At 65.7% G+C, this 57151-nt stretch carries 48 protein-coding genes and 5 tRNA genes (1 of these 53 cut by a window edge); 11 read left to right on the top strand and 42 right to left on the bottom strand.

Translation table 11 applies throughout. The features are described from left to right. The 32 genes from rplX to AB1281_RS02170 form a co-directional block, all read right to left on the bottom strand. On the bottom strand, positions 1–290 hold the 5' portion of the coding sequence (gene rplX / locus AB1281_RS02325) for a 50S ribosomal protein L24 (RefSeq protein ID WP_004154490.1). The gene continues 28 nt to the left of window position 1, outside the view; the window shows 290 of its 318 coding nt (coding positions 1–290); its start codon is at positions 288–290; its stop codon lies beyond the left edge, outside the window. Between the two features lie 16 nt (positions 291–306). Beyond that, the gene (gene rplN / locus AB1281_RS02320; RefSeq protein WP_010483978.1) at positions 307–675 is read right to left on the bottom strand and encodes a 50S ribosomal protein L14; all 369 of its coding nucleotides are present in this window, start codon (positions 673–675) and stop codon (positions 307–309) included. 12 nt (positions 676–687) lie between these two features. After that, positions 688–957, bottom strand: a complete 270-nt coding sequence (gene rpsQ / locus AB1281_RS02315; RefSeq protein ID WP_004154489.1) for a 30S ribosomal protein S17 — start codon at positions 955–957, stop codon at positions 688–690. Between the two features lie 11 nt (positions 958–968). Beyond that, a complete protein-coding gene (rpmC, locus tag AB1281_RS02310) occupies positions 969–1154 on the bottom strand; it encodes a 50S ribosomal protein L29 (RefSeq protein ID WP_004154487.1) in 186 nt (61 codons plus the stop codon). Further along, entirely contained in the window at positions 1154–1567 is a 414-nt protein-coding gene (gene rplP, locus AB1281_RS02305; RefSeq protein WP_004154486.1) for a 50S ribosomal protein L16, read from the bottom strand. The genes rpmC and rplP overlap by 1 nt, the downstream gene beginning before the upstream one ends. 5 nt (positions 1568–1572) lie before the next feature. Then, positions 1573–2307 carry a 30S ribosomal protein S3 gene (gene rpsC / locus AB1281_RS02300; protein WP_004145350.1) on the bottom strand — a complete coding sequence of 245 codons (735 nt, stop codon included), beginning with the start codon at positions 2305–2307 and terminating at the stop codon, positions 1573–1575. Positions 2308–2325: 18 nt separating this feature from the next. Beyond that, a complete protein-coding gene (gene rplV / locus AB1281_RS02295) occupies positions 2326–2661 on the bottom strand; it encodes a 50S ribosomal protein L22 (protein WP_004145348.1) in 336 nt (111 codons plus the stop codon). Positions 2662–2673: 12 nt separating this feature from the next. Beyond that, positions 2674–2943, bottom strand: a complete 270-nt coding sequence (rpsS, locus tag AB1281_RS02290) for a 30S ribosomal protein S19 (RefSeq protein ID WP_004154485.1) — start codon at positions 2941–2943, stop codon at positions 2674–2676. A 6-nt stretch (positions 2944–2949) separates the two neighbouring features. Further along, positions 2950–3777, bottom strand: coding sequence for a 50S ribosomal protein L2 (rplB, locus tag AB1281_RS02285; RefSeq protein WP_004145339.1), 828 nt, complete (start codon positions 3775–3777; stop codon positions 2950–2952). Positions 3778–3787: 10 nt separating this feature from the next. After that, positions 3788–4087, bottom strand: coding sequence for a 50S ribosomal protein L23 (rplW, locus tag AB1281_RS02280; RefSeq protein ID WP_004145338.1), 300 nt, complete (start codon positions 4085–4087; stop codon positions 3788–3790). Further along, on the bottom strand, positions 4084–4689 hold the full coding sequence (rplD, locus tag AB1281_RS02275; protein WP_004145337.1) for a 50S ribosomal protein L4: 606 nt from the start codon (positions 4687–4689) through the stop codon (positions 4084–4086). Before rplD ends, rplW begins: the two co-directional genes overlap by 4 nt. 12 nt (positions 4690–4701) lie before the next feature. Next, entirely contained in the window at positions 4702–5352 is a 651-nt protein-coding gene (gene rplC / locus AB1281_RS02270) for a 50S ribosomal protein L3 (RefSeq protein ID WP_004145336.1), read from the bottom strand. Between the two features lie 11 nt (positions 5353–5363). Further along, complete coding sequence (rpsJ, locus tag AB1281_RS02265) at positions 5364–5675, bottom strand: 30S ribosomal protein S10 (RefSeq protein ID WP_005408208.1); 312 nt, start codon at positions 5673–5675, stop codon at positions 5364–5366. 332 nt (positions 5676–6007) lie between these two features. After that, positions 6008–7198, bottom strand: coding sequence for an elongation factor Tu (gene tuf, locus AB1281_RS02260; protein WP_004154360.1), 1191 nt, complete (start codon positions 7196–7198; stop codon positions 6008–6010). A 51-nt stretch (positions 7199–7249) separates the two neighbouring features. After that, entirely contained in the window at positions 7250–9391 is a 2142-nt protein-coding gene (gene fusA / locus AB1281_RS02255) for an elongation factor G (RefSeq protein WP_075675280.1), read from the bottom strand. Between the two features lie 141 nt (positions 9392–9532). Then, on the bottom strand, positions 9533–10006 hold the full coding sequence (rpsG, locus tag AB1281_RS02250) for a 30S ribosomal protein S7 (protein WP_004145321.1): 474 nt from the start codon (positions 10004–10006) through the stop codon (positions 9533–9535). 12 nt (positions 10007–10018) lie between these two features. After that, complete coding sequence (rpsL, locus tag AB1281_RS02245) at positions 10019–10393, bottom strand: 30S ribosomal protein S12 (RefSeq protein WP_004145320.1); 375 nt, start codon at positions 10391–10393, stop codon at positions 10019–10021. Between the two features lie 284 nt (positions 10394–10677). Further along, positions 10678–14901, bottom strand: a complete 4224-nt coding sequence (gene rpoC, locus AB1281_RS02240) for a DNA-directed RNA polymerase subunit beta' (RefSeq protein WP_004154358.1) — start codon at positions 14899–14901, stop codon at positions 10678–10680. A gap of 89 nt (positions 14902–14990) precedes the next feature. Further along, entirely contained in the window at positions 14991–19145 is a 4155-nt protein-coding gene (gene rpoB, locus AB1281_RS02235; protein ID WP_049432754.1) for a DNA-directed RNA polymerase subunit beta, read from the bottom strand. Positions 19146–19474: 329 nt separating this feature from the next. Beyond that, positions 19475–19843 (bottom strand): 50S ribosomal protein L7/L12, encoded by a 369-nt coding sequence (gene rplL, locus AB1281_RS02230; RefSeq protein ID WP_014036098.1) that lies wholly within the window; start codon positions 19841–19843, stop codon positions 19475–19477. Positions 19844–19906: 63 nt separating this feature from the next. Then, a complete protein-coding gene (rplJ, locus tag AB1281_RS02225) occupies positions 19907–20443 on the bottom strand; it encodes a 50S ribosomal protein L10 (RefSeq protein ID WP_005408203.1) in 537 nt (178 codons plus the stop codon). 386 nt (positions 20444–20829) lie between these two features. Further along, positions 20830–21528 (bottom strand): 50S ribosomal protein L1, encoded by a 699-nt coding sequence (gene rplA, locus AB1281_RS02220; RefSeq protein ID WP_004154350.1) that lies wholly within the window; start codon positions 21526–21528, stop codon positions 20830–20832. Positions 21529–21532: 4 nt separating this feature from the next. Further along, positions 21533–21961, bottom strand: coding sequence for a 50S ribosomal protein L11 (rplK, locus tag AB1281_RS02215; protein ID WP_004145248.1), 429 nt, complete (start codon positions 21959–21961; stop codon positions 21533–21535). A gap of 258 nt (positions 21962–22219) precedes the next feature. Beyond that, complete coding sequence (gene nusG / locus AB1281_RS02210; protein WP_004154362.1) at positions 22220–22780, bottom strand: transcription termination/antitermination protein NusG; 561 nt, start codon at positions 22778–22780, stop codon at positions 22220–22222. Between the two features lie 10 nt (positions 22781–22790). After that, entirely contained in the window at positions 22791–23204 is a 414-nt protein-coding gene (gene secE / locus AB1281_RS02205) for a preprotein translocase subunit SecE (RefSeq protein ID WP_004154361.1), read from the bottom strand. Between the two features lie 49 nt (positions 23205–23253). Then, positions 23254–23329 (bottom strand) — tRNA-Trp (locus AB1281_RS02200). Between the two features lie 102 nt (positions 23330–23431). Beyond that, entirely contained in the window at positions 23432–24622 is a 1191-nt protein-coding gene (tuf, locus tag AB1281_RS02195; protein ID WP_004154360.1) for an elongation factor Tu, read from the bottom strand. 41 nt (positions 24623–24663) lie between these two features. Beyond that, positions 24664–24739: transfer RNA gene (locus AB1281_RS02190), tRNA-Thr, on the bottom strand. Positions 24740–24788: 49 nt separating this feature from the next. Continuing rightward, a tRNA-Gly gene (locus tag AB1281_RS02185) sits at positions 24789–24862 on the bottom strand. Between the two features lie 24 nt (positions 24863–24886). Then, a tRNA-Tyr gene (locus AB1281_RS02180) sits at positions 24887–24972 on the bottom strand. Positions 24973–25109: 137 nt separating this feature from the next. Then, a complete protein-coding gene (locus AB1281_RS02175; RefSeq protein WP_075675283.1) occupies positions 25110–26126 on the bottom strand; it encodes an isoaspartyl peptidase/L-asparaginase family protein in 1017 nt (338 codons plus the stop codon). Between the two features lie 106 nt (positions 26127–26232). After that, positions 26233–27252, bottom strand: a complete 1020-nt coding sequence (locus AB1281_RS02170) for a cyanophycinase (RefSeq protein ID WP_430344965.1) — start codon at positions 27250–27252, stop codon at positions 26233–26235. Between the two features lie 170 nt (positions 27253–27422). Here AB1281_RS02170 and AB1281_RS02165 point away from each other — a divergent pair, with 170 nt between their 5' ends. The 6 genes from AB1281_RS02165 (at position 27423) to AB1281_RS02140 (ending at position 41793) form a co-directional block, all read left to right on the top strand. Next, positions 27423–30161: a TonB-dependent receptor plug domain-containing protein gene (locus AB1281_RS02165; protein WP_430344964.1), complete on the top strand. Its 2739-nt coding sequence runs from the start codon at positions 27423–27425 to the stop codon at positions 30159–30161. A gap of 162 nt (positions 30162–30323) precedes the next feature. After that, entirely contained in the window at positions 30324–33095 is a 2772-nt protein-coding gene (locus tag AB1281_RS02160; RefSeq protein WP_430344963.1) for a response regulator, read from the top strand. After that, the gene (locus tag AB1281_RS02155) at positions 33092–34312 is read left to right on the top strand and encodes an EAL domain-containing response regulator (RefSeq protein WP_430344962.1); all 1221 of its coding nucleotides are present in this window, start codon (positions 33092–33094) and stop codon (positions 34310–34312) included. Before AB1281_RS02160 ends, AB1281_RS02155 begins: the two co-directional genes overlap by 4 nt. Before the next feature lie 124 nt (positions 34313–34436). Further along, entirely contained in the window at positions 34437–37673 is a 3237-nt protein-coding gene (locus tag AB1281_RS02150) for an ATP-binding protein (RefSeq protein WP_430344961.1), read from the top strand. Continuing rightward, positions 37670–38311, top strand: coding sequence for a response regulator transcription factor (locus tag AB1281_RS02145; RefSeq protein ID WP_188487932.1), 642 nt, complete (start codon positions 37670–37672; stop codon positions 38309–38311). Before AB1281_RS02150 ends, AB1281_RS02145 begins: the two co-directional genes overlap by 4 nt. 263 nt (positions 38312–38574) lie before the next feature. Further along, complete coding sequence (locus AB1281_RS02140; RefSeq protein WP_430344960.1) at positions 38575–41793, top strand: autotransporter outer membrane beta-barrel domain-containing protein; 3219 nt, start codon at positions 38575–38577, stop codon at positions 41791–41793. 472 nt (positions 41794–42265) lie between these two features. On the opposite strand, the gene ychF is transcribed toward AB1281_RS02140, so the two are convergent. The 8 genes from ychF to AB1281_RS02100 form a co-directional block, all read right to left on the bottom strand. Continuing rightward, complete coding sequence (gene ychF / locus AB1281_RS02135) at positions 42266–43357, bottom strand: redox-regulated ATPase YchF (protein ID WP_014036087.1); 1092 nt, start codon at positions 43355–43357, stop codon at positions 42266–42268. A gap of 105 nt (positions 43358–43462) precedes the next feature. Further along, positions 43463–44041, bottom strand: a complete 579-nt coding sequence (gene pth, locus AB1281_RS02130; protein WP_004144977.1) for an aminoacyl-tRNA hydrolase — start codon at positions 44039–44041, stop codon at positions 43463–43465. A 48-nt stretch (positions 44042–44089) separates the two neighbouring features. After that, positions 44090–44707 carry a 50S ribosomal protein L25/general stress protein Ctc gene (locus AB1281_RS02125; RefSeq protein WP_014036085.1) on the bottom strand — a complete coding sequence of 206 codons (618 nt, stop codon included), beginning with the start codon at positions 44705–44707 and terminating at the stop codon, positions 44090–44092. A gap of 110 nt (positions 44708–44817) precedes the next feature. Next, positions 44818–45777 (bottom strand): ribose-phosphate diphosphokinase, encoded by a 960-nt coding sequence (locus tag AB1281_RS02120; RefSeq protein ID WP_005415400.1) that lies wholly within the window; start codon positions 45775–45777, stop codon positions 44818–44820. A gap of 139 nt (positions 45778–45916) precedes the next feature. Next, positions 45917–45993, bottom strand: a tRNA-Gln gene (locus AB1281_RS02115). A gap of 11 nt (positions 45994–46004) precedes the next feature. Beyond that, complete coding sequence (gene ispE, locus AB1281_RS02110; RefSeq protein WP_075675290.1) at positions 46005–46874, bottom strand: 4-(cytidine 5'-diphospho)-2-C-methyl-D-erythritol kinase; 870 nt, start codon at positions 46872–46874, stop codon at positions 46005–46007. Next, complete coding sequence (gene lolB / locus AB1281_RS02105) at positions 46871–47530, bottom strand: lipoprotein insertase outer membrane protein LolB (RefSeq protein ID WP_430344959.1); 660 nt, start codon at positions 47528–47530, stop codon at positions 46871–46873. Before lolB ends, ispE begins: the two co-directional genes overlap by 4 nt. After that, on the bottom strand, positions 47527–49212 hold the full coding sequence (locus AB1281_RS02100) for a tetratricopeptide repeat protein (protein WP_430344958.1): 1686 nt from the start codon (positions 49210–49212) through the stop codon (positions 47527–47529). The genes lolB and AB1281_RS02100 overlap by 4 nt, the downstream gene beginning before the upstream one ends. A 63-nt stretch (positions 49213–49275) precedes the next feature. Between AB1281_RS02100 and hemA the strand changes: the two genes are divergently transcribed. The 4 genes from hemA to ppk2 are packed head-to-tail and all read left to right on the top strand — an operon-like array spanning position 49276 to position 54160. After that, positions 49276–50559, top strand: a complete 1284-nt coding sequence (hemA, locus tag AB1281_RS02095) for a glutamyl-tRNA reductase (protein WP_032130429.1) — start codon at positions 49276–49278, stop codon at positions 50557–50559. Further along, positions 50537–51619: a peptide chain release factor 1 gene (gene prfA / locus AB1281_RS02090; RefSeq protein WP_014036080.1), complete on the top strand. Its 1083-nt coding sequence runs from the start codon at positions 50537–50539 to the stop codon at positions 51617–51619. Before hemA ends, prfA begins: the two co-directional genes overlap by 23 nt. A gap of 5 nt (positions 51620–51624) precedes the next feature. Further along, a complete protein-coding gene (locus AB1281_RS02085) occupies positions 51625–53331 on the top strand; it encodes a tetratricopeptide repeat protein (RefSeq protein ID WP_430344957.1) in 1707 nt (568 codons plus the stop codon). Between the two features lie 46 nt (positions 53332–53377). Continuing rightward, a complete protein-coding gene (gene ppk2 / locus AB1281_RS02080) occupies positions 53378–54160 on the top strand; it encodes a polyphosphate kinase 2 (RefSeq protein WP_430344956.1) in 783 nt (260 codons plus the stop codon). 527 nt (positions 54161–54687) lie between these two features. Here ppk2 and AB1281_RS02075 read toward each other — a convergent pair. Continuing rightward, a complete protein-coding gene (locus AB1281_RS02075; RefSeq protein ID WP_430344955.1) occupies positions 54688–55263 on the bottom strand; it encodes a redoxin domain-containing protein in 576 nt (191 codons plus the stop codon). After that, positions 55260–56534 carry a YihY family inner membrane protein gene (locus AB1281_RS02070; protein ID WP_075675296.1) on the bottom strand — a complete coding sequence of 425 codons (1275 nt, stop codon included), beginning with the start codon at positions 56532–56534 and terminating at the stop codon, positions 55260–55262. Before AB1281_RS02070 ends, AB1281_RS02075 begins: the two co-directional genes overlap by 4 nt. A 77-nt stretch (positions 56535–56611) precedes the next feature. Between AB1281_RS02070 and wrbA the strand changes: the two genes are divergently transcribed. Beyond that, positions 56612–57151, top strand: a 540-nt coding sequence (gene wrbA / locus AB1281_RS02065; protein WP_430344954.1) for an NAD(P)H:quinone oxidoreductase, incomplete at its 3' end; no start/stop codon positions are given.

Raw genomic sequence — 57151 nt, 5'->3', positions numbered from 1 at the left:
CGGAACACACGCAGTTTGCGTCCATCCTCCAGCACCTTGAAGCCAACGCGTTCGCCCTTGCCCGAAGCCGGGTTCAGAACATTCACGTTGGAGATATGGATCGAAGCTTCGCGCTCGACCACGCCGCCGGCAACACCTGCCTGCGGGTTCGGCTTGGTGTGGCGCTTGACGATGTTCACGTTGGCGACGACCACGCGGTCGCCGTCGACGCGGACGACTTCGCCCTGCTTGCCCTTGTCCTTGCCAGCGTTGACGACAACCTGGTCGCCCTTCTTGATACGGTTAGCCATGATTATCTCCTGTCGCTCACAGCACTTCGGGAGCGAGCGAGACGATCTTCATGAACTTCTCCGAACGAAGTTCACGGGTCACCGGCCCGAAGATACGGGTACCGATCGGCTCCTGCTTGTTGTTCAGCAGGACGGCAGCGTTGCCGTCGAAGCGGATCAGCGAACCGTCGGCGCGACGCACACCCTTGCGGGTACGCACCACGACGGCGTCATACACTTCACCCTTCTTGACCTTGCCGCGCGGAATCGCATCCTTCACGGTGACCTTGATGATGTCGCCGATGCCGGCGTAACGGCGCTTGGAACCACCCAGCACCTTGAAGCACATCACCTGCTTGGCACCCGAATTGTCCGCGACGTCAAGGTAGCTCTGCATCTGGATCATGATTCAGACTCCTTATTCAGCCGCACGCGTGATGACTTCCACCACGCGCCAGTTCTTGGTCTTGGACATCGGAGCAATCTCGGTCACGCGGACGACATCGCCTTCCTTGCAGGCGTTGTCGGCATCGTGGGCGTGCAGCTTCGTCGAGCGCTTGATGTACTTGCCGTACAGCGCGTGCTTGACCTGACGCTCAACCAGGACGGTAACCGTCTTGTCCATCTTGTTGCTGACGACACGGCCTTCGACCGTGCGCAGCGTCTTCTTTTCAGTATTGTCGCTCATAGCGGCCATCCTTACTTCGTGCTGCCGAGCAGGGTCTTGACGCGAGCAATCTCGCGACGGACCCGGCGAATGTCGTGGGTCTTCGGCAGCTGGCCGGTGACCTGCTGCATACGGACAGAGAACTGTTCCTTACGCAGGTCGATCAGGTGGGCCTTGAGTTCGTCAGCCGACTTTTCACGGAGAGTTTTGATATCCATCAGCGCACCGTACGGGTCACGAAAGTGGTGGTGACCGAGAGCTTGGCGGCGGCCAGGCGGAACGCCTCGCGAGCCACTTCCTCGGAAACACCCTCGATTTCATAGATCATGCGGCCGGGCTGGATCTGGGCCACCCAGTATTCCACGTTACCCTTACCAGAACCCATTCGGACTTCGATGGGCTTCTTGGTGATGGGCTTGTCGGGGAACACGCGGATCCACATCTTGCCGCCGCGCTTGACGTAGCGGCTGATCGAGCGGCGGGCCGCTTCGATCTGACGCGCGGTCAGCTGACCGTGTGCGGTTGCCTTCAGGCCGTATTCGCCGAAGCTGACAGCGTTGGCGCTCCAGCTCAGGCCATCGTTACGGCCCTTGTGTACCTTGCGGTACTTGGTTCGCTTGGGTTGCAACATTGTCGTTACCTCGCTTCACGGGCCGGGCGCTGACGGTCACCACGGTCGCCGCGATCGTGACGATCGTTGCGCGACGGGGTGTCGTCCTGCTTTTCCTGGCCAACCTGGGAGAAATCGAAGACCTCGCCCTTGTAGATCCAGACCTTGATGCCGATGATGCCGTAGGTCGTCTTGGCTTCAGCGAAGCCATAGTCGATGTCGGCACGCAGGGTGTGCAGCGGCACGCGGCCTTCGCGGTACCACTCCGAACGGGCGATTTCTGCACCGTTGAGGCGGCCACCAACGTTGACCTTGATGCCCAGGGCACCCAGGCGCATCGCGTTGCCGACCGAGCGCTTCATTGCGCGGCGGAACATGATGCGACGCTCCAGCTGCTGGGCGATCGACTCGGCAACGAGCTGCGCGTCCAGTTCCGGCTTGCGCACTTCGGTGACGTTGATGTGCGCCGGGACGCCCATCATCTCGCTCACTTCCTTGCGCAGCTTCTCGATGTCCTCACCGCGCTTGCCGATCACCACGCCCGGACGGGCGGTGTGGATCGTCACGCGAGCGGTCTTGGCCGGACGCTCGATCAGGATCTTGCTGATGCCGGCCTGAGCCAGCTTCTTGCGCAGCATTTCGCGCACTTTCAGGTCGGCTGCCAGGTAACCAGCGAACTCGGCCTTGTTGGCGTACCACTTGGAGTTCCAGTCCTTGGAAATGCCGAGGCGGATACCAATCGGATGAACTTTATGACCCATGGTCTTTTCCTTATCCGCTTACTTGGCGGCGCCCACAACCACAGTGATGTGGCTGGTGCGCTTGAGGATGCGGGTACCGCGGCCTTTCGCCCGCGCCATGAAACGCTTCAGGGTCGGACCTTCATCAACCATGATGGTCTGAACCTTCAGCTCGTCGACGTCGGCGCCCTGGTTGTTCTCGGCGTTGGCAATTGCCGACTCCACCACCTTCTTGATCAGGTGGGCAGCCTTCTTGTCCGAGAACTTCAGCAGGTTGACCGCACGCTCGGCCGGCAGACCGCGCACCTGGTCAGCGACCAGACGAGCCTTCTGCGGGGAGATGCGCGCAGTGCGCAGGATGGCTTTCGCTTCCATTGTCATCTCTCCTTACTTGCCCGACTTCTTGTCACCACCGTGACCCTTGAAGGTCCGGGTGATGGCAAATTCGCCGAGCTTATGGCCGACCATGTTCTCGTTGACGAGAACCGGGATGTGGTTCTTGCCGTTATGCACGGCAATGGTGACGCCTACCATGTCAGGCAGGATCATCGAACGGCGCGACCAGGTCTTGATCGGCTTCTTGCTGCCCGCAGCGGCCTCCACCTTCTTGACGAGGTGGTGATCGACGAACGGGCCCTTCTTGAGTGAACGTGCCATGGTCGATTAGCCCCTACGATCGCGGACGATGAACTGCTGAGTGCGCTTGTTATGGCGCGTCTTGTAACCCTTGGTCGGGACACCCCACGGGGTGACCGGATGCGGATTACCCTGGCCGGCCTTCGCCTCACCACCACCGTGCGGGTGGTCAACCGGGTTCATGGCAGCACCACGAACGGTCGGGCGGACGCCGCGCCAACGCTTGGCACCGGCCTTGCCCAGCTTTTCCAGGCTGTGCTCGTCGTTGCCGACTTCGCCGATGGTGGCGCAGCACTCGACCGGAACCTTACGCATTTCACCCGAGCGCAGGCGCAGGGTGGCGTAGATGCCTTCGCGAGCCACCAGCTGCACGGCCGCACCAGCGGCGCGAGCGATCTGAGCGCCCTTGCCCGGCTTCAGTTCGATGCAGTGAATGGTGGTGCCGACCGGGATGTTGCGCAGCGGCAGGGTGTTGCCGGCCTTGATCGGGGCGTCCGAACCAGCGATCACCTGATCACCAGCCTTCAGGCCCTTCGGGGCGATGATGTAGCGACGCTCACCGTCGACGTAGCACAGCAGAGCGATGTGGGCGGTGCGGTTCGGATCGTATTCGATGCGTTCCACGCGCGCCGGGATGCCCAGCTTGTTGCGCTTGAAGTCGATGATGCGGTAGTGCTGCTTGGCACCACCACCGACGTGACGCACGGTGATGCGACCATGGTGGTTACGACCACCCGAGCGGCTCTGCGACTCGACCAGTGCGGCGTGCGGAGCACCCTTGTGCAGGTCGGGGGTGACCACGCGCACGGCCGAACGGCGGCCGGGGGAGGTGGGCTTGAATTTCATCAATGGCATGGGATGTACCTCAGGCCTTGGCCGTTACATCGATCGACTGGCCGTCGGCCAGGCGAACGTACGCCTTGCGCCAATCGCCGCGGCGGCCAGCACGGTTACGGAAGGACTTGTTCTTGCCCTTGACGTTGACCACGTTGACGGCTTCGACCTTGACGTCGAACAGCTGCTCAACCGCGGCCTTTACATCGGCCTTGGTGGCTTCGTTCGAAACTTCGAAGACATACTGATTGGAGAGTTCCTGCAGGCGCGCGGTCTTTTCGGAGACACGCGGGGCACGCAGCACGCTGAAGATTTTTTCGTTGCTGTTCATGCCAGCCACTCCTCGACCTTCTTGACCGCGTCAGCGGTGATGACGACCGTGTCGGCACCAACCAGCGAGACCGGATCCAGACCCTGGACGTCACGCACCTGCACGTACGGCAGATTGCGGGCGGACAGGTACAGGTGCTCGGACGCTTCTTCGGTGACGATCAGCGGGCGCTTGCCCACTTCCAGGCCGGCCAGCTTGGCGATCAGACCCTTCGTGTTGGTCACTTCGACATCGAAGGACTCCACGATGGTCAGACGGCCCTGACGGTTCAGCTCGGACAGGATCGCGCACATGGCGGCACGGTACTGCTTACGATTGACCTTCTGCTCGAAGCTGCGCGGCTTGGCCGCGAAGGTGACACCGCCGCCGACGAAGATCGGAGCCGTCAGTGCGCCATGACGCGCGCCGCCGCCCTTCTGCTTCTTCGACTTCTTGGTGGTACCAGCCACTTCGGAGCGAGTCTTCTGTGCCTTGGTGCCGGCGCGACCGGCGTTGCGGTAGGCAACGACGACCTGGTGGACCAGATCTTCGCTGAAATCGCGACCGAACACGGCGTCGGAGACCGAGACCTTGTTGTTGCTACCCGTGATAACGAGTTCCATCGTCATCTCTCCTTATGCCTTGCTCGCCGGACGGACGATCACGTCGCCACCCGCCGCGCCCGGAACGGCGCCGCGAACGGCGATCAGACCGCGCTCGACGTCGACCTTGACCACTTCCAGGTTCTGGGTGCTCTGCTGCACCGCGCCCATGTGGCCCGACATCTTCTTGCCCGGGAAAACGCGACCCGGGGTCTGGCGCTGACCCAGCGAACCCGGCGCGCGATGCGACAGCGAGTTACCGTGGGTTGCATCGCCCATACGGAAGTTGTGGCGCTTGATGGTGCCCTGGAAGCCCTTACCCTTGGTGACACCCTGGACGTCGACGATCTGGCCGACTTCGAAGATGTCCGCCTTGACTTCGCCGCCGACGGCGAAATCGCCGAGCTGCGCGTCTTCAACGCGGAATTCCCACAGGCCACGACCCGCTTCCACCTTCGCCTTGGCGAAGTGGCCGGCTTCCGGCTTGTTGACCAGGGCAGCGCGACGCGCGCCGACGGTCACCTGCACGGCGCTGTAGCCGTCGGTTTCGACGGTCTTGATCTGCGCGATGCGGTTCGGGGTTGCTTCGATCAGGGTCACCGGGATGGAGCGGCCATCTTCAGTGAACACGCGGCTCATGCCAGCCTTGCGGCCCACGAAGCCCAACGAATACTTCTTCGTCATGGTCGTAGTCCTCAGGTCAGCTTGATCTGAACGTCGACGCCGGCAGCCAGTTCGAGCTTCATCAGCGCGTCCACGGTCTTGTCATTCGGGTCAACGATATCGAGCACGCGCTTGTGCGTGCGGGTCTCGTACTGGTCACGCGCGTCCTTGTCGACGTGCGGGGAGACGAGAACGGTGTAACGCTCGATCTTGGTCGGCAGCGGGATCGGGCCACGCACTTGCGCGCCGGTCCGCTTTGCCGTTTCAACGATCTCGCTGGCCGAACGGTCGATCAGACGATGATCGAACGCTTTCAGCCGGATCCGGATCTTTTGGTCCGCCATGGCGGTAGGTTCCTTCGTTAAAAGAGCGACAGACAAAGCCTCTGGGTTGCTTTGTCCCATGAAATTCCTGAATACAGACGGCCCGCACTCCTGCAGGCCGCCAAGGTCAATCCATAGACCTCAAAAACGTAGGCAGACCAGTTTCCCGGCCTGCCCAGACGTAGAAGCATAATGGCACGCAAGGCAGCTGTCAACAGTCGCCTGTTGACGCCGCCTGAATGGCATTGACCCTTCCTGGTCCGGGGAACACAAGGCACATCCTGTGCCTGCTTTCCCATTTGATACGCCCCGATGCCCTACCCAGGCAACATCGGGGCGCAGATACTACCAGATTACTCGATGATCTTCGAGACCACGCCGGCGCCGACGGTACGGCCACCTTCGCGGATGGCGAAGCGCAGGCCTTCGTCCATTGCCACCGGGTTGATCAGGGTGACGACCATCTTGACGTTGTCACCCGGCATCACCATTTCGACGCCTTCCGGCAGCGCAGCTGCGCCGGTGATGTCGGTGGTGCGGAAGTAGAACTGCGGACGGTAGCCGTTGAAGAACGGGGTGTGGCGGCCGCCCTCGTCCTTCGACAGGACGTAGACTTCGCCTTCGAACTTGGTGTGCGGCTTGATCGAACCCGGCTTGGCCAGCACCTGGCCACGCTCGACGTCGTCACGCTTGGTGCCGCGCAGCAGCAGGCCAGCGTTGTCGCCTGCCTGACCCTGGTCCAGCAGCTTGCGGAACATTTCAACGCCGGTCACGGTGGTCTTCTGCACCGGACGGATGCCGACGATTTCGATTTCGTCGCCAACCTTGATCACGCCGCGCTCGATACGACCGGTCACCACGGTGCCGCGGCCCGAGATCGAGAACACGTCTTCCACCGGCATCAGGAACGGCTTGTCGATCGCACGCTCCGGCTCCGGGATCCAGCTGTCCAGGGCGTCGACCAGCTTCAGGATGGCCGGCACGCCGATGTCGCTCTGGTCGCCTTCCAGCGCCAGACGGGCCGAACCGGCGATGATCGGGGTGTCGTCGCCCGGGAAGTCGTACTTGCTCAGCAGCTCGCGCACTTCCATCTCGACCAGCTCGAGCAGCTCGGCGTCGTCAACCATGTCGGCCTTGTTCAGGAACACGACGATGTACGGCACGCCGACCTGACGCGACAGCAGGATGTGCTCACGGGTCTGCGGCATCGGGCCGTCAGCGGCCGAGCACACCAGGATCGCGCCGTCCATCTGGGCGGCACCGGTGATCATGTTCTTGACGTAGTCAGCGTGGCCCGGGCAATCGACGTGGGCGTAGTGACGGACCGGGGATTCGTATTCGACGTGCGCGGTCGAGATCGTGATACCACGAGCCTTTTCTTCCGGCGCGGCGTCGATCGAGGAGTAGTCCTTGAACTCGCCACCGAAGCGCTCGGCACCGATCTTGGTCAGTGCGGCGGTCAGCGTGGTCTTGCCGTGATCGACGTGACCGATGGTGCCGACGTTGACGTGCGGCTTGGTGCGCTCGAACTTACCCTTTGCCATTGTTCTATACCTTGATTTTGTAAGTGGTTTTCAGGAGAGGCTGAGCGAGGCTCAGCCCTTCTTCATGACGGCTTCGGCGATGTTGTTCGGCGCCGGCTCGTAGTGGTCGAATTCCATGGTGAAGGTGGCACGGCCCTGGGTCTGCGAACGCAGCGCAGTGGCGTAGCCGAACATTTCACCCAGCGGGATCATCGCGTTGATGATCGAAGCGGAGCCGTCACCGGTGGTGTCGGAACCCTGCAGCACGCCGCGACGACGGCTGACGTCGCCCATCACGTCACCCTGGTAATCCTCCGGGGTCACGATCTCGACCTTCATGATCGGCTCCAGCAGCACCGGCTTGGCCTTGGCGAAGCCCTGCTTGAAGGCCATCGACGAAGCCAGCTTGAACGCCATTTCCGAGGAGTCGACGTCGTGGTACGAACCGAACACCAGCTTCACCTTGACGTCCACGACCGGGAAGCCAGCCAGCGGACCGCTGGTGATGGTTTCGCGCAGGCCCTTTTCAACCGACGGAATGAATTCCTTCGGGATCACGCCGCCGGTGATGTCGTTGATGAACAGGAAGTCGTCCTTGATGGCCGGAGCCAGCTTCGGATCGGCACGGTCTTCAGCGGTGATCGGCGACAGCTCGATCACGACGTGACCGTACTGACCCTTACCACCGGACTGCTTGGCGTGCTTGTAGTCCGACTTGACGTCAGCCAGGGTGATGGTTTCGCGGTACGCAACCTGCGGCGCGCCGACGTTGGCTTCAACGTTGAACTCGCGCTTCAGGCGGTCGACGATGATGTCCAGGTGCAGCTCGCCCATGCCCGAGATGATGGTCTGGCCGGATTCTTCGTCGGTCTTGACGCGGAACGACGGATCTTCCTGCGCCAGGCGACCCAGGGCCAGACCCATCTTTTCCTGGTCCGACTTGGTCTTCGGTTCGACGGCCATCGAGATCACCGGCTCCGGGAACGTCATGCGCTCCAGGATGATCGGCTGGTCGATCGAGCACAGGGTGTCACCGGTGGTGGTGTCCTTCAGGCCCACGGCAGCGGCGATGTCACCGGCCAGAACTTCCTTGATTTCTTCACGGTTGTTCGAGTGCATCTGCAGGATGCGGCCGATGCGCTCCTTCTTGCCCTTCACCGAGTTCAGCACGGTGTCACCACCGTTCAGGGTGCCCGAGTAGACACGGAAGAAGGTCAGCGCGCCGACGAACGGATCGGTGATGATCTTGAAGGCCAGCGACGAGAACGGAGCCTTGTCGTCGGACTTGCGGGTCATGGCGACGTTTTCGTCGTCCACGTCGGTACCGGTCACGTCCGGCACATCGACCGGCGACGGCAGCAGCTGGATCACGCCGTCCAGCATGGCCTGCACGCCCTTGTTCTTGAACGCCGAACCGCAGTACATCGGAACGATTTCGGTGGCCAGGGTGCGGGTACGCAGCGCGTTGATGATTTCAGCCTCGGCCAGCTCTTCGCCGCCCAGGTACTTTTCCATCAGCTCTTCGCTGGCTTCAGCCGCGGTTTCGATCATGTAGGTACGGGCTTCTTCAGCCTTTTCCTGCAGGTCGGCCGGGATTTCGCCGTACTCGAACTTCATGCCCTGCGAGGCTTCATCCCAATGGATGGCCTTCATCTTCAGCAGGTCGACGACGCCCTTGAAGCCGTCTTCGGCGCCGATCGGCAGCTGCATCGGCACGGCGACGGCGCCGAGCTTGGCCTTCAGCTGGTCACGGACCTTGTAGAAGTTGGCACCGGTGCGGTCCATCTTGTTGACGAACGCAATGCGCGGCACCTTGTAGCGGTTGGCCTGGCGCCACACGGTTTCCGACTGCGGCTGCACGCCACCGACGGCACACAGGACGAAGACGGCACCGTCGAGCACGCGCAGCGAGCGCTCCACTTCGATGGTGAAGTCGACGTGCCCGGGGGTGTCGATGATGTTGAAGCGGTGCTCCGGCAGGGACTTGTCCATGCCCTTCCAGAACGCGGTGGTGGCAGCGGACTGGATCGTGATGCCACGCTCCTGCTCCTGCTCCATCCAGTCCATGGTGGCGGCGCCGTCGTGCACTTCACCGATCTTGTGGCTCTTGCCGGTGTAGAACAGGATGCGCTCGGACGTGGTGGTCTTGCCGGCATCGATGTGAGCCATGATGCCGAAGTTACGGTAACGCTCGATGGGAGTGGAACGGGCCACGGGAGCCTCTCAGATTTCTTGGATTTCGGATGGCCGAACGCCGCCTTTCGGCGGCCTTCGGATTGGCGCAGTCCTTCTGGGACCGCGAGGCAGCACGCACCGAAGTGGTGCTGCCCTGCCTGTTTTACAAGGCCGTCAAACTCACCAGCGGTAGTGGGCGAATGCCTTGTTGGCTTCGGCCATGCGGTGGGTTTCTTCGCGCTTCTTGATGGCGCCACCACGGTTTTCCGAGGCGTCGATCAGTTCAGCAGCCAGCTTCTTCGGCATGGTGTTCTCACCACGCTTGCGCGCGGAGTCGATCAGCCAGCGCATGGCCAGGGCCATCTTGCGCGACGAACGCACTTCGACCGGCACCTGGTAGGTAGCACCACCGACGCGGCGCGACTTGACTTCGACCGCCGGAGCGACGTTGTCCAGAGCCTTCTGCACCAGTTCAATGGCGTTGGCGCTGCTGTTCTTCTCGGTGATCACGTCCATGGCGCCGTACACGATCTTTTCGGCGACGGACTTCTTGCCGCTCTGCATGACCATGTTGATGAAGCGGGCGATGGTTTCGCTTCCGTGCTTCGGATCGGGCAGGACGGAACGCTGCGGAGTATTACCCTTACGCGACATAGTGCTCTCTCCTTATGCCTTCGGACGCTTGGCGCCGTACTTGGAACGGGCCTGGCGACGCTTGGCAACGCCGGCGGCGTCGAGCGAGCCACGAACGGTGTGGTAACGCACACCCGGCAGGTCCTTGACGCGACCGCCGCGGATCAGGACCACGGAGTGCTCCTGCAGGTTGTGGCCTTCACCACCGATGTAGGAAATCACTTCTTCCTGGTTGGTCAGGCGGACCTTGGCAACCTTGCGCAGAGCCGAGTTCGGCTTCTTCGGAGTGGTGGTGTAGACACGGGTGCAGACGCCACGGCGCTGCGGGCACTTGTCGAGCGCCGGCGAGGCACTCTTGTAGGTGGTCGCTTGCCGCGGCTTGCGGACCAGCTGGTTGATCGTCGCCATCAGTAGGTTCTTCTGATTGGTGGCCGGAAAATCCGACCAGAGATGCGGAAATGTTAAAGCAGGCCGAAATTTTGGCCTGCTGAGACAGACGATTGTAGCAACCTGCCAGGAAAGCAGTCAAACGCCTCCTGTCAAGCCCGTCCCTGATCCCGGGACGTTACTGGGGGGCCTCCATGTACCCCGTTCAGGTTGACAGGGTCGATCGCGGACGATCTCCCCTGCCCTTTCCCAATCCCATCGATGGACCGATGGGGTGGTCCGGCCTTGCGGCCGGACCGGATACCTCATTCTTCGCCCGACGCCTGTTCAGCTTCGGCTTCAACCACCGGCGCCTCGACCGCGGCCGGGGTGCCGGCCAGGGTCTGCATTTCCGACTCGGTGAGACCGGAAGCGCCGCGGCGGCGGTTGCTGTGGTACGCCAGGCCGGTACCGGCCGGAATCAGGCGACCCACGATGACGTTTTCCTTCAGGCCACGCAGGTTGTCCGAGGTGCCGCGGACGGCCGCTTCGGTCAGCACGCGGGTGGTTTCCTGGAACGAAGCGGCCGAGATGAACGATTCGGTCGCCAGCGACGCCTTGGTGATACCCAGCAGGACCGGATCGAAGTGCGCCGGCAGCTCGTTGCGGGTCGACAGGCGCGCATTTTCCTCGATAACGCGCTGACGCTCCACCTGTTCGCCGTTCAGGAACTTGCTGCTGCCCTGATCGGTGATCTCGACCTTGCGCAGCATCTGGCGGGTGATCACCTCGATGTGCTTGTCGTTGATCTTCACGCCCTGCAGGCGGTACACGTCCTGGATTTCCTTCACCAGGTAGGCTGCCAGCGGTTCGACACCCAGCAGACGCAGGATGTCCTGCGGGCTCGGCTCGCCGTCCACGATGGTCTCACCCTTGGTGACATGCTCGCCTTCGAACACAATGACCTGGCGGTACTTCGGGATCAGCTCTTCGTGCTCCGAACCATCGGTGTCCTTGATGATCAGGCGCTGCTTGCCCTTGGTGTCCTTGCCGAAGCTGATGATGCCCGAACGCTCGGCCAGCACCGCCGGATCCTTCGGCTTGCGCGCTTCGAACAGGTCGGCCACGCGCGGCAGACCACCGGTGATGTCGCGGGTCTTCGACGCTTCCTGCGGGATCTTGGCGACGACGTCGCCCACGCCCACCGGGGCGCCGTCCTGCAGGTTGACGATCGAACGCGGCGGCAGCAGGTACTGCGCCGGCAGGTCGGTGCCCGGGATCGACAGGTCGTTGCCCTTGGCGTCGACGATGCGCACGATCGGGCGCAGGTCCTTGGCCTGGGTACCACGACGCTTCGGATCGGTGATTTCGCGCGACGCGAGGCCGGTCAGCTCGTCGGTCTTCTCGATGACGGTGATGCCGTCGACGAAGTCGATGAAGCGGATGAAGCCGGCCACTTCCGACACGATCGGGTGGTTATGCGGATCCCAGTTGGCCACGGTCTGGCCAGCCTTGATCGCATCACCGTCCTTGGACGTGATGGTCGCACCGTACGGCAGCTTGTAACGCTCACGCTCACGGCCGTGGGCATCGAGCACCGAGATTTCGCCCGAGCGCGACACTGCCACCAGCGAGCCGTTGGCGTGCTCGACCGACTTGAGGTTGCTGAACTTGACCGAGCCGGTGGTCTTGACGGTGATGTTGTCGACCGCAGCAGCTCGCGACGCCGCACCACCGATGTGGAACGTACGCATGGTCAGCTGGGTACCCGGCTCACCGATGGACTGGGCAGCGATGACGCCGACCGCTTCACCAATGTTGACCAGGTGGCCACGGGCCAGATCGCGGCCGTAGCAGCGACCGCAGACACCGAAGGCCGATTCGCACGAGATCGTCGAACGCACCTTGATGCTCTGCACGCCGGCGTCTTCCAGCTTGGCGACCCAGGCTTCGTCCAGCAGGGTGTTGCGGGTGACGATCGGATCTTCGTCGTTGCCCGGCAGGAACACGTCCTCGGCAACCACGCGACCCAGCACGCGGTCCTTCAGCGGCTCGACCACGTCGCCGCCTTCCACGATCGGGGTCATGATCAGGCCTTCGGTGGTACCGCAATCCACCTCGGTGATGACCACGTCCTGCGCGACGTCGACCAGACGACGGGTCAGGTAACCCGAGTTCGCGGTCTTCAGCGCGGTATCGGCCAGACCCTTACGGGCACCGTGGGTGGAGTTGAAGTACTCCTGCACGTTCAGGCCTTCGCGGAAGTTCGCCTTGATGGGCGTCTCGATGATCGAGCCGTCCGGACGCGCCATCAGGCCACGCATGCCGGCCAGCTGACGGATCTGCGCCTGCGAACCACGCGCACCGGAGTCGGCCATGATGTACAGCGAGTTCATCGACTTCTGGTCGATGGTCTCACCCTTGGCATTGACCACCTTCTCGGTACCGATGGTGTCCATCATCGCCTTGGCGATGCGCTCGTTGGTGCGCGACCAGATGTCGACCACCTTGTTGTAGCGCTCGCCAGCGGTGACCAGGCCCGACTGGTACTGCTCCTGGATTTCCAGCACTTCGGCTTCGGCCTCGGTGAGGATGCCCTTCTTCTCGTCCGGGATCAGCATGTCGTCGATGCCGATCGAAACGCCGGCGCGGGTCGCGTAGGCGAAGCCGGTGTACATCAGCTTGTCGGCGAACACGACCGTGTCCTTCAGACCCAGCTGGCGGTAGCTGGAGTTGATCAGGCGGCTGATGTTCTTCTTGGTCAGCTCGGTGTTGGCCAGCGCGAACGGCAGGCCTTCCGGCAGGATTTCAGCCAGCAGGGCGCGACCGATCGTGGTGTCCACGATCGAGGTCTTGTTCTGCTTGACGCCGTCTTCGTCGGTCACCACCTCGGTGATGCGGACCTTGACGCGCGCGTGCAGTTCCACCACGCGGTTGTCGTAGGCACGCTTCACTTCGGCGATGTTGGCGAAGGCCATGCCCTCGCCCTTCTTGTTTTCCAGCGAGCGGGTCATGTAGTACAGACCCAGCACGACGTCCTGCGACGGCACGATGATCGGCTCGCCGTTGGCCGGCGACAGGATGTTGTTGGTCGACATCATCAACGCACGCGCTTCCAGCTGGGCTTCCAGCGAGAGCGGCACGTGGACGGCCATCTGGTCACCGTCGAAGTCGGCGTTGAACGCGGTGCAGACCAGCGGGTGCAGCTGGATGGCCTTGCCTTCGATCAGCACCGGCTCGAACGCCTGGATGCCCAGACGGTGCAGGGTCGGCGCACGGTTCAGCATCACCGGATGCTCGCGGATGACCTCTTCCAGGATGTCCCAGACTTCGGCTTCTTCGCGCTCGACCAGCTTCTTGGCGGCCTTGATGGTGGTGGCCAGGCCACGACGCTGCAGCTTGGCGAAGACGAACGGCTTGAACAGCTCCAGCGCCATCTTCTTCGGCAGGCCGCACTGGTGCAGGCGCAGGTACGGGCCGACCACGATGACCGAACGGCCCGAGTAGTCGACGCGCTTGCCGAGCAGGTTCTGGCGGAAGCGACCCTGCTTGCCCTTGATCATGTCGGCCAGCGACTTCAGCGGGCGCTTGTTGGTGCCGGTGATGGCACGGCCACGACGGCCGTTGTCCAGCAGCGCATCGACCGATTCCTGCAGCATGCGCTTTTCATTACGCACGATGATGTCCGGCGCGCTCAGTTCGAGCAGGCGGCGCAGGCGGTTGTTGCGGTTGATGACGCGGCGGTACAGGTCGTTCAGGTCGGAGGTCGCGAAGCGGCCGCCATCCAGCGGAACCAGCGGACGCAGGTCCGGCGGCAGCACCGGCAGCACGGTCATGACCATCCATTCCGGACGGTTGCCCGACTCCAGGAAGGCTTCGATCAGCTTGATGCGCTTGGTGAGGCGCTTGAGCTTGGTTTCCGAACCGGTAGCGGCGATTTCCTCGCGCAGGCGGGTCATTTCCGACTGCAGGTCGATCGTGCGCAGCAGTTCGTACACGGCCTCGGCGCCCATGGCGGCGTCGAAGTCGTCACCGTGCTCCTGGCGGGCCTGCAGGTACTGTTCTTCGGTCAGCAGCTGGCGGCGCTCCAGGGCGGTCAGGCCCGGCTCGGTCACCACGTACGCTTCGAAGTACAGCACGCGCTCGATGTCGCGCAGGGTCATGTCCAGCATCAGGCCGATGCGCGACGGCAGCGACTTCAGGAACCAGATGTGCGCGACCGGCGACGCCAGGTCGATGTGGCCCATGCGCTCGCGGCGCACCTTGGCCAGGGTCACTTCGGTGCCGCACTTCTCGCAGACCACGCCGCGGTGCTTCATGCGCTTGTACTTGCCGCACAGGCACTCGTAATCCTTCACCGGGCCGAAGATGGCGGCGCAGAACAGGCCGTCACGTTCCGGCTTGAAGGTACGGTAGTTGATGGTTTCCGGCTTCTTCACTTCGCCGAAGGACCACGAACGGATCAGGTCCGGCGAGGCCAGCGCGATCTTGATCGCGTCGAAGTCCAGCGTCTGGCGCTGCTGGTTGAAGAGGTTGAGCAGGTCTTTCATGGTGTTCTCCAGAAGGAGGAATGCTGTGTCGATGGGCTTTCAGTTGACTGCCAGCGGCGCGGCGGCGGAGGCCGCCGCGCCGGCATGGATCAGTTGTCTTCCAGTTCCATGTTGATGGCCAGCGAGCGGATTTCCTTCACGAGCACGTTGAAGGATTCCGGCATGCCCGCGACCATCTCGTGCTCACCGTCGACGATGTTCTTGTACATCTGGTTGCGGCCCTGCACGTCATCGGACTTCACCGTCAGCATTTCCTGCAGGGTGTAGGCCGCGCCGTAGGCTTCCAGCGCCCAGACTTCCATTTCACCGAAGCGCTGGCCGCCGAACTGCGCCTTGCCGCCCAGCGGCTGCTGGGTGACGAGCGAGTACGGACCGGTCGAACGGGCGTGCATCTTGTCGTCGACCAGGTGGTTCAGCTTCAGGTAGTGCATGTAGCCAACGGTGGTGTGGCGATCGAACGCTTCACCGGTGCGGCCGTCGTACAGCTGGGTCTGGCCACTGCTCGGCAGGTCGGCCAGTTCCAGCATGCGCTTGATTTCCGCTTCGGTGGCACCGTCGAACACCGGGGTGGCCATCGGCACGCCGTCGGTGAGGTTACGGGCCAGACGCAGCAGTTCCTCGTCGCTGAACTGCGACAGGTCGACACGGTTGGCCACGTTGGTGTCGTCGTGGTTGTAGATGTCGTCCAGGAACTTGCGCAGGTCGGCAACCGCCGCCTGGGCTTCCATCATCGCCTGGATCTTGCGACCCAGACCCTTGGCGGCCCAGCCCAGGTGCACTTCCAGGATCTGGCCGATGTTCATACGCGACGGCACGCCCAGCGGGTTCAGCACGATGTCCACGGTTTCGCCCGAGGCCATGTACGGCATGTCCTCGACCGGCACCACGTTGGAGACCACACCCTTGTTGCCGTGGCGGCCTGCCATCTTGTCGCCCGGCTGGATGCGGCGCTTCACGGCCAGGAACACCTTGACCATCTTCAGCACGCCCGGGGCGAGGTCGTCGCCAGCGGTGATCTTGCCGCGCTTGTCGGCGAAGCGACGCTCGAATTCCTTCTCGTGCGCCTGGATCTGCTTCTGGGCGCGCTCGATGGCTTCCGAAGCGTCCTCGTCCTTCATGCGCAGGGCGAACCAGTCAGCCTTCTTCAGGCCGTCCAGGAAGGCGTCGGTGATCACGTCACCCTTCTTCAGGCCAGCACCACCGTTGACCACCTTGCCCACGATCTGCGAACGCAGACGCATGTAGATGGCGGCTTCCAGGATGCGGAACTGGTCGTCGAAGTCCTTCTTGACGCGCTTGATTTCAGACTCTTCGATCTGGCGGGCGCGCTTGTCCTTCTCGATGCCGTCGCGGGTGAAGACCTGCACGTCGATGACGGTGCCGTCCATGCCCGGCGGAACGCGCAGCGAGCTGTCCTTAACGTCCGAAGCCTTCTCGCCGAAGATCGCGCGCAGCAGCTTCTCTTCCGGGGTCAGCTGGCTTTCGCCCTTCGGGGTGACCTTGCCGACCATGATGTCGCCGGCGCGGACTTCCGCACCGATGTACACCACGCCGCTCTCGTCCAGGCGGTTCAGCGCCTGCTCGGAGACGTTCGGGATGTCGGCGGAGATTTCCTCCGGCCCCAGCTTGGTGTCACGCGCGACGCAGGTCAGCTCTTCGATGTGGATCGTGGTGTAGCGATCCTCTTCCACCACGCGCTCGGAGAGCAGGATGGAGTCTTCGAAGTTGTAGCCGTTCCACGGCATGAACGCGATCAGCATGTTCTGGCCCAGGGCCAGTTCGCCGATGTCGGTGGACGGACCGTCGGCCAGCACGTCGCCGCGGGCGATGACGTCACCCACCTGGACCAGCGGACGCTGGTTGATGCAGGTGTTCTGGTTCGAACGGGTGTACTTGACCAGGTTGTAGATGTCCACGCCGGCGTCGGTGGCGCCAACGATCTCTTCCTCGTTGACCTTGACCACGATGCGGGCCGCGTCGATCTGCACGATCTCGCCACCACGACGGGCGTTCACGGTCACACCGGAGTCACGCGCCACGGCGCGCTCGATGCCGGTACCGACCAGCGGCTTCTGCGCACGCAGGGTCGGCACGGCCTGACGCTGCATGTTGGCGCCCATCAGTGCGCGGTTGGCGTCATCGTGCTCCAGGAACGGAACCAGCGCGGCCGCGATCGACACGGTCTGCATCGGCGAGACGTCCATGAAGTGGACTTCCGCCGGCGGCTTCAGCAGCGATTCGCCCTGGAAGCGGCACGGAACGAACTGCTCGGTCAGCACGCTGTCGGCATTGGTCAGGGCGTTGGCCTGCGCAATGACGTACTCGTTTTCTTCGATCGCCGACAGGAACTCGACTTCGTCATAGACCTTGCCGTCCACGACCTTGCGGTACGGGGTCTCGAGGAAACCGTACTGGTTGGTGCGGGCGTACACGGCCAGCGAGTTGATCAGGCCGATGTTCGGGCCTTCCGGGGTTTCGATGGTGCAGACGCGGCCGTAATGGGTCGGGTGCACGTCGCGCACTTCGAAGCCGGCGCGCTCACGGGTCAGACCGCCCGGGCCCAGGGCCGAGACGCGACGCTTGTGCGTCACTTCCGACAGCGGGTTGTTCTGGTCCATGAACTGCGACAGCTGCGAGGAGCCGAAGAACTCCTTGATGGCAGCGGCGACCGGCTTGGCGTTGATCAGCTCCTGCGGGGTCAGGCCTTCCGACTCGGCCATCGACAGGCGCTCCTTGACCGCGCGCTCGACGCGGACCAGGCCGACGCGGAACACGTTCTCGGCCATTTCGCCGACCGAACGCACGCGACGGTTGCCCAGGTGATCGATGTCATCGACCACGCCGCGACCGTTGCGGATCTCGGTCAGGACCTTGATCACGTCCAGGATGTCGGAGCTGTCGCCGTGGGCAGCGACCAGGCGCTTGGACTCTTCGTCGTTGCGCTCACCGAAGTACTTGCTGTCGTACAGCACGGCTTCGCCGGTGGTTTCCTTGCGGCCCACGCGACGGTTGAACTTCATGCGGCCGACCGCGGACAGGTCGTAGCGCTCGAAGGTGAAGAACAGGTTGTGGAACAGGTTCTGCGCGGCATCCTTGGTCGGCGGCTCGCCCGGACGCATCATGCGGTAGATTTCGACCAGGGCTTCCAGCTGGGTCTTGGTCGGATCGATGCGCAGGGTGTTGGACAGGTACGGGCCACGATCCAGGTCGTTCACCCACAGGGTGCCCACCGCATCGACGCCGGCCTTGCGGAAGTTCTGCAGCTGCTCGTCGCTGATCTCGTCGTTGGCCTGGGCCAGCAGTTCGCCGGTCGAGGCGTCGACCACGTCGTGCGACAGGATGCGGCCGACGATGTAGTCGTCCGGCACGGCCAGGGCGGCGATGCCCGAGGCTTCCAGCTGCTTGATGTGGCGCGCGGTGATGCGCTTGCCGGCTTCCACGATGACCTTGTCGCCGTCGGCGAGGTCGAAGCCCAGGGTTTCGCCACGCAGGCGCTCCGGCACCAGCTCCAGCTGGACGCCTTCATCCGGGTTGATGTGGAAGGTGTTGATCTCGAAGAACTCGGCCAGCATCTCTTCGTTGCTGTAGCCAAGCGCGCGCAGCAGGATCGACACCGGCAGCTTGCGGCGGCGGTCGATACGGGTGAACAGCGCGTCCTTCGGGTCGAACTCGAAGTCCAGCCAGGAACCGCGGTAAGGAATGATGCGGGCGCTGTACAGCAGCTTGCCCGAGCTGTGGGTCTTGCCGCGGTCGTGGTCGAAGAACACGCCCGGCGAGCGGTGCAGCTGCGAGACGATGACGCGCTCGGTGCCGTTGACGATGAAGGTGCCGTTTTCGGTCATCAGCGGGATTTCGCCCAGATAGACCTCCTGCTCCTTCACGTACTTGATGGCCTTGGTCGACGACTCACGGTCGTAGATCACCAGGCGCACGGTCACGCGCAGCGGGGCGCCGTAGCTCATGCCACGCTGGCGGCACTCACGCTCGTCGAAGACCGGTTCGCCCAGCTTGTAGCCGACGTATTCCAGGGCGGCATTGCCGCTGTAGCTGGCGATCGGGAAGACCGACTTCAGCGCAGCGTGCAGGCCGTGGTCCGTGCGCTTGGCCGGATCGACGTTTTCCTGCAGGAATTCACGATAGGAATCCACCTGGATTGCGAGCAGGAACGGCACTTCGAGAATCGAGCGCTGCTTGCCGAAATCCTTGCGGATACGCTTTTTTTCGGTGAACGAATAGGACGTCATGAGGTCTTCCACCTTGTTGTGCGGATCGTGCGCCCACGATCCGAAGGGAACTTGAAATTGTCAGTTGGAAGTCGCTGGTATTGCCGGCACCAGCACGCCTTCTCCCGCTACTTCCAACTGCCAACTCGTCTGCTACCACTCCCCCGCTGCCGCGCCGTGCGCTGGCCTGCCGGGGTTTGACTGCAGCCCGTGTTGGGCTTTTTCCTGCTTTTGAAACAGTCGACTAACAGTCGACCCTACCGGTACTGCAACAACGACCAAAGGCCGGGGGCTTACGCCCCCAGCCTTGGCTGCATCGCCGTGAATCGGTGACGATGCAAGGTAACTGCTTACTTGACTTCGACAGTCGCGCCAGCAGCTTCCAGGTCCTTCTTCATCTTCTCGGCTTCGTCCTTCGAAGCGTTGTCCTTCAGGACGCCGCCGGCTTCGGCCAGGTCCTTCGCTTCCTTCAGGCCCAGGCCGGTGATGGCGCGGACGGCCTTGATGACTTCGACCTTCTTCTCGCCGGCAGTCTTCAGGGTGACGACGAATTCGGTCTGCTCTTCAACAGCAGCAGCCGGGCCAGCGGCAGCAGCCACGGCGACCGGAGCAGCGGCGGAGACGCCGAACTTCTCTTCGATGGCCTTGACCAGCTCCATCACTTCCATCAGGGACTTCTCGGCGATGGCGTCGACGATCTGTTCGTTGGTAAGGGACATGATTAATACCTTTGGATGATTTTCTGGGTTGAGGTTCCGTCAGGAACCACGGTAAGTCGAAACTCAGGCGGTCTCGGCGGCCGGCTCGGCAGCGTCGGCGGCGACATCGCCACCACCCTGCTTCTCGCCAACGGCCTTGATGGCGCGGGCAAACATCGTGACCGGCTCGGTCAGGACGCGGGCCAGCATGGCCAGGGCCTGGTCGCGGGTCGGCAGCGATGCCAGCACGTCGACGTGGCTCGCCGGGAACACTTCACCACCGATGGCGACGACCTTAGCCTTCAGCTTGTCGTTGCCCTTGGCGGCTTCCTTGATCAGGCGACCGGCAGCGCCGGGCTCCTCGAGCGAGAACGCGTACAGCAGCGGACCAACCATCTGGTCCTGTGCGACTGCGAACTCGGTGCCTTCAACGGCGCGCGAAGCCAGGGTGTTCTTGACAACCTTCAAGAAAACACCGGTTTCACGAGCCTGCTTGCGCATCGCGGTCATCTGGGCGACCGTGGTGCCAGCGTATTCGGCTGCGATCAAGGAGTGGGCCTTGGCGGCGACGTCTGCCAGCTCGGCGACTACTTCTTGCTTCTGGGACAGATTGAGAGCCATTGCACTCCTCCTATTGAACTCCGCTTACGGCTCCTGCCGTGTGCGGTCCTGTGCGGCATCCGTCCTGGACGCCGGGAACATCGGGATGATGTTCCGGGGGTGGGCCGTTCTAGACCTGGAGTGGGCCAACCTGGGAAACCCAGACGTGCGTGAACCAGAAAAACTCCAGAAGGGCACCATCTACGCAGGGTGATTCCGGGGAATCGATTAAGCGCTCCTGACTGCTCCGGCGGCGACTCCTTGCCAGATCGAGCTTCCGTGCCCGTCGCCGGTATTGCCACGACCGCGCCTGCGGTCTTTGACGGCTACCGCGGGCGATGCACTGCCAGCGATGCCTTCAAATGTCACGGTCACGGCACCGAAGGCACCGTGACCGCTTGAAACAATTACTTCAGGGTCAGCGACGACTGGTCGACGGTGACGCCCGGGCCCATCGTCGAGCTGACCGAAACCTTCTGCAGGTAGGTGCCCTTCGAGGTGGCCGGCTTGGCCTTGATCAGGTCCAGCAGCAGTGCGGTCAGGTTCGACTTCAGCGCGTCTTCGGCGAAGTCGGCCTTGCCGATGGTGCAGTGGATGATGCCGGCCTTGTCGGTGCGGTAACGGACCTGACCCGACTTGGCGTTCTTCACGGCTTCACCCGGGTTCGGGGAAACGGTGCCGACCTTCGGGTTCGGCATCAGGCCGCGCGGGCCCAGCACGGTGCCCAGCTTACCGACGACGCGCATGGCGTCCGGGGTCGCGATGACGACGTCGTAGTTCAGATCGCCGGCCTGCATCTTCTCGGCCAGATCGTCCATACCGACGGCTTCGGCGCCAGCGGCCAGGGCTTCGTCAGCCTTGGCACCGGCCGGAGCGAACACGGCGACGCGGACCGACTTGCCGGTACCGGCCGGCAGCACGGTGGAGCCACGGACCTGCTGGTCGGACTTCTTCGCATCGACGCCCAGGCGCACGGCAACGTCGATCGACTCGACGAACTTGGCCTTGGTGGCGCTCTTCAGGATGTTGATCGCGTCCTCGAAGGCGTACGCCTTGCCCGGAACGACGGCGGCCTTGATGGCCTTCTCACGCTTGGTCTGTGCCATCTTATTAACCCTCCACCACGAGGCCCATGGAACGGGCAGAGCCAGCGATGGTACGCACGGCGGCGTCCAGGTCGGCGGCAGTCAGATCCGGTTCCTTCGCCTTGGCGATCTCTTCCAGCTGCTTACGGGTGACCTTGCCGACCTTCTCGGTGTTCGGGCGCTTGGAGCCCGACGAGATGCCAGCGGCCTTCTTCAGCAGGGTGGTAGCCGGGGTGCTCTTGGTGATGAAGGTGAACGTACGGTCCGAGTAGGCCGTGATGATCACCGGAACCGGCAGACCCGGCTCGAGCTTCTGCGTGGCAGCGTTGAACGCCTTGCAGAATTCCATGATGTTCAGACCACGCTGACCCAGCGCAGGACCGACCGGCGGCGAGGGGTTGGCCTGACCGGCCTTCACCTGCAGCTTGATGTAACCGACAACTTTCTTTGCCATGTGAGTGCTCTCCGGGTGCTAGCGCCTTTCGACAACAGGCTCCCCATCGGACCGGGAATCACGCGTCCCGGCATCGCGTTTTGAAATCATGCTGAAGGCCACCTTGCGGCGGCCTCGTCCTGCTGGCTTTCCCAGCGGGGAGCCGCGCACTATAACAGGTTTTTTCTTCACATGCCTGAAGCGGCAGGTAAACGAACGAAACCGGGCCAGGCCCGGTTTCTGGTCCGGAGCCGAGCATGGCTCGACTCTACAGACGGGTCAGACGGCCTTTTCGACCTGGCCGAACTCGAGCTCGACCGGGGTGGCACGACCGAAGATCAGCACCGAGACGCGCAGGCGGCTCTTCTCGTAGTTGACTTCTTCGACGACGCCATTGAAATCGTTGAACGGACCGTCGGTGACGCGGACCATCTGGCCCGGCTCGAACAGCACCTTCGGACGCGGCTTCTCGACACCTTCCTGGACGCGGTTCAGGATGGCCTCGGCCTCGGAATCGGCGATCGGCAACGGACGATCGGCAGTGCCGCCGATGAAGCCCATCACGCGCGGGGTTTCCTTGACCAGGTGCCAGCTTTCGTTGTCGATGCGCGGGATACCGGCTTCTTCGTGGGTCTCGATCTGGACCAGCACGTAACCCGGGAAGAACTTGCGCTCGGAACGGCGCTTCTGGCCAGCGCGCATCTCGACCACTTCTTCGGTCGGGACCAGGACGTCGCCGAAGCGCTCTTCCATGCCATCACGGACGATGCGATCGCGCAGAGCCTGCGCCACCGACTTCTCGAAGCCCGAATAGGCGTGAACGACGTACCAACGCTTCATGCAATTCTCCTTAGCGGCTCAGGAACCACTGAGTCAGTTTCTGGATCAGGAAGTCGAAGCCACCCAGCAGCAGGCTGAGGATGAGCACCACGACGATCACGACCCACGTCATGCGGATGGCTTCCTGGCGCGTCGGCCAGACCACCTTGCGCAGTTCGAAGCGCGACTCGGAGAGGAATTCGCGGGTGTCGCGCCCCTTGCCGGTCAGCATGAACACGCCGATACCGCCAACCAGACCGACCACGACCGCCAACGCACGCAACTGACCTGCCCACGCACCCAGCTGGGCGGCGCGACCAGAGTCGGCGGAGAACCAGAACCAGACGAACAGACCGGCCAGCACCAGCAGCGATGCGGCGACATACTTGACGATATCCCCACCGTGGGCGGAGTTGTCCTTGGAGTGTTCGATCTTGCTATTCATCCGGCTGTGTCTGCTTTAGCGGCCCAGGCCGCTGGATAAGGTGGGCAGATGGCACGCCAGGAGGGACTCGAACCCCCAACCTGCGGTTTTGGAGACCGCTGCTCTGCCAATTGAGCTACTGGCGTACGTTGAAAACTTGCCTTCCCTTAGACGGCGAAGGCGGACCGAGGTTCCCGGCCCGCCATTCGCGTAACCGGCGGCGCTATGCAACCACCGGTACTGCAGGCTTACTCGATGATCTTCGAGACCACGCCGGCGCCGACGGTACGGCCACCTTCGCGGATGGCGAAGCGCAGGCCTTCGTCCATTGCCACCGGGTTGATCAGGGTGACGACCATCTTGACGTTGTCACCCGGCATCACCATTTCGACGCCTTCCGGCAGAGCAGCTGCGCCGGTGATGTCGGTGGTACGGAAGTAGAACTGCGGACGGTAGCCGTTGAAGAACGGGGTGTGGCGGCCGCCTTCGTCCTTCGACAGGACGTACACTTCGCCTTCGAACTTGGTGTGCGGCTTGATCGAACCCGGCTTGGCCAGAACCTGGCCGCGCTCGACGTCGTCACGCTTGGTGCCGCGCAGCAGCAGGCCAGCGTTGTCGCCTGCCTGACCCTGGTCCAGCAGCTTGCGGAACATTTCAACGCCGGTCACGGTGGTCTTCTGCACCGGACGGATGCCGACGATTTCGATTTCGTCGCCAACCTTGATCACGCCGCGCTCGATACGACCGGTCACCACGGTGCCGCGGCCCGAGATCGAGAACACGTCTTCCACCGGCATCAGGAACGGCTTGTCGATCGCACGCTCCGGCTCCGGGATCCAGCTGTCCAGGGCGTCGACCAGCTTCAGGATGGCCGGCACGCCGATGTCGCTCTGGTCGCCTTCCAGCGCCAGACGGGCCGAACCGGCGATGATCGGGGTGTCGTCGCCCGGGAAGTCGTACTTGCTCAGCAGCTCGCGCACTTCCATCTCGACCAGCTCGAGCAGCTCGGCGTCGTCAACCATGTCGGCCTTGTTCAGGAACACGACGATGTACGGCACGCCGACCTGACGCGACAGCAGGATGTGCTCACGGGTCTGCGGCATCGGGCCGTCAGCGGCCGAGCACACCAGGATCGCGCCGTCCATCTGGGCGGCACCGGTGATCATGTTCTTGACGTAGTCAGCGTGGCCCGGGCAATCGACGTGGGCGTAGTGACGGACCGGGGATTCGTATTCGACGTGCGCGGTCGAGATCGTGATACCACGAGCCTTTTCTTCCGGCGCGGCGTCGATCGAGGAGTAGTCCTTGAACTCGCCACCGAAGCGCTCGGCACCGATCTTGGTCAGTGCGGCGGTCAGCGTGGTCTTGCCGTGGTCGACGTGACCGATGGTGCCGACATTGACGTGCGGCTTGGTGCGCTCGAACTTACCCTTGGCCATGGCTGCTTATCTCGAATTCGTCTGAGAAGTGATGCTTAAGATGGTGCTCACGAAAGGAATCGAACCTTCGACCTCTTCCTTACCAAGGAAGTGCTCTACCGACTGAGCTACGTGAGCCGAGTTTTGCATTATGACATGAACTCGATAAGATTCAAAGTTCATTCAATGGAGCGGGAGACGGGAATCGAACCCGCACCATCAGCTTGGAAGGCTGAGGTTCTACCATTGAACTACTCCCGCGCCGGGAATGTCACAACGTGAAACTGGTGGAGGGAGGTGGATTCGAACCACCGAAGGCGTAAGCCAGCAGATTTACAGTCTGCCCCCGTTGGCCGCTTGGGTATCCCTCCTTACCACCCCATTCCGTTGCCGCCGAAGCGTTGCGGTGTGTGGTGGTGAGCCGCTTATTCTGCTGATGGGACGGGGGGCTGTCAACGCTTTTTTCCATCTTTTTCACACGTTGTCGCAAACCCATTGATACGCAAGGTTATTGCCCGGGGACCGGCAGGGTCTCGCTGGCGAAAATTGCGACATGAGGGACACCGTCGGCGCCGATCCAGCCCCGATACATGCCCTGGGTGTTGAACGGCGTGGCCATTTTGCCGTCTGCGGCGAGCACGATCGCACCGCCGTCACCGCCCATCTGCGGAATCGTGTCGTTGATGACGCCCTTGCCGGCCTGCTCCGGGGTCTGCCCCTGGTAGCGCATGCGCGCACAGATCTCGTGCGCGGCCGCGGTGCGGATGTAGTACTCGCCCCAACCGGTGCCCGATACCGCACAGCGCGCATCGGCCCAGGTGCCGGCGCCGATGATCGGCGAGTCACCCACCCGGCCATAGCGCTTGTTGGTCATGCCGCCCGTGGAAGTACCGGCGGCCAGCTGCCCCTGCGCATCCAGCGCGACGGCACCGACGGTACCGAAGTGCTTTGCGGTCTCCAGGTCGGCATGCGCCTGGCCATTGGCCTCTTCCTTCAGCGCACGCTGCAGCTGCTGCCAGCGCTTCTCCGTGCGGAAGTAGGAGGGATCAACCAGAGGAATGCCCTGCTCCACCGCGAAGGCTTCGGCGCCCTGCCCGACCATCATCACGTGCCTGGACTTCTGCATCACGGTCTGCGCCAGCAGGATCGGGTTGCGCACCCGCTGCACGCCGGCCACCGCACCTGCCGCCTGGGTGGCGCCGTCCATCACTGCGGCATCCAGCTCGTTGTGGCCGTCATGGGTGAACACCGCGCCTTTGCCGGCGTTGAAGGTCGGATCGTCCTCCAGCACGGTGATCGCCGCAGTGACTGCTGCAAGCGCCGGGCGACCGGCCGCCAGTTCGGCATGGCCCTTCAGCAGTGCGGCGCGCAACGCTTCGCGCGCGGCCTTTTCTTCTGCCGGCGACAGGTCCTTGCGCTCGACGCCGGCGCCGCCATGGATGACCAGCAGCGGCAACGTGGCCGGTGCGGCCTGGGCGAGCAATGGCAGGGACAGCAGCGCGGACAGCGCCAGGCGCAGTTTCATCGGGTACGTCTCCAGCAGGTGTAGTGAAGGGATTGCACGGGTAGTGCCGGCCGCTGGCCGGCACCGGTCGCATCAGGGAAGGTGAGTTGCCGGCCAGCGGCCGGCACTACCGAAGCGTGAACTCAATCTCGCCGTCGCTGATGTCGGCCACCGCCTGATAGTCGGCCTCGGCCTGGAAGTCATCCAGGCGCATGCGGCTGCCGCTGGCGACCACGGTCACCGGAACGGCATGGAAGCGCAATGGTTCGCCCTCGACCAGGCGGTCGGCATCACGACCGGGGCTGACCACCCAGACCTTGCCCTCGCCGTCAGCACTGTAGACCTGTGCCTGGCCATCGGGCTCCACGCACAGGGCGGTGTCTTCGTCGACGCCGATGCCGACGATGTCGGGATCACCGCTGTCCTGGGCGGCGCGCGCCACGAACACGATCAGGCGACCGAGCCGGTCGCGCTTGTCGAAGTGGGTATCGGTGACCACCCGCTGCAGATAGGGCATCTGCAGGAAGCCGCTGTCCATGGTCACCGCGCTGCCCATCGGATCGGCCAGCGCACCCGCGGAGGTGATGCTGCCGCCGTCCATCGCGCCGTAGGCATAACCACCGAGGATGGCGAGCCCAGCACTGGTACCGGCAATCGGCTTGCCGGCGCGCACATGGGCGTTGAGCGCGCGGTTGAGTGCGGTGCCCTTCCAGAAGCGGATGTAGCGCGACTGGTCGCCGCCGGCGATGAAGATGGCATCAGCCGCAGCGACCACGCGCAGCACGGCTGGATCATCGGCGCCGCGGCGGCTGTCGAAGACCAGGGTCTGTACCGCGGTGGTGCCGCCGATCTCGCGATACAGGCGGTCCTGCAGCTCATCACTGCCGGAAGCGCGCAGGATCAGCACGCGGCCATTGCCGGCCTGCTTCAGCCACCACTGGAAAGCATCTGGCACCCACTCGCCACCGCCCATCAGCATCATCGCGGGCGCACGCGGGCCGGGGCGTGGGGCCTCCAGGTCGCCGACTTCGTAGTAGGCGAAGCCGGGGCCCTGCAGGTCCTGCGCGGGCGTGGCCAATGGCCAGGCCAGCACCAGCAGCGCCAACCAGGCAACGGGGGTACGCAGGGTCCGGTGAAGGCGTCGCATCTTGATCTCCCTGAACAAAATCGACTTGCAAGCGTTTTCACTCTTTGCCAGATAGGGACCCAGTAGTCAAGGACATAAAAAAGGCGTTAAATGCGCGCGCCCATTCCGGAAATCTGAATGGGGGACAGGGCCCCTCCTCTGCGGGCCGGCTTCATTTCCGAGAATTCCTCATGCGTAGAAAGGCGATGGCGTGGTCGATCCAGCTGGCGTTGATGGGTGTGGCTGCTTCCGCGGCCGCCCAGGCTCCGGCTTCCTCTTCGGTACAACAACTGGACGCGGTGCAGGTCACCGGTTCGCGCATTCCGCGCGCCCAGGTGGAAGGCCCCGCCCCGATCACGGTGATCAACGCCGAACAGATCCGCTCCAGCGGCTTCACCAGCGTGCCGGACGTGCTGCGTGCAATGACCCAGAACGGCGGTGAGACGCAGAGCCAGCAGTCTTCCAGCGGCGCCGACTTCTCGCCGGGCGCCCAGCAGGTGGACCTGCGCGGCCTCGGCCCGAACCACACGCTGGTGCTGGTCAATGGCCGCCGTATCGCCGACTTCCCGATGCCGTTCAAGGGCCGCAGCAACTTCACCGATGTCTCCAACATTCCGCTGGGGATGATCGAGCGCATTGAAGTGCTGACCGGCAGCGCCTCAGCCATCTATGGTTCGGACGCGATTGCCGGCGTGGTCAACTTCATCCTGAAGAAGAAGGCCGACGGCACCACCATCGACATGCGCATGGGCACCACCACCGAAGGCGGTGGCGAGTCGTTCGACATGAGCATCGCCAGCGGTTTCAGCCGTGGCAACTTCAACGCGGTGTACAGCGTCGAACTGCAGTCGCAGACCCCCCTGTGGGCCTATGAGCGCGACATCCAGGACTCGACCCAGGACGGCCCCACCGAGGGTTCGCGCATCGCGCGCCGTGCCTACCTGCGCACCGACTACAACGATGACTACCTGGACCCGGGCGCCGCCACCTGCGAAGCGCTGGCCGGGCAGAACCAGGGCAGCACCTATCGCGCCTATCGCCCGAAGTACGGCTACTACTGCGGCAGCGACAGCTCGATCGGCTACGGCACCATCCTCAGCAAGCGCCGCGGTGCCAACGGCTACGCGTCGCTGAGCTACGACTTCGACAATGGCCAGCAGTGGTTCGCCGACGTGCAGCTGGGCTACCACACGATGTCGCTGATGCGCGACGTCACCAAGTGGGGCCGCATGGATGCCAACGGCGATGAGTCGGGCTACTTCAACAACGAAGCCACCGGCGAGATCGAGTTCTGGCAGCGCCAGTTCTCGCCCGAGGAAATGGGTGGCCTGCGCAACGCCATGGTGCGCAGCACGCAGAAGACCTTCAGCGTGACCACCGGCTTCAAGGGCAACCTGGCCGGCAACTGGGATTACGAAGCGGCGCTGAGCCATTCGCAGTACCAGTCGCGGATCAGCTGGGCGCAGATCATCGCCGCCAAGGCCAATGACCTGTTCCTCGGCCCGCAGCTGGGCGTGGATGACGACGGATTCCCGATCTACAACGCCGACCCGTCACGCCTGTACCGGCCGCTGACCCGCGCCGAGTACGATTCGATCGCCGCGCGTACCACCTACACCCCGAAGTCGCGCACGGAGACCGCCGCCTTCACCCTGACCAACTCGGCCCTGTTCGGCCTGCCGGGGGGCGACGCCGGGTTTGCCGCGACCGTGGAAGTGGGCCAGCAGGCCTACTCGCTGAACCCCGATCCGCTGGCGACCGAGTACTACTACTACAGCTGGAAGGATTCGGACGGCAAGGGTTCGCGCAACCGCTGGGCGACCGCTGCGGAGCTGCGCATGCCGCTGCACGAGACGGTCAACCTGAGCGTGGCCGGCCGCTACGACCAGTACCGCTATTCCGGCCACACCATCGGCAAGGCGACCTGGAGCGGTGGCCTGGAATGGCGCCCGATCGACACGCTGCTGGTCCGCGGTTCGTACGGCACCGCGTTCCGTGCGCCGGACCTGCACTACGTGTTCGCCGGCCCGGGCAACGATGAGACCACCGCCGAAGACCTGTACAGCTGCCGCGCCGACGGTGCCACCGACTGCGCCGACTACGAACGCAACCTGATCCGCAGCCGCACCGGCAACCGCCAGCTCGACCCGGAAACCAGCACGTCGTGGAGTGCCGGCTTGGTCTGGTCGCCGGCCATCGGCCTGGACCTGTCGGTGGACTGGTTCGACGTCGACATGCGCAACCAGGTGCAGGACATGGACGTACGCACGATCCTGGCCAACGAAGCAAACTGCCGCCTGGGCAGCGCCGACATCACCTCGCCGACCTGCGTGGATGCACTCGCCCGCATCACCCGCAGCAACGATGGGCGCCTGTATGGCGTGCGCGTGGAGCCGATCAACGTCGCCCGCGAATCCACCTCCGGCATCGACCTCGGCCTGCGCTACCGCCTGCAGACGGGCATCGGCGACTTCATCTTCAACGGCACCCACACCTGGGTGAAGAAGCATGATTTCCAGCGCTACCCGGGCGACCGCACCGAAGACCAGTTCGCGGTCAACAGTGGCTTCGACATTCCGCGCACCAAGACCAGCCTGAGCGTGACCTGGGAGAAGGACGCGTGGTCGGCAACGGTGTACGGCTCGCGCCTGGGCAAGCTGCCGACCTCGGACAGCTACGACCAGGTGTTCGACTGGGACAGCGGCGACAGCCCGTACGTGAAGGCGACCTATCGCTACAACGCCTCGCTGCAGTACCGCTTCGACGACCACTCGCGCCTGTCGCTGTCGGTGGTCAACGTGTTCAACAAGATGCCGCCGAAGGACCGCACCTACACTGCCTACCCGTACTACGACGTGTCCTGGTTCGACAGCGTCGGCCGCACGATCAACCTGCAGTACACCCACAAGTTCGGTGGCAGCGCACTGTAAGTGCCTGGCCAATGCCGCTACAGGAGACCCCCGCTTCGGCGGGGGTTATTTTTTCCGCCGCCTGAACGGTACGCACGCGCAGGCTCCGGCCCGACCGGCCAGCGGGGGATTTTAGGAAACAGCTGATTCCGCGCCGTCCGCGCCGCTCCCTAGCATCGTTGCATGTTCCGCTTCCCCCGCCCTTCGCTGCAGCAAGCTGTGCCATCGACCACCGCGTCGGTGTTGCTGCGCTGTCTGACCGTGTGCGTCTTCATCTGCCTGGCCGCCGCGGCCGGGTTCTACCTGCTCACGGCATTCACCGAGGACATCTCGACCCATCGCCGCGAGATGAATGCAGCGGCCTACAGGGCACAGATCTACTTCGACCAGCGCGAAGCCCTGCTGCGCTACCTGGGCGATTCGGTGGTGACGGGCAACCCGGATGCACCTGCGACGGACAGCGAAGGCATGCGCCAGGTGCCGCTGGATGGTGCTGGCGGCCAACCGGGCCAGCGGCTGCTGCTGTCAGCGCGCGCCGAGCACACGCTGCAGGCGCTGCAGACGCACCTGCTGCTGGTCGACGCACGGGGCGCGCATTGGCTGGCCGGTGGCGAGGTCGATGTCGACCTGGCGCGCCTGCCATCGCTGCGCGTGCTGCAGGCGCGCAACGGCGGCGTGGAGGGGGCCGATCCGGTGTACTGGCTGCGTCCGGGCGACAGGGGCGTTGCACTGGCGCAGCCGGTACAGGCAGGCCCCCATCCGACACAGTGGCTGGTGCTGCTGCTCGATGGCGCGGCGGCGGCGAGCATGATCGACGGCCAGGGCATCGGCGGTTATGCGCTGCTCGACCGTGCGGGGCAGCCCGCCTTGTCGAGCCAGGCACCGCGGCTGGATGGTGCGGGCTGGAAGACCCTGCGGGAGCGCCAGGACGACAGCTTCGGCACGCTGTGGAGCGGCGGGCTTCCGCGCGGCGTAGCGCTGGTGAAGGGGGTTGGCAATGATGGCTGGCGGCTGGTCTACCACCTGCCGCCGCAGCTGCTGCTGGGCGACCTGGCGGTCCCCCTGCTGATCTGCGTGCTGTTGCTGCTGCTGGCCGGCCTCGCGCTGCGCCTGCTGCGGCATCGGGTGGACCTCCAGCTGATCCAGCCGGCCCTGCAGCAACACCGCCGGCTGCTGGAGAACCTGGATTTCAGTTCGACGGTGATCGACATGGCGCCGGTCGGCATCTGCGTCCTGCGCCGCAGCGACCGCGCGCTGCTGCTCTCCAACCAGCTGCTGCGCGACTGGCTTGGCGAAGAAGGCGAACACAGCGACTGGCAGGCGCCATGGCGCGGACATGCCGGCGAGCGCGGGCGTGGACTGGAATTCACCACCCGCGACGGGCGCCAGCTGCAGGTGCTGCACGCAGCCTGCCGCTATCAGGGCGACGACGTCCTGCTATGCGTCTTCCATGACATTTCCCGGCACCGCCAGGCACAGGCCGCACTGTCGTCGGCACGCCAGGCCGCGGATGCGGCCAACCAGGCCAAGAGTGCATTCCTGGCCACCATGAGCCATGAAATCCGCACCCCGCTGTACGGTGTGCTCGGCACGCTGGAGCTTCTGGGCCACACCTCGCTGGATGCCCGGCAGTCGCAGTACCTGCGCACGATCGAGAGTTCCTCGTCGGTCCTGCTGCAGTTGATCAGCGATGTGCTGGATGTTTCCAAGATCGAATCAGGGCAGCTCAGCCTGGAGCCGGCGGCGTTCTCGCCGCGCGAGCTGACCGAGAGCGTGCTGCGCAGCTTCGCTGCGTCGGCCACCTGCAAGGGCCTGCAGATCCTGGTCTGTACCGATCCGCGCCTGCCCACGCGCGTGCTCGGTGATGCCGACCGCATCCGCCAGGTGCTGGGCAACCTGCTCAGCAACGCGATCAAGTTCACCGAGCATGGCCGGGTGGTGCTGCGCGTGCGCCAGGTGCAGCGCGAAGGTGAATCGAGCGTGCTGGCCTGGCAGGTGACCGATACCGGCGTGGGCATCGCTGCGGAGGAACAGGCACGGTTGTTCGAACCGTTCCGCCAGGTCCGCGGCGCGGCCAGTGCGCAGGGCACCGGACTGGGCCTGTCCATCAGCGATCGCCTGGTGCGCCTGATGAGCGGCGAGCTGCAGGTGGTGAGCGAGCCCGGCCTGGGCAGCAGCTTCAGCGTCCGCCTGCCCTTGCCGGTGCTGGCCGCTGCCGAGGATGGTCCCGCGCTGCTGCCGGAGCCGCCGATCCTGGTGCGTGGCCGCGACCGCGAGCTGGTCGACAGCGCCTGTGGCTGGCTGTGTCGATGGGGTGCCAATGCGCAGCCCTTGCTGGGCGACCCGACGCTGCTGGACCATGACGGCGCGATCCTGATGGATGGCGAAGCCGGAATGCCGCTGGCCTGGGCGGGCCCGCGCGTGGTGGCATCGATCGAGGGCGGAGACCAGCCCATCCTCGCCGCCGATGGCAGCCTGGTGGTGACCCTGCATGGCATGACTGCGATCGGCAATGCACTGGCCAACGTGCAGCAGCAACGCGCGGCGCAGCCGGAGACCACCCGCGTGGCAGCGCCGATGCCTTTGGGCCTGCGCGTGCTGGCCGTTGAAGACAATCCGATCAACCGGGTGATCCTGGCCGAGCAGCTGCGCACCCTCGGCTGCGACGTGGAGCTGGCACAGGACGGCGTGGAAGCCCTGCAGCGGTGCCGCGAGCAATCCTTCGATCTGGTGGTGACCGACATCAACATGCCGCGCATGGACGGCCACGCGCTGGCCCGCCAGCTGCGCGATGACGGCAATCCGGTGCCGGTGATCGGCGCCACCGCCAATGCCACCGCCGAGGAGCGCGAGCGCTGCCTGGCCAGCGGCATGCAGGGCTACCTGAGCAAACCCATCGACATCGCCCGCCTGCGCAAGGCGCTCACCGCTTTGCGCCAAGGAGACCCCGCATGACCCTGCGTGTCCTGATCCTGGAAGACCAGCCCTTCCAGCGCGGCTTCCTGGCCAATCTGTTCGGCAGCCACGCCGGCGCCCAGGTCGATGCCTGCGAAGACGTGGATGCCGCCATCGCACTGTGTGCCTGCCAACCCTACGACCTGGTGGTCAGTGACCTGCTGATGCCCGGGCAGGACGGCATCCAGTTCATCCAGGCGCTGGCGGCACAGCCACGCCCGCCCCGCCTCGCCGTGGTCAGCGCGGCGTCGCGGCGGATGATGACCTCGGCGAGGCTGATGGCCGAATCGCTGGGACTGGATGTGGTCGGCCTGCTGCCCAAGCCGGTGGCGGCCGCCGACGTGGATGCGCTGTTCGAGGCCCTGGCGCAGGCGCGCCCGGCCACCGAGCCAGCCACCTCACGTGCGGCGGCAGCCCCCGAACCGGATGCATCGCATCTGCGCCAGGCCATGGCCGATGGCAGCCTGACGGCCTGGTTCCAACCGAAGAAGTCCCTGCAGTCCGGGCGGGTGGTGGCGGCCGAAGCACTGGTGCGGTGGCGCCACCCGCAGCTGGGTACGCTGGCCGCAGGCAGCTTCCTGCCGGCGATCTGCCGCTACGGGCTGGAAGGCGACCTGCTGCGGATGATGCTCAAGGCCAGCATCAGCGCCCAGGCCCGTTGGCGCAAGCAAGGCTTCCGGGTACCGGTATCGATCAACCTGCCGCCTCATCTTCTGGAGCAGTCGGACCTGCCCGATGAGCTGCTGGCGCTGACCCTGGCCCACGGTGGTACGCCCGGCGAGTTGTGCTTCGAACTGATGGAAAACAGCACCACGCGGCACGTCAGCGACTTCTATGCCGGTGCCTGCCGGCTGCGCATGAAGGGCTTCGGCCTGGCCCAGGATGATTTCGGGCAGGGCCTGAGTTCGGTCCACAATCTGGTCAATACCCCCTTCACCGAGGTCAAGATCGACCGTGCGCTGGTCAGCGGCTGCGCCCGTGACCCGGCCCTGCACCTGACCCTGTCGACGGTGATCGCACTGGCCAACCAGCTGGGCCTGACCATCGTGGCCGAAGGCGTGGAAAGCGATGCCGATCTGGCCGCACTGCGGCATCTGGGGTGCAGCCAGGTGCAGGGGTTCCTGATTTCGCAGGCGCTGCCGTCGGACGAGTTCACCCGTTTGCTGGACGAAGAAGCACCGCAACTGGACGAAAGACCGCGGGCCGCCCGGCGCTGACACGGATTCCACGGCGGCTTCACAAAATCATCAAGCGGCATTGACGATCCTGTCTGTGCAGTGACGGCGGACTTTGCGCTGCCGCCACCGGCGCCGCTGCCCGCCCCCTGCTCTGAGACCTGCCATGCCGGCCGAGGCCGCCCCTGTACGCCGACTCGCTCGCCGCTCGCTGCGTGTCCACGCCCTGCTGATCGGCGTGGTGGTGCTGGCGACCCTGCAGGCCGGACTGCTGCTGTCTGCCGGCTCGCAGCTGTTGAACGAAGAGCGCAGCAAGATCGAGTACCACTTCCGCCGCCTGGACGGCACGCTGCGCGAACAGGAGCGTTTCCTGCGCCAGTGGCGGCTGCATGATGTCGGCGCGCGTGGGCAGCCGGTTGCCGATGCCAGCGTGGAGCTGCAACGCGGGCCGTTGTTCGCCAACTTCGCGGTGATCGGAAGCGAGGGCGCCAGCCTTTCGCCACCGACCGAGCTGGGCGACCGTTTCCTGCGCTTCTACGGCACGTTCTGGTCGGCCTCGCGCTACCCACCACCGCAATGCCTGCTGGTCGATGGCCAGGGCACGCGCGGGCTGCTGGCTCCGGTACAGATCGCGGGTGCCGAAGCGAGCCAGAACAGCCCGCACCACCTGCGCCCGGCGATCGCCGACATCCACCGGGTCCTGGGTACGCAGCCCGCGCTGCAGCGCGGCGGCATCGTCTGGGTGAGCGTACCGTGGCGCGACCGGCAGACCTGGCTGCTCGCCATCGCCCACGCCCCGCAGGATGCACGCCTGTGGGGTGAGGACGGCAAGGACTCCCAGGCCGCGCTGGCGTGCCTGCTCGATCCGGCACGTGTCGATGACTACCGGCAGGTGCTGGGTGTTCCGGTGTTCCAGCGGTTGTCGCTGTTCGATGCCAATGGCCAGCGCCTGCTGGGCGATGCTGCAGACGCCAGCGGCGCCAGCGACGCGGGCACCTCCTGGCGGGCTGGCCTGGAAGGCCTGCAGTTCCGCATGCGCAGCGAGCGCGGCTGGCTGGCGGTCTACCACGTCAGCTGGCGGCAGGTGTTCCAGCATCCCCAGGGGCCCTTGCTCGGCGCGACCGTGGTGGCCCTGCTGCTGGCGTTGGGTGGCACGCTGGTGCTGCGCGCGTATCGGCGTTCGGTCATCGAGCCGCTGCGCAGCAATCACGCGCGCCTGCTGGAAAGCGAAGCCTTCAGCCGTACCATCCTGGACAACGCACCGATCGGGCTGTGCCTGCTGCGCCGTACCGATGGCAATGTGCTGCTGGACAACGCCCTCGCCCGCCGCTGGCTGGGCGAAGACCATCACAGCGGAGGTTGGCATGGCCCCTGGCGGCGCAGCGTGCTGGCCGCCGGGGGAACCACGCTCGGCGATGGGCTGGCCTACACCACGCCCGAGGACCGCCACCTGCTGGTGACGGCGACGCCGGCGCGCTATCGCGGTGAGCCGGCGGTGCTGTGCCTGTTCATCGACCTCAGCAGCCAGCACGAAGCCGAACAGGTACTGCAACAGGCGCGCCGTGCCGCCGACCAGGCCAACCGGGCCAAGAGCCAGTTCCTGGCCACCATGAGCCATGAAATCCGCACGCCGCTGTACGGCGTGCTCGGCACCCTCGAGCTGCTGGGACTGACCCCGCTGGATGCGCGGCAGCAGGACTACCTGGCGACGATCCAGCGGTCGTCCTCGACCCTGATGCAGCTGATCAGCGACATCCTCGACGTCAGCAAGGCCGAGGCCGGGCAACTGAGCCTGGAGCCCAGCCCGTTCGACCCGGTGCGACTGACCGAGGATGCGCTCGACTCGTATGCTGCAGCGGCCGCCAACAAGGGGCTGCAGTTCTACGCCTGCATCGATGCCGACGTGCCGCACATGGTGTGTGGAGATGCCGCACGGATCCGCCAGGTGCTCAACAACCTGATCAGCAACGCACTGAAGTTCACCGACAGCGGGCGGGTGGTGGTGCGCGTTTCGGCACGCAGGCAGGAGCAACACTGCTGGCTGCAGTGGCAGGTCGCCGATACGGGTATCGGCATTGCCAGCGAACACCAGGCGCACCTGTTCGAGCCGTTCTTCCAGGCCAACCCGGGCACCGACGCGATGCGCGGCACCGGCCTGGGCCTGGCCATCTGCGCGCATCTTGTGGCGTTGATGGAAGGCCAGCTGCGCGTGGTCAGCGAGAGCGGCCTGGGAAGCAGCTTCAGCGTCGAACTGCCGCTGCCACCGGCACCGGCGGATCCGCAGCAATCCCCTGCGCCGCAGCTGCCTGCGGGCCTGCAGGTCCAGGTGCGGGGCAGCGTGCGCGAGCTGGTGCAATCGCTGTGCGAACGCCTGCAGCAGCGCGGTGCACAGGCCAGCGTGTACCGGAAGGACGGCGCAGCAGGCCTGCCATCGTCCGACGTGCTGCTCGAGCTGGTCCTGGACGACTCGCTGCCCGCATGGGCGGGTGGACCGCGCGTGGTCGCCTGCCGCGAAGGCGGCGTGCGGCCCCGGCACATTGATGGCTTCTGGCAGGTTGGCCTGCACCGGTTCGACGCGATCGTGCTCGCGTTGGCTGCGGCCAGTGGCCAGCCGCTGGCGGCAACCGCCGAAGGGCGCCTGCCGGCGACGCGCCGTTTCGGCCTGCAGGTGCTGGTGGCAGAGGACAACCCGATCAACCAGGCGATCCTGCGCGACCAGCTGGAACAGCTCGGCTGCCGCGCCGTGGTGGCCAGCGATGGCAATGAAGCGCTGGGCTACTGGCAACAAGGAGCGTTCGCGCTGGTGCTGACCGACCTGAACATGCCCGGGCTGGATGGCTACGGCCTGGCTCGTGCCTTGCGGGCACGTGGGGTCAGCGTGCCGATCCACGGCGCCACCGCCAATGCCGACCCGGCCGAACGCCAACGTTGCCAGGAATCGGGCATGCAGGGCGTGCTGGTCAAGCCGATCACGCTGGAAGCCCTGCAGCGCCTGCTGACCCGGATCACCGACGGCGATGCGCCGGCCCCTGCGATGCAGGAGCACCCTTCATCCACCGCGTCGCACGACAAGGATCCCCCACTGCAGGTTCCGGCGAAGATGCAGTCGCTGTTCGTACAGACCATGCAGGCCGACCTGGACAGCCTGCGCCAGGCGATCGCCGCTGCCGATCCCACCCGCGTGGCGCAGGTTCTGCACCGCATCCGCGGCGCGCTGGTGATCGTCGGTGCACCCGCGCTGGTGGACAGCGGCCTGCAGATCGAACAGTGCCTTGCCGGCGGCGATGACCTGGCCACCCAGGTGGCCGCTATTGCTGGGTTCCAGCGACGCCTCGAACAGCTGCTGCATCCGCTGCTCGACACTGCATCCCCCTCCCTTCCTGACGACCCGACCCTGCCATGACCACACGGATCCTCATCGCCGACGACCACCCGATCGTGCTTGCCGGCATCCGCGACGTACTGGCCGGGGAGCTGGACCTGGACGTCGTGGGTGAAGCCGCCGACCCGGCCACGCTGATCGAGCTGATGACCCGGACCCGGCCACAGGCGGTGATCACCGACTACAGCATGCCCGGCGGTGACCGCTTCGGGGACGGTATCAAGCTGATCTCGTTCCTGCGCCGCAGCTTCCCGGAGACGCGCCTGCTGGTGCTCACGATGGTGTCCAATCCATCGCTGGTCGCGGCAATGTATGCCGCTGGCGCGCGGGGCGTGGTGCTCAAGAGCCATGGCTTGGGCAGCCTGGTACAGGCCCTGCGGGTGGTGCTGGCCGACCGCGTTTACCGCCCTCCAGGACTGCTGCCAGTGGCCGCGAGCGAACCCGCTGATGCCGATGCGGTGCGCGCTCGCCTGTCGCCGCGTGAACTGGAAGTCATCCGGCTGTTCACCGGCGGCATGAGCGTGGGCGACATCGCGCGCCAGCTGCAGCGCAGCGCCAAGACGGTCAGCACGCAGAAGATCAGCGCGATGCGGAAGCTCGGCGTGGACAGTGACCAGGCGCTGGTCGAGTACTGCCTGCAGGCCTCGTTGTTCGCCTGAGGCCCACTGCTGGCTGAATCCTGCCGGCCCTGCAAGAGGGCCTGCAACGGCTTTAGGAAACGCCTGATTCCATAGGATGCAGCCTATTTCTAGGCTGGACGCATCCCGCCATGGCGCGCTTGCCGGCCGTTGCTGCGTCGCCGTGGGGGACGGAAGTCCGATGGCGCCTGCAGCCGCCATTGCGAGTGGCTTCCGCAGCGACGCGGCCCTGCCGCGCCAGTTCGCGCAGCCGCGCTGCGCCCTGCCACAGGAAGTCCATCAGCATGAACGCCTCCCCCACACGGCACCGCCGTGCGTACGGGCGCGCGCGCGCCACGCGTGTGCCCCTCATTCCCAGCCTGCTGGCCACTGCCCTGTGGGCAGCCCTGCCGGTGCATGCCGCAGACCTCACCGGCCCGCTGCTGGTCAACGACGGCGACAGCCTGCAGCTGGGTGCCGACGATGTCCTCAACCACAACGCGGGCAGCTTCGCACTTGCGGTCACCGGTAACGGCAGCAATGCGCTGATCGACGGCAGCCGCATCCACGTGACCGGCAATGGCAGCGGCGTGTCTGCCGCCAATGGCGGCCAGGTACAGCTGCGCGGGGCGACGCTGTCGATCGCACCGGCGACCGGCACGGGCTTCTATGCGCTGTATGCCAATGGTGCCGGCAGCGTGATCGATGCGCGTGATGTCGACATTGAGACCACGCGCAACGGCAGCGGATACGGCAGCGTGCAGGCATCCAACGGTGGGGTGATCCGCTACACCGGAGGCCGCATGGCGATGACCGGCGGCGTCGGTACCCTGGCCGGCGCCTCCGGCAAGGGCAGTGAGGTGCATCTGGATACCCTGCAGATGAACGCCGACAGTGGCGCACGCCTGCGCGCCGAAAGCGCCGGCCTGCTGACGATCCGCAACAGCCGGATCACCCTCGCCCCCGGCGGCATCCTCGCCGGCATCGCCGTCGATGGCGCGGGCAGCCGCGCCGAGTTGTACGACACCTACCTGGACGGCGGCTGGTTCGATATCGGCAGCGGCGGCAGCGTTCTGCTGGAGAACGTGGAAGCGCACTCCGTGGGTGGCAGCATGCGCCTGCTCGGCAGCAGCATCAGCAAGACCTATTCCAGCGCGGTGATCAACGGCGGCCGCTTCTACACCGTTGGCGGCTATGGCGTGAACATCAACAACTGGGGCCAGCTGACCGCCCGTGATGCAGCGTTCGATGTGCGCGACGGCTTTTCCGGATTCTGGCTGGCCAGCGACGAGTCGCGCCTGCAGCTGACCGACAGCACCATTGATACCTGGACCGACACCTACGGCTACGGCGTGGAGATCGCCGGCGGCGTCGCCACCGTGCAGGGTGGCCGGATCACCACACACGGCGATGCGACCTACGGCGTGCGCGTGACCGGCTCCACCGGCAGCACCGCCAGCCGCATCGAAGCCAGCGGCAACGTGATCGACGTGCGCGGCAACGGCGGCGGCGGCGTGTTCATCGGCGGCTCCACCGCCACCGCGCTGCTCGACAACGTTGCGATCCGCAGCGACGGCGAGAACGTGTTCGGCATCGTGCACATGAACACCGCGCGGCTGACCCAGGCCGACCGCCTGGACATCCGCATGACCGGCAGCAACAGCGGCGGCTACCGCTCCTACCTGACCGCGTTCGGCCCGTACTGGAACCGTGCCACCCTCAACGACAGCCACATCGAGACCGCCAGTGGCGCCGCGTTCTGGCTGCAGGGCAGCAATCACGCGCTGACCGTCAATGGCAGCGACGTGACCGCAGGCAACGGCACCGGCCGCTTGCTGCGGGTCAGCGACACCGTGTTCACCGACGGCAGCAGCGTGGCGACCAGCCGCATCGACTTCAGTGCCGACGCCAGCACGCTGCGTGGTGACGTGGTGGTCGACAGCGCAACGGCCGACGTGCACATGCTGCTGGGCAACGGCACCACGTTCAGCGGTGCCCTGCGCAACGACTCCGGCCACCAGGTCGCACAGCTGGCGCTGGATGGCAGCAGCCAGTGGAACGTACGCGCCAGTTCCAGCGTCGGCACGCTGGAACACGCCGGCACCATCGCCTTCGATGCGCCGGCGGCGGACGGCTTCAAGACGGTCACTGTCAGCGGCGACTACGTGGGCAACGGTGGCAACTGGATCTTCAACCGCGCCCTGGGTGACGACACATCGGCGGGCGACCAGCTGGTGATCAACGGCAACAGCAGCGGCACCGCCAGCGTGAGCGTGCGCAATGCCGGCGGCGCCGGTGCGCTGACCCAGGAAGGCATCCGCCTGATCACCGTGGCCGGCCAGTCGGATGCACAGTTCAGCCTGCAGGGCCGCGCGGTCGCCGGTGCCTACGACTACTTCCTGTTCAAGGGCGGCGTGTCGACCCCGGATGATGGCAACTGGTACCTGCGCTCGGAATACGTGCCGCCGGTCGATCCGCCGCAGCCGCCGGATCCTCCGGTCGACCCGCCGCAGCCGCCGGAACCGCCGGTCGACCCGCCGTCGCCGCCGGGACCGCCGATCGATCCGCCACGCCCGCAGGTGGAACGCCCGGAACCGGCGGCCTACCTGGCCAACCGCAGCGCCGCGCTGGGCATGTTCCGGCACAGCCTGCACGACCGCGCCGGTGATCCCGCCGCCCAGGCCGGCGCCAGCAGTGACGCCGTGGCCTGGATGCACCTTCGCAGCGCGCAGCCCGACAGCCATGACCGCAACCGCCAGGTGCAGGTCGATGGCCAGATCAGCAGCGTGCTGGTCGGCGCCGGACGCCGCTTCGAGGTGGGTGGCACGGGTGAACTGCAGGCCGGTGCGATGCTCGGCCATGGCCGCGCGCGCAATGACAGTCGCTCGCAGGTGACCGGCTACACCGCGCGTGGCGTGGTCACTGGCACCAGCGTGGGCGCCTATGCCACGTGGCTGCAGGATGCGCGTATGGAAGGCGGCGCCTATGTGGATGGTTGGCTGCAGTACGGCCGCTTCCGCAACAGCGTGCAGGGCGAAGGCCTGCAGAAGGAGCGCTATGACGCCCGCAACTGGAGTGCGTCGGCCGAGGCTGGCTATGTGCTGCCCCTGCGGCGCACGGCGCAGCGCGGCATCTACCTGGAACCGCAGCTGCAGGTGGTGCACAGCCGCTATGACAGCGACCGCGTGGTCGAGGCCAACGGCACGGTGGTCGAAGACCGCGGTGGCGGCGAGACCAGCACCCGCCTCGGCCTGCGCCTGTACAGCCGCGGGTTGAGCGCGGCGCAGGGCCAGGTGCACCCGTACGTGGCGGTGAACTGGTGGTCCGGCGGCAATGGCGCGGGCTTGGCAATGGACGGCGAGCGGCTGCAGCGGCAGCTGCCGCGCGACATCTACGAAGCCAAGGCCGGCGTGCAGGTGGATCTGTCCGGCGGCTGGCGCGGCTGGGGTGAACTGAGCCGGCAGAGCGGCGGCATGGGCTTCCGCGACGTCGGCGCCCAGCTGGGCGTGTCGTACAACTGGTGATGCGGGACGTGCCCGGCAAGGGAGTGCCGGGCACTTTTTCCACATGCGGCGTGGAAAGCGATGGGGGTTTGGTGTGGACAAGTGCCTGCGAACCGCACGCAGCAAGCGTTTCAGCATGTGGCTGTTTTTTGTCCATGCTCCTTCGCGGTTTTCCACACCCGTCGTGGAGAGTGGTTGGGATTTGATGTGGACAAGTGGGTGGGAGTGTTGCCGCGCAGGCGTCTCGAAGCATGGTGAAAATTTGTCCATGCTGCACGGGCAAGCCGTGTAAAGCCGAGCATGGGCTCGGTTCTACAGAGGCGGGCGCGGTTTTCCACATCCGCCGTGGAAAGCGATGGGAGTTTGCTGTGGACAAGTAGCGGCGAACATCACACCGCAAGCGTTTCGCACTGTGGTGTTTTTTTGTCCATCACCGGAAACGCGAACGCCCCGCACAAGGCGGGGCGTCCGGGGTCGATCCAATGCCGCTGGATCAGACGTTGAAGCGGAAGTGCAGGATGTCGCCTTCCTGCACGCGGTATTCCTTGCCTTCCAGGCGCAGGCGGCCGGCTTCCTTGGCACCGGCTTCGCCCTTGTACTTGATGAAGTCGTCATACGCGATGGTTTCAGCGCGGATGAAGCCCTTCTCGAAGTCGGTGTGGATGACCGCCGCGGCCTGCGGGGCGGTGGCGCCCTTGCGCACGGTCCACGCACGGACTTCCTTCACGCCGGCGGTGAAGTAGGTCTGCAGGCCGAGCAGGCTGTAGGCCGCGTTGATCACACGGTTCAGGCCCGGCTCGCTCAGACCCAGGTCGGCCAGGAAGGTATCGCGGTCTTCGTCGTCGAGCTGGGACAGCTCTTCTTCGATCGCTGCCGACACCGGCACCACCTGCGCGCCTTCAGCGGCAGCATGCGCACGCACGGCTTCCAGGTGCGGGTTGTTCTCGAAACCGTCTTCCAGCACGTTGGCGATGTACATCACCGGCTTCAGGGTCAGCAGGAAAAGGTCGCGCACCAGCGCCTTCTCTTCCTCGTCCAGGCCCACCGAACGGCCGGACTTGCCATCCGACAGCGCGGCCTGCAGCTTGGCCAGCACCGGCTTGCGCGCCGCGGCGTCCTTGTCGCCGCCCTTGGCCGCGCGCTCGGCACGGTTCAGCGCCTTCTCGACGCTGTCCAGGTCGGCCAGCGCCAGTTCGGTATCGATGGTTTCGATGTCCGAGATCGGGTCGACCTTGTTGTTGACGTGGATGACGTCGGCGTTCTCGAAGCAGCGCACCACGTGGGTGATCGCATCGACTTCGCGGATGTGCGCCAGGAACTTGTTGCCCAGGCCTTCACCGCTGGCGGCACCGGCGACCAGGCCGGCGATGTCGACGAATTCGACCGCGGTCGGGATGACCTTCTGCGGGTTGATGATCGCTGCCAGCTCGTTCAGGCGCGGATCCGGCACCGGCACGATGCCGACGTTCGGCTCGATGGTGCAGAACGGGAAGTTCGCCGCGGCGATACCCGCCTTGGTCAGCGCATTGAACAGGGTCGACTTGCCGACGTTGGGCAGGCCGACGATGCCGCATTTGATACCCATGGGTGACAGCTCTCTGGGGTGAAAGTGATTGGGGAAACAGCGACATGGGCGCTGCTTTTCCAATCATTCTCCGTACCGACCAACGGTCGGTACCTACCGGGCCAATTATTTCGGGGTATGAAGCCGCTTCATCGCTTCGCTGAAATCGCCCTGCACCGCCAGCGGCAGCACGTCGATGGCATCGTCGATGGCGCGCGAAATCAGTACTTCATCATCCTTGGAAGGGCGTCCCAGTACCCAGCCCACCACGCGGTCCTTGTGGCCGGGATGGCCGATGCCCACGCGCAGGCGATGGAACTTGCCGTGGCCGAGCAACCGGATGGTGTCGCGCAGGCCGTTCTGGCCGCCGTGGCCGCCATCGAACTTCAGCCGCGCCACGCCGGGCGCCAGGTCCAGTTCGTCGTGGGCCAGCAGGGTTTCTTCCGGCTCGATCTTCCAGAACCGCTGTGCGGCGGTGACCGACTTGCCGCTGAGGTTCATGAAGGTGGCGGGCTTGAGCAGCCACACCGTCTGCCCGGCGATCTCGACCTTGGCGGTCTCACCGAACAGCTTGCTGTCCACGTTCCATCGCGCACCGGCTTTTTCCGCCAGGGCCTCAACGAAATGAAACCCGGCATTGTGCCGGGTCCGGGCGTGTTCCGATCCGGGGTTGCCCAGACCGACGATCAGTCGCAGTCCTGCCATGGTTCCTTCCAATACGGTGCCTGCCCGGAGGCAGGCACCGTAGCGGTATTACTCGGCGGCAGCCGCTTCTTCGTCAGCCGCGTCGGCCTTGCCGGCCTTGGCGGTGACGATGGCATCGTCGTGGTCCTTGCCCAGCGCCAGGGCCGGGATTTCCACGCCCTTCGGCAGCTTGATGTTGGACAGGTACACCACGTCACCGGCCTTCAGCTCGCCCAGGTCGACTTCGATCGACTCCGGCAGGTCCTTCGGCAGGCAGGTGATGGTCACTTCCTTCAGTTCGTGGGTGACCACGACGTCGGCAGCCTTGCCAGCCGGCGAGGTGTCTTCGTTGATGAAGTGCAGCGGGACCGAAGCGGTCAGGGCTTCGTTCTCGTTCACGCGCTGGAAGTCCAGGTGCATGATCAGCTGCTTGTACGGGTGGCGCTGCATGTCACGCAGCAGGACCTTCTGCACCTGGCCGTCCAGGTTCAGGTCCAGGATCGAGGCATAGAACCACTCGTTCTGCTGGGCCAGCCAGATTTCGTTGTGGTCCAGGCTGATGGCGACCGGCTCGGCGTTGCCGCCGTACACGATGGCCGGGATCACACCGGCGTGACGCAGGCGGCGGCTCGCACCCTTACGCTGCAGTTCACGCTTGGTGACCTTGATTTCATGGGTCTTCGACATTTTCGACTACTCAGGTTGTTGCCTTGCCTTGCGGCGTGGCGGTTGAAGATGCTTCCGCGACCAGAAGCACCCGGGGTATGTCCCCGCCGTTGCCGGCAGGGACGAAAAACTCAGTCGACGTACAGCGAGCTGACCGACTCGCCGAAGGCGATGCGGCGCATCGTTTCGGCCAGCATTTCCGCCACGCTCAGCTGGCGGATCTTGCTGCACACCCGCGCTGCGTCCTTCAGCGGGATGGTGTCGGTCACCACCAGCTCGTCGAGCTGGGAATTGGTGATGTTGTCCACCGCCGGGCCCGACAGCACCGCGTGGGTGCAGTAGGCGGCGACCTTGAGCGCACCGCGCGCCTTCAGGGCAGCGGCAGCGGCGCACAGGGTGCCGGCGGTATCGACGATGTCATCGACCATCACGCAGGTCTTGCCTTCGACGTCACCGATGATGTTCATCACGGTGGAGACGTTGGCGCGCGGGCGGCGCTTGTCGATGATCGCCAGGTCGGCGTCATCCAGGCGCTTGGCCACCGCACGGGCGCGGACCACGCCGCCCACGTCCGGCGACACAACGATCAGGTTCTCGGTGCCGTAGGCGCGCCAGATGTCGGCCAGCAGCAGCGGGGACGCATACACGTTGTCCACCGGAATATCGAAGAAGCCCTGGATCTGGTCGGCGTGCAGGTCGACGGTCAGCACGCGATCAGCGCCAGCGGTGCTGAACATCTTCGCCGCCAGCTTGGCGGTGATCGGCACGCGCGAGGAACGCATGCGGCGGTCCTGGCGCGAGTAGCCGAAGTACGGCACCACGGCGGTCACGCTGGCCACCGATGCGCGCTTGAGCGCGTCGATCAGCACCAGCAGTTCCATCAGGTTTTCCGCGCTCGGCGCGCAGGTCGGCTGGATCACGAACACGTCCTGCTTGCGGACGTTCTCTTCGATTTCCACCTGCACTTCACCATCGGAGAAGTGCGAGACCAGCGCCTTGCCCGGGCGAACCCCCAGTTCCTTGCAGATGTTCTGCGCCAGACGTTTGTTGGCGTTGCCGGAAAAGACCAGCAGGTTCGGGGACTCTTGCATCATGATTGTCTCGGGCGGGGACGAGTGGCGGGGATCCGGGGTCGGCAAGGACCCGATGGACCCTTGCTGCTGACAACACCGCGGTTGTTTCCACGTCCCGCGCAGGTGATGCGCTGGAAGGCGCGGACACAGCCGCTATTGGCAGGGGCGGTAGGATTCGAACCTACGAATGCCAGGATCAAAACCTGGTGCCTTGGGCCTCTTGGCGACGCCCCTGCATTGATAAATCAGTGTTGCTCGAGTGCATCCAGCAGTGGCGAACGCGCAACGCCCGCTGCCACCCTTGCCCGCAACTCCTTCGGCAACTTCGACCGTCCCTGCTCTGCAGCAGCCTGCGATGCGAACTCGACGAAACAACCACTTCCCGAACCGGTCAGCCGCGCCGCGCCGATGTCGCTCAACGCAGCAAGCGCCGCCTCGACGGCAGGCTCACGGCGGCGCAGCACCGGTTCGAACGCGTTCCCGACCAGGGTCCCGGAAGCGAAGTCCTCTATTTTCGCCACTGGGCTGTCGCGCGTCAAATCCGGGTCTGCAAACAGAACCGGCGTAGGAACATGAACGCCCGGTTCAACCACCACATACCAGGCCGGCGCCAGCGTGATCGGCTGCAGCCGCTCGCCCACCCCTTCAGCCCAGGCATTGCGGCCACGCACGAACACCGGCACGTCGGCGCCCAGGCGCAGGCCCAGCGCCGCCAGCGCATCCTCGTCCAACCCGGCGCGCCAGAGCCGGTTCAGCACCACCAGTACGGTGGCCGCGTCGGACGAACCACCGCCGAAGCCACCACCGGCAGACACATGCTTTTCGACGATGATGTCCGCGCCTTGCGCGACATTCGCCACTTCTTTGAGCAGGCGCGCGGCACGCACCGCCAGGTCATCGGCCTCGGCCACGCCGGCCAGGCCCTCGCCCTGCCGACGCACCTGGCCGTCTTCACGCAGGCGCAGGCCGATGCGGTCCCCCCAGTCCAGCAGGCGGAACACGGTCTGCAGCTCGTGGTAGCCGTCGGCCCGGCGGCCGGTGATGTGCAGGAACAGGTTCAGCTTGGCCGGGGCCGGCCACCAGGACCAGCCCGCGTCGTCGACTGCCCCGCTCATGGCGTGCCCTGCCCCCACTGGTCCACCAGCAGGCGCACCTTGGCGTCGCCATTGCTGGCCTCGATCCGGCGCGGCAGCGCCGGCCGTCCGGCGTCGGCCGGGTACCAGTCCAGGTACTGCACCTGCCAGCCCATCTGCTGCATGCGGCGCGGCCGGCCTTCACCGTCGCGCTCGACCTTCTCCGGACCGGCAGCATCGCCGGCCACCAGGCCACGGATCCACTCCGGCAGCTGGTTGACCGGAATGTCCCAACCGGTCGCCTCGAGCAGCAGCTGCTGGGCGTCCTCACCGTCACGGGTGCCACCGGCCAGCCCTTCCAGGCGACCGGCTTCGGAATGGGTATCGCCGGTCAGCTTCCAGCTCTGCCGGGTCACCGGCGCGCTCAGCTCGACCACATAACGGCGCCCGTCCTGCTTCCAGTCGATGCGACCGCTGCCACCGTCCTTGCCTTTACTGACCGCCACCCGCCCCTGGAAGGCCCAGTCCGGCTGTGCCTGCAGCGCGGCCACGCGCGCTGCCTCGGCCTGCGCCGCTTCAGCCGAAACAATCTCGACCACCGCTGGCGCCGGGGTCTTCTGCGTGCCGACGCTGGTACAGGCGCTCACCGCCAGGGTCGCGGCCGCCAACAGCAGCGGCCGGATCAGGGAACCACTCATGGATTGAATTTCTCGCGGGCGCGCAGCAGCGCGCGGTTTTCAGGGTCGAGCTTGGCCGCTTCGTCGAAGAAGTGGCGGGCCTCATCATGCTTGCCCAGCACCCACAGCACTTCGCCGACGTGGGCGGCGATCTCCGGGTCCTTGGCCAGGGTCCAGGCGCGGCGCAGCTGCACCAGCGCTTCATCCTTGCGGCCCAGGCGATACAGCACCCAGCCATAGCTGTCGACGATGGCGGCGTTGTCCGGCTCGGCCACGCGGGCACGGTCGATCAGCTCCAGCGCCTCCTGCAGGCGACCAGTACGGTCGGCCAGCGTGTAGCCCAGCGCGTTCAGCGCCGGCACGTTTTCCGGGTCGGTCACCAGGATCTTGCGCAGGTCGGCCTCGGCGCGGGGGATGTCGTCGCGGCGCTCCCAGGTGAGCGCTCGGGCGTACAGCAGGCCGTTGTCGTCCGGGTAGGCGGCCAGGCCGCGGGCCAATGCATCCAGTTCACCGGCACTGTCGTCACCGCGTTGGCGCAGCTCGGCCTCCAGCAGGTAGGCGTCACGGCGTACATCGTCATCGACCACCGCATCGGACTGGATCGCATGCACTTCGTCCAGCGCCAGCGGCAGGCGCCCGGCCAGGGCCTGGGCATTGGCCGCGCGCAGGCGCGCTTCGCTCAGTTCATCGCCACCGGGCACGCTGTGGTACCACTGCACCGCCTCGGGGTAACGCTTCAGGTATTCGGCGATCTTGCCCAGCAACAGGCGTTGCGCCGGATCCGGCTTGGCCGCCTGCCGCGACAGCTCGTTGTAGAGGTTGGACAGCGCTGCCTTGTCGCCCTGCTTGGCCAGCAGCGAAGCGCGCATGCCCCAGGTCTGTACGTCCTGCGGGCCGAATGCCAGTACGCGCTCGGCCGCAGCCGGCTGTCCCAGGCTGTCGTAGGCGATGGCCACCGCATTGCGCAGCTCGGGGTCCTGGCGGGTCTTCGGCTCGACGTCGTGCAGCAGCGACAATGCCTTGTCGGTCTCGCCCGCCTGTTGCAGCTGGCTGGCACGCAGCAGCGCCACGCGCGGTTCTTCGGGGAAGCGCTTGACCACTTCATCGATCATGCGCCGCGCCAGCTCGGGCTTGTCCATGCGCAGGGCCAGGCGACCGAACTCCTGCCAGGCCTCGATCTTCGGTGGAATGGCATTGGCATCGACCAGCTCGCCCAGCACCTGCGCCGGCACCGCCGGATCGCGGCCACCGCCGATCAGCGCGGCCAGGGCGAACTTCCAGCCACGCTCGTCGGGGTCGGCCAGCAGGGCCTGCAGTTCGGTGCGGGCGGCCTTCACATCGCCCTGGCGCATGGCCAGTGCACCGGCGGCGCTGCGCATGGTCAGCGAGCGTGGGGCGCGTTGCTGCCACAGGGCCAGGCCCTTGGCGGCGCTGGCGTCATCGTTGGCCAGCATGGAAATACGGGTCGCGCGCTCGGCCAGGCCGGCGTCGCCGTCGGTCTGCTGCGCGGCCTGCAGGTACCAGCGCGCGGCCTCGGCCAGCTTGCCGGCCTGCAGGGCGAATTCACCGGCCATCACCGGTTCCAGCGCCAGTTCCTCAGTGGCCGCGGCCCGCACGGGGGCCTTGGCCGGCACCGCCGCCAGGGCCTGGGCGCAGGCCAGGGACAGCAGCAGAACACTGGGGATGCGAATCAATGCGGGCATCGTCGGCATCGGGGCCTTAAAATGTCGTCCAATGGCCAGCAGCTTATCGCAAGCAACTGAACAATGACCCTGTGGGTGCTCGGACTGAATCACCAGACCGCACCGGTGGAGCTGCGCGAGCGCGCGGCCTTCGCCGGTGAGGCGTTGCCGCGTGCGCTGGGCTCGCTGCGCGATACCCCGCAGATCGCCGAGGCAGTGCTGCTGTCCACCTGCAACCGCACCGAGCTGTACGCCGTGGCCGAGTCGGCACAGGCGCTGGACCAGTGGCTGCACAGCCAGGCCGGCGACCTGCAGGGCTACCTGTACCAGCATGCCGATGCCGAGGCCGTGCGCCACCTGTTCCGGGTCGCCACCGGGCTGGACTCGATGGTGCTGGGCGAACCGCAGATCCTCGGCCAGGTGAAGGATGCCTGGTCGACCGCGCGTGACCATGGCCTGCTCGGCCAGCGCCTGGACCGCTTGTTCCAGCAGACCTTCTCGGTGGCCAAGCGTGCGCGCACCGATACCCAGGTCGGCGCCAACCCGGTGTCGGTGGCCTCGGCGGCGGTGCGCCTGGCGCAGAACGCCTTCGCGCGACTGGACGACTCCACCGTGCTGCTGGTCGGTGCCGGCGAGACCATCGAACTGGCTGCACGTCACCTGAGTGAAGGCAAGGTGCGGCGCCTGCTGATCGCCAACCGCACCCTCGCCCACGCGCAGGAGCTGGCCAGCCGTCATGGCGGCGTGGCCCTGCCACTGACCGAACTGGACCGCCACCTGGGCGAGGCCGACGTGGTGTTCTCGGCGACCGCCGCGCGCGAGCCGGTGATCCACCGTGAGATGGTCGCCAAGGCCCTGCGTGCGCGCCGGCACAAGCCGATGCTGCTGTTCGACCTGGCCGTGCCGCGCGACATCGAGGCCGAGGTCGGCACGCTCAACGACGCCTTCCTCTACACCGTCGATGACCTGGAACGCGCGGTGGAAGACAACCGCCGTGGCCGCCGCGAGGCTGCCGCCGAGGCCGAGGCGATCATCGACCTGCAGGTGTCGCGCTTCGTCGAGACCCAGCAGGCCAGCGCCCACCAGGCACCGCTGCGGCAGCTGCGTGCGTTCGGCGAAGCCACCCGCGCCGAACTGCTGGAGCGCGCGCGCCAGCAGCTGGCCAACGGCAAGCCGGCCGACGAAGTGCTGGAACTGCTGGCCCATGGCCTGACCAATCGACTGCTGCATCCGCCGACCGCCGCACTGCGCGCCGCCGCGCTGAGTGGCGATGCTGACCTGACCCGCGCCGCCGAGCGCCTGTTCCCGGCCACGCCGGGTTACCGCCACCCACCCGTGAGACCCGATGACGCCGACCCTGCGCCGTAAGCTGGAAGCGCTGGCCGAGCGCCGCGAAGAACTGGAACGCCTGCTCGCCGAACCCGATGTGGTCGCCGACAACACCCGTTTCCGCGACCTTTCGCGCGAATTCGCCCAACTTGAACCGGTCGCCACTGCACTGGCCGATGAAGCCCGTGCCAAGGCCGACCTGGCCGCCGCCGAAGGCATGCGCGCCGACCCCGACCTGCGCGAACTGGCCGACGAGGAAATCGCCGCCGCGCAGGCGCGCCTGCAGGAACTGGAGCAGGAGCTTGCGCTGCTGCTGGTGCCGCGTGACCCGCGCGACGAAGGCAACCTGTTCCTGGAAGTGCGCGCCGGTACCGGCGGCGACGAAGCCGCGATCTTCGCCGGCGACCTGTTCCGCATGTACGCCCGCTATGCCGAGCGCCAGGGCTGGAAGGTCGAGATCGAATCGGACAATCCCGGCGAGCATGGCGGCTACAAGGAAGTGGTGGCGCGCGTGGTCGGCCGGGGCGCGTTCTCACGCCTGAAGTTCGAATCGGGCACGCATCGCGTGCAGCGCGTGCCGGCCACCGAGTCGCAGGGCCGCATCCATACCTCGGCGGCCACGGTGGCGATCATTCCCGAGGCCGACGAAGTCGACGACATCGTCATCAACCCGGCCGACCTGAAGGTGGATACGTTCCGCTCGTCCGGTGCCGGCGGCCAGCACGTCAACAAGACCGAGTCGGCGATCCGCATCACCCACGTGCCGACCGGCGTAGTGGTGGAGTGCCAGACCGAGCGCAGCCAGCACGCCAACCGTGACAAGGCGATGAAGCGCCTGAAAGCGCAGCTTCTCGATGCCGAGCGTCAGCGCCAGGACGCCGCGCAGGCCGAATCGCGGCGCCTGCAGGTCGGCAGCGGCGACCGCAGCCAGCGCATCCGCACCTACAACTTCCCGCAGGGCCGGATCACCGACCACCGCGTGGAAGGCCTGACCCTGTACGACCTGCCCAACATCCTGGCCGGCGACCTCGACCCGCTGCTGCAGCGGCTCAGCCACGAGCACCAGGTCGACGCCCTGGCCCAGCTGTCGGCGGGCTGAGCACGATGTCGGCCTGGCAGCAGCGACAGCACCTGCAGCAGGCGATCGCACGCCAGCCCGGCGATTTCGTCGCCTGGGTGATGCTGGCCGACCTGGAACTGGAAGCCGGCGACATCGCCGCCGGCGAGCAGGCCGCACGACGTGCGCTGCAGCTGCGCCCGAACCACCCCGAAGCACTGGCACGGCTGGGTCGCGTGGCCTGGATGGCCGGCGCGCATGCCGACGCGGCCAAGCTGCTCGGCCAGGCCTCGGCACTGGCCCCGCAGCACCCGGGCATCGCGCTGTGGCTGGGCCATGCGCTGGAAGATGCCGACGATGCCGAAGGCGCGGCGGCGGCCTATCGCCGCGCACATACGCTGATGCCGGACGAACCCTACATCGCCGCCCAGCGCCTGGCCTGGCAGCGCCGCCTGTGCGACTGGCAGGACGTGGACGCGCTGGCCACGCAGGTACGTGCCGCGCTCGCTTCCGGCCAGGGGGCGGTGGAGCCGTTCGCCTTCCTCAGCGAAGACGCCAGCGCTGCCGAGCAGCTGGCCTGCGCACGTGCGCGCGCCGCGCTGATCGCCGCCTCGGTTCGGCCCTTGCCGGCGGTAACGGTACGCGCGCGCGGCCCGTTGCGCGTCGGCTTCCTCTCCAATGGCTTCGGCGCCCATCCCACCGGGCTGCTGACCGTGGCCCTGCTCGAACACCTGCGTCATGACCCGGCGCTGCAGCTGCACCTGTTCGCGTTGAACCGCGCCGATGGCAGCCGCATACGCGATCGCCTGCAGGCCGCGACCCGGCTGCATGAGGTGGCCGCACTGCGGCATGCCGACATCGCGGCCCGCATCCGCGCACAGGGCATCGACCTGCTGTTCGACCTGCGCGGCTGGGGCGGCGGCGGCACGCCCGAGGTGCTGGCAATGCGCCCGGCCCCGCTGCAGCTGAACTGGCTGGCCTACCCCGGCACATCAGGTGCACGCTGGCTGGATGCCGTGGTCGCCGACGAATTCGTGCTGCCCGCATCGCTGGAACCTCACTTCAGCGAACGCGTCCTGCGCCTGCCACGCGCCTTCCAGCCCTCGGACAACACCCGCGTACTGGAACCGGCACCGTCCCGCGCCGAGTGCGGGCTGCCCGAACACGGCGTGGTGTTCTGCTGCTTCAACAACAGCTACAAGCTCAATCCGCGCAGCATGGGCCGCGCCTTCGCGGTGCTGCAGGCCGTGCCCGGCAGCGTGCTGTGGCTGCTGTCCGGCCCCGGCCAGGCCGACACCCGCCTGCGCACCGCCGCGCAGGCCGCCGGCCTGGACCCGGCGCGCCTGGTGTTCATGGCCAAGCTGCCGCATCCGCAGTACCTGGCCCGCTATCAGCTGGCCGACCTGTTCCTCGACACCCATCCCTACAACGCGCACACCACCGCCTCCGATGCGCTGTGGGCCGGCTGCCCGGTACTGACCTGCCCGGGCGACACCTTCGCCGCGCGCGTGGCCGGCAGCCTCAACCACCATCTGGGGCTGGCCCGGATGAATGTCGCCGACGACGCGGCGTTCATCGCCACTGCCAGCGCGCTGGGCAATGACCCTGCGGCATTGGCCGCGCTGCGTGCCGAGCTGGCGCAGGCGCGCGAGCGTAGTGGACTGTTCGACATGGCCGGGTTTGCCCGCGACCTGTCGGCGATGCTGCAGCAGCTGGCTGGCGAACAGGGCTGGCAGGGCGTCGACAACGCCTGAGCGATCCCTGCGTTACGCTCGGGCTTCCTCCCCGCGTGGTGTGATGATGGCCAAGCTCAAGCGCAAGGACTACGACGAACTGCTGCTGCCGCTGCAGCTGGAACTGACCGCGATGGCGCGTTGGGTGCAGCACAGCGGGCAACGCCTGCTGGTGCTGTTCGAAGGACGGGATACGGCAGGCAAAGGCGGCGCGATCCAGGCCATCAGCCAGCATCTCAACCCACGCCAATGCAGGGTGGTGGCACTGCCCAAGCCTACCGACCGCGAAGCCACCCAGTGGTATTTCCAGCGCTACACCTCGCACTTGCCCGCCGCAGGCGAGATCGTGCTGATGGACCGCAGCTGGTACAACCGCGCCGGCGTCGAGCGGGTGATGGGCTACTGCAGCGAGACCGAGTACCAGCAGTTCCTGCGCCAGGCGCCGGTGTTCGAACAGCTGCTGGTGGATGACGGCATCCTGCTGTTCAAGTACTGGCTGTGCGTGGACCAGGAGCAGCAGGAGAAGCGCTTCGCCGAGCGCCATCTCGATCCGCTGAAGGGCTGGAAGCTGTCTCCGGTCGACCTGAAATCCCGCAGCAAGTACAGCGCGTACACCGAGGCCCGCGAGGCGATGCTGCGCGCGACGCATCGCGAGGCGGCGCCGTGGACGCTGGTGGATTTCAACGACCAGCGGCTGGGGCGACTGACCCTGGTGCGCAACCTGCTGGACCGGTTGCCGGACACGCGGGTCGATGCGCCGTTGCCGGAGCTGCCGAAGCTGAAGGGCAAGCTGCATCGCGAGCACTACGATGTACTGAAGCCGATCGAGGACTTCCCGGTCGAGGAATAGGGTTGTTCGGCAGGGCTGCACCCTGCACCTGCTCAACGCAACGGCAACGGCAACATCAACAGCGGGCTATCCGCGGGATGGCGGGGCGGTGTGGATGGGCAGGACACGCCGTAGACCCGTCCATGGGGGCTCGATGGCGCCATCCATGGCGCCAACGGTCCTGCCCACCCACACCGCCCCGCCTCTGACAGATCCCTGCGGCTGTTGGTAGGTGTCGACCTTGGTCGACACATCTGTCAGATATCGAGATTCATTTGGGGTCAGATCCGTTTTCCTTCGGAAAACGGATCTGACCCCATGCCGTCCCGACAGATCGCGGAAATCTGTCGAAGGCGGGGTGGGTCCGGTTGCGGGGGCGTGAGCCGCATGGATGCGGCGACCGAGCTTACATGGACGTACTTGCAGCGGCCCCCGCAACCGGACCCACCCCGCCATCCCTCAGGAGACCCGCCTCTGCTTCGGCTGTTGCCGTTGCTGTTGCTCTGGCCTCCACGGGTGCAGGGCCTCAGGCCCTGCCGACCAACCCACTACTTGGCAGCCGCGATCTGCTTTTCGATGTCGGCGGCGGTCACCGGGCCAAGGAAGGTGTGGGCCAGCTTGCCCTGCGGATCCAGCAGATGCGTCAACGGCAGGCCTCGCGGCGTGGCGAAGTCTGCGGGCGGATCGAACGGGTCCACGATCACGATCGGATAGGTCACCGGATGCTTGGTCAGGAACGACTGCATTTCCGGCACTTCGATGTCCTCGTAGGCCAGGCCGACCACCTCGATGTTGCTGCGCATCGCATGCAGCGCCGACAGTTCAGGCATTTCCTTGCGGCACGGGGCGCACCAGGTCGCCCAGAAGTTCACCACCACCCACTTGCCGCGATGCGCGGCCAGGTCGTAGTCGCTGCCATCCACCGCCTTCATCTTCAGCGTCGGGAACTCGGCAGTGGTGCGCTCGGCCGGGGTTTCCTCGACCGGCGCCGGAGTGGCCGGCGTCGGCGCCTGTGCCGGCGGCTGGCTGCTCGCCGGGGCCGGCTCCTGGGCCGGCTTGCAGGCCGCCAGGGCCAGCAGCAGGGTCAACGGGAGCAGCAGCGGCAACGGGGTCTTGCGGGTCATGGCATGTCTCCGGAATCGGTGTAGATGTCGCTGACCTTGCGCTTGAGGCGTTCACGCAGGGGCAGTCGCAGATCGTCCAGCGCCGCCAATGCGGCACGGCCCAGGCTGTCGTCGCGGTACGGCAGGTGCTGCTCGGCTACCGGGATGCGCAGCTGGGTGCATTCGTACAGATCGGCCAGGCTGACCTGGTCCAGGTCGCGCGCGAGCAGCCACTCGCCGCGTTCATCGCGGCGCAGCAGGCCGATCGCCTGCAGGTTGCAGGCCAGATCCTGCAGCAGCGAGTCGGTCAGCAACGGTTCCAGGCGCAGGATTTCATCGTCGGCCAGGCCCTTGCCCTTGGCACGGGCATGGTGGAAGCGGCCGAGCAGGCGCAGCAGGCCGTAGAACTCGTACCCCTGCGGCAGGCGCAGTTCAACCGGCTGGTAGCGGAAGGCCGCCATCGATGAGGCCAGCGACGCACCCAGCAGCACTGCCACCCAGCACAGGTAGATCCACAGCAGCAGGATCGGCACGAAGGCCACCGTGCCATACAGCTTCTGGTAGGACTGGAAGCTGCCCAGATAGGCGCCGATGCCCCACTTCACCAGCTCCAGGATGACCGCCGCCAGGATCGCGCCAGGCACGGCGTGCCGCCATTTCACCGTGTGATGCGGCACCACCCGGAACATCAGCGTGATGCAGACGAACTCGATCAGGATCGGCGCCAGCCGCAGCGCCAGCTCGGCCAACCAACGGCCCTCCTGGGTACCGAACAACGGCATGGCGAACACCCGCGCCGATACCGCCAGCGATGCGGCGGCGAGCATCGCGCCCAGGGTCAGTACGGTCCAATAGACCAGGAAGCGGGTCAGCTTGGGCCGGGTCGAGCCGACCCGCCAGATCTGGTTGAAGGTCTCTTCCACGCTGTTGAGCGTGATCAGCAGTGAGACCACCAGTGCAATGAAGCCGGCCGCCGTCAGCTGGCCGGCACTGGCCGAGAACTGCCGCAGGTAGCCCTCGGCCGCTCGCGCCGCGGAGGGCACGAAGTTGGAGAACACGTAGTCGCTGAGCTGATCGCTCCAGCGGTCGAAGACGGGGAAGGCCGACAGCACACCGAATACCACGATCGCCAGCGGCACCAGCGCGAACACCGTGGTGTACGCCAGCGCCGCCGCTGCCTGGAACAGGCGGTCGTCGAGGAAGCGATGCCACAGGAAGCGGCCGAAACTGATGGCCCGTGCGCGATCCCGCGCGCGCTCCATCCACAGGTTGAGCGTATCCAAAGGTTCCATCGGCGAAAGGGTACCCGATGCGGAATGCTCGCAGGATAGCCATACTGGTAGCCACACGACGAGGAGAAGCGGGCACGATGGGCGAGATTCTGGTGCTGTACTACAGCCGGGGCGGTTCGGTGGCACGGCTGGCGCGCCAGATCGCGCGGGGCATCGGCGAAGTGCCGGGCATGACCGCGCGCCTGCGCACGGTACCGCCGGTGGCCGCCGTGACCCAGACCGCGCAGCCGCCGGTACCCGACGATGGCGCCCCCTACGTGAGCGTGCAGGACCTGGTCGAATGCCAGGGCCTGCTGCTCGGCAGCCCCACCCGCTTCGGCAACATGGCCGCGCCAGTCAAGCACTTCCTGGACGGGTTGGGCGCCGAATGGGTCAATGGCACCCTGTCCGGCAAGCCGGCCGGCGTGTTCACTTCCACCGCATCCATGCATGGCGGGCAGGAGTCGACCCTGCTGTCGATGCAGGTGCCGCTGCTGCACCACGGCTGCGTGATCGTCGGCATCCCGTTCACCGAGCCGGCGCTGAGCCACACCACCAGTGGCGGCACGCCGTATGGCGCCAGCCACGTGGCCGGTGCCGCCGACGACCCGCAGCCGACCGACGACGAAGCCGTGCTG

The organism is Stenotrophomonas sp. NRRL B-14846 (assembly GCF_050473585.1).
Classification (GTDB): Bacteria; Pseudomonadota; Gammaproteobacteria; order Xanthomonadales; family Xanthomonadaceae; genus Stenotrophomonas.
Note: the sequence above shows the minus strand (reverse complement) of the source record. Positions and strands in the feature narration are given on the sequence as shown.

What these genes read in the sequence shown, in the direction of transcription:
- rplN (WP_010483978.1), bottom strand. Translation starts at nt 675, where the DNA reads ATGATCCAGATGCAGAGCTACCTTGACGTCGCGGACAATTCGGGTGCC.
- rpsQ (WP_004154489.1), bottom strand. Translation starts at nt 957, where the DNA reads ATGAGCGACAATACTGAAAAGAAGACGCTGCGCACGGTCGAAGGCCGT.
- rpmC (WP_004154487.1), bottom strand. Translation starts at nt 1,154, where the DNA reads ATGGATATCAAAACTCTCCGTGAAAAGTCGGCTGACGAACTCAAGGCC.
- rplP (WP_004154486.1), bottom strand. Translation starts at nt 1,567, where the DNA reads ATGTTGCAACCCAAGCGAACCAAGTACCGCAAGGTACACAAGGGCCGT.
- rpsC (WP_004145350.1), bottom strand. Translation starts at nt 2,307, where the DNA reads ATGGGTCATAAAGTTCATCCGATTGGTATCCGCCTCGGCATTTCCAAG.
- rplV (WP_004145348.1), bottom strand. Translation starts at nt 2,661, where the DNA reads ATGGAAGCGAAAGCCATCCTGCGCACTGCGCGCATCTCCCCGCAGAAG.
- rpsS (WP_004154485.1), bottom strand. Translation starts at nt 2,943, where the DNA reads ATGGCACGTTCACTCAAGAAGGGCCCGTTCGTCGATCACCACCTCGTC.
- rplB (WP_004145339.1), bottom strand. Translation starts at nt 3,777, where the DNA reads ATGCCATTGATGAAATTCAAGCCCACCTCCCCCGGCCGCCGTTCGGCC.
- rplW (WP_004145338.1), bottom strand. Translation starts at nt 4,087, where the DNA reads ATGAACAGCAACGAAAAAATCTTCAGCGTGCTGCGTGCCCCGCGTGTC.
- rplD (WP_004145337.1), bottom strand. Translation starts at nt 4,689, where the DNA reads ATGGAACTCGTTATCACGGGTAGCAACAACAAGGTCTCGGTCTCCGAC.
- rplC (WP_004145336.1), bottom strand. Translation starts at nt 5,352, where the DNA reads ATGACGAAGAAGTATTCGTTGGGCTTCGTGGGCCGCAAGGCTGGCATG.
- rpsJ (WP_005408208.1), bottom strand. Translation starts at nt 5,675, where the DNA reads ATGGCGGACCAAAAGATCCGGATCCGGCTGAAAGCGTTCGATCATCGT.
- tuf (WP_004154360.1), bottom strand. Translation starts at nt 7,198, where the DNA reads ATGGCAAAGGGTAAGTTCGAGCGCACCAAGCCGCACGTCAACGTCGGC.
- rpsG (WP_004145321.1), bottom strand. Translation starts at nt 10,006, where the DNA reads ATGTCGCGTAAGGGTAATACTCCGCAGCGTTCCGTCCTGCCCGATCCG.
- rpsL (WP_004145320.1), bottom strand. Translation starts at nt 10,393, where the DNA reads ATGGCGACGATCAACCAGCTGGTCCGCAAGCCGCGGCAAGCGACCACC.
- rpoC (WP_004154358.1), bottom strand. Translation starts at nt 14,901, where the DNA reads ATGAAAGACCTGCTCAACCTCTTCAACCAGCAGCGCCAGACGCTGGAC.
- rpoB (WP_049432754.1), bottom strand. Translation starts at nt 19,145, where the DNA reads ATGACGTCCTATTCGTTCACCGAAAAAAAGCGTATCCGCAAGGATTTC.
- rplL (WP_014036098.1), bottom strand. Translation starts at nt 19,843, where the DNA reads ATGTCCCTTACCAACGAACAGATCGTCGACGCCATCGCCGAGAAGTCC.
- rplJ (WP_005408203.1), bottom strand. Translation starts at nt 20,443, where the DNA reads ATGGCTCTCAATCTGTCCCAGAAGCAAGAAGTAGTCGCCGAGCTGGCA.
- rplA (WP_004154350.1), bottom strand. Translation starts at nt 21,528, where the DNA reads ATGGCACAGACCAAGCGTGAGAAGGCCATCAAGGCCGCCGTCGTTCCG.
- rplK (WP_004145248.1), bottom strand. Translation starts at nt 21,961, where the DNA reads ATGGCAAAGAAAGTTGTCGGTTACATCAAGCTGCAGGTGAAGGCCGGT.
- nusG (WP_004154362.1), bottom strand. Translation starts at nt 22,780, where the DNA reads ATGAAGCGTTGGTACGTCGTTCACGCCTATTCGGGCTTCGAGAAGTCG.
- secE (WP_004154361.1), bottom strand. Translation starts at nt 23,204, where the DNA reads ATGAATAGCAAGATCGAACACTCCAAGGACAACTCCGCCCACGGTGGG.
- tuf (WP_004154360.1), bottom strand. Translation starts at nt 24,622, where the DNA reads ATGGCCAAGGGTAAGTTCGAGCGCACCAAGCCGCACGTCAATGTCGGC.
- AB1281_RS02175 (WP_075675283.1), bottom strand. Translation starts at nt 26,126, where the DNA reads ATGAAACTGCGCCTGGCGCTGTCCGCGCTGCTGTCCCTGCCATTGCTC.
- AB1281_RS02170 (WP_430344965.1), bottom strand. Translation starts at nt 27,252, where the DNA reads ATGCGACGCCTTCACCGGACCCTGCGTACCCCCGTTGCCTGGTTGGCG.
- AB1281_RS02165 (WP_430344964.1), top strand. Translation starts at nt 27,423, where the DNA reads ATGCGTAGAAAGGCGATGGCGTGGTCGATCCAGCTGGCGTTGATGGGT.
- AB1281_RS02160 (WP_430344963.1), top strand. Translation starts at nt 30,324, where the DNA reads ATGTTCCGCTTCCCCCGCCCTTCGCTGCAGCAAGCTGTGCCATCGACC.
- AB1281_RS02155 (WP_430344962.1), top strand. Translation starts at nt 33,092, where the DNA reads ATGACCCTGCGTGTCCTGATCCTGGAAGACCAGCCCTTCCAGCGCGGC.
- AB1281_RS02150 (WP_430344961.1), top strand. Translation starts at nt 34,437, where the DNA reads ATGCCGGCCGAGGCCGCCCCTGTACGCCGACTCGCTCGCCGCTCGCTG.
- AB1281_RS02145 (WP_188487932.1), top strand. Translation starts at nt 37,670, where the DNA reads ATGACCACACGGATCCTCATCGCCGACGACCACCCGATCGTGCTTGCC.
- AB1281_RS02140 (WP_430344960.1), top strand. Translation starts at nt 38,575, where the DNA reads ATGAACGCCTCCCCCACACGGCACCGCCGTGCGTACGGGCGCGCGCGC.
- ychF (WP_014036087.1), bottom strand. Translation starts at nt 43,357, where the DNA reads ATGGGTATCAAATGCGGCATCGTCGGCCTGCCCAACGTCGGCAAGTCG.
- pth (WP_004144977.1), bottom strand. Translation starts at nt 44,041, where the DNA reads ATGGCAGGACTGCGACTGATCGTCGGTCTGGGCAACCCCGGATCGGAA.
- AB1281_RS02125 (WP_014036085.1), bottom strand. Translation starts at nt 44,707, where the DNA reads ATGTCGAAGACCCATGAAATCAAGGTCACCAAGCGTGAACTGCAGCGT.
- AB1281_RS02120 (WP_005415400.1), bottom strand. Translation starts at nt 45,777, where the DNA reads ATGCAAGAGTCCCCGAACCTGCTGGTCTTTTCCGGCAACGCCAACAAA.
- ispE (WP_075675290.1), bottom strand. Translation starts at nt 46,874, where the DNA reads ATGAGCGGGGCAGTCGACGACGCGGGCTGGTCCTGGTGGCCGGCCCCG.
- lolB (WP_430344959.1), bottom strand. Translation starts at nt 47,530, where the DNA reads ATGAGTGGTTCCCTGATCCGGCCGCTGCTGTTGGCGGCCGCGACCCTG.
- AB1281_RS02100 (WP_430344958.1), bottom strand. Translation starts at nt 49,212, where the DNA reads ATGCCCGCATTGATTCGCATCCCCAGTGTTCTGCTGCTGTCCCTGGCC.
- hemA (WP_032130429.1), top strand. Translation starts at nt 49,276, where the DNA reads ATGACCCTGTGGGTGCTCGGACTGAATCACCAGACCGCACCGGTGGAG.
- prfA (WP_014036080.1), top strand. Translation starts at nt 50,537, where the DNA reads ATGACGCCGACCCTGCGCCGTAAGCTGGAAGCGCTGGCCGAGCGCCGC.
- AB1281_RS02085 (WP_430344957.1), top strand. Translation starts at nt 51,625, where the DNA reads ATGTCGGCCTGGCAGCAGCGACAGCACCTGCAGCAGGCGATCGCACGC.
- ppk2 (WP_430344956.1), top strand. Translation starts at nt 53,378, where the DNA reads ATGGCCAAGCTCAAGCGCAAGGACTACGACGAACTGCTGCTGCCGCTG.
- AB1281_RS02075 (WP_430344955.1), bottom strand. Translation starts at nt 55,263, where the DNA reads ATGACCCGCAAGACCCCGTTGCCGCTGCTGCTCCCGTTGACCCTGCTG.
- AB1281_RS02070 (WP_075675296.1), bottom strand. Translation starts at nt 56,534, where the DNA reads ATGGAACCTTTGGATACGCTCAACCTGTGGATGGAGCGCGCGCGGGAT.